Annotated in this window: 45 protein-coding genes, 4 tRNA genes and 1 pseudogene; 18 read left to right on the top strand and 32 right to left on the bottom strand. The window is 67.7% G+C overall.

The annotated features are described in order from the left end of the window. Positions 1-273: 273 nt before the first annotated feature. The 5 genes and pseudogenes from HUV06_RS01185 to HUV06_RS01165 form a co-directional block, all read right to left on the bottom strand. Positions 274-1,125 (bottom strand): annotated as a pseudogene (locus HUV06_RS01185) (amino acid permease); the annotation flags it as partial. A 247-nt stretch (positions 1,126-1,372) separates the two neighbouring features. Continuing rightward, positions 1,373-3,298 carry an autotransporter domain-containing protein gene (locus HUV06_RS01180; RefSeq protein ID WP_174299434.1) on the bottom strand — a complete coding sequence of 642 codons (1,926 nt, stop codon included), beginning with the start codon at positions 3,296-3,298 and terminating at the stop codon, positions 1,373-1,375. Positions 3,299-3,478: 180 nt separating this feature from the next. Beyond that, entirely contained in the window at positions 3,479-5,722 is a 2,244-nt protein-coding gene (locus tag HUV06_RS01175) for a glycosyltransferase (RefSeq protein ID WP_256429984.1), read from the bottom strand. A gap of 246 nt (positions 5,723-5,968) precedes the next feature. Then, a tRNA-Cys gene (locus tag HUV06_RS01170) sits at positions 5,969-6,042 on the bottom strand. 102 nt (positions 6,043-6,144) lie between these two features. After that, positions 6,145-6,221: transfer RNA gene (locus HUV06_RS01165), tRNA-Val, on the bottom strand. Positions 6,222-6,486: 265 nt separating this feature from the next. Here HUV06_RS01165 and folD point away from each other — a divergent pair. Continuing rightward, positions 6,487-7,356 (top strand): bifunctional methylenetetrahydrofolate dehydrogenase/methenyltetrahydrofolate cyclohydrolase FolD, encoded by an 870-nt coding sequence (folD, locus tag HUV06_RS01160; protein ID WP_174299432.1) that lies wholly within the window; start codon positions 6,487-6,489, stop codon positions 7,354-7,356. 66 nt (positions 7,357-7,422) lie between these two features. Here folD and rpmE read toward each other — a convergent pair whose 3' ends face one another. Continuing rightward, positions 7,423-7,647 carry a 50S ribosomal protein L31 gene (gene rpmE / locus HUV06_RS01155; RefSeq protein WP_174299431.1) on the bottom strand — a complete coding sequence of 75 codons (225 nt, stop codon included), beginning with the start codon at positions 7,645-7,647 and terminating at the stop codon, positions 7,423-7,425. Between the two features lie 135 nt (positions 7,648-7,782). Between rpmE and HUV06_RS01150 the strand changes: the two genes are divergently transcribed. The 4 genes from HUV06_RS01150 (at position 7,783) to HUV06_RS01135 (ending at position 12,298) form a co-directional block, all read left to right on the top strand. Then, complete coding sequence (locus HUV06_RS01150; RefSeq protein WP_174299430.1) at positions 7,783-9,645, top strand: ABC transporter transmembrane domain-containing protein; 1,863 nt, start codon at positions 7,783-7,785, stop codon at positions 9,643-9,645. 147 nt (positions 9,646-9,792) lie between these two features. Then, positions 9,793-9,981, top strand: coding sequence for a hypothetical protein (locus HUV06_RS01145; protein ID WP_174299429.1), 189 nt, complete (start codon positions 9,793-9,795; stop codon positions 9,979-9,981). Positions 9,982-10,091: 110 nt separating this feature from the next. Next, positions 10,092-11,039, top strand: coding sequence for an alpha/beta fold hydrolase (locus HUV06_RS01140; protein WP_174299428.1), 948 nt, complete (start codon positions 10,092-10,094; stop codon positions 11,037-11,039). Beyond that, positions 11,039-12,298 (top strand): 3-phosphoshikimate 1-carboxyvinyltransferase, encoded by a 1,260-nt coding sequence (locus HUV06_RS01135; RefSeq protein ID WP_174299427.1) that lies wholly within the window; start codon positions 11,039-11,041, stop codon positions 12,296-12,298. Before HUV06_RS01140 ends, HUV06_RS01135 begins: the two co-directional genes overlap by 1 nt. 7 nt (positions 12,299-12,305) lie before the next feature. On the opposite strand, the gene HUV06_RS01130 is transcribed toward HUV06_RS01135, so the two are convergent. The 4 genes from HUV06_RS01130 to HUV06_RS01115 all read right to left on the bottom strand — a co-directional run bounded on the left by HUV06_RS01130 (position 12,306) and on the right by HUV06_RS01115 (position 14,204). Then, a complete protein-coding gene (locus HUV06_RS01130) occupies positions 12,306-12,689 on the bottom strand; it encodes a VOC family protein (RefSeq protein WP_174299426.1) in 384 nt (127 codons plus the stop codon). 48 nt (positions 12,690-12,737) lie between these two features. Then, the gene (locus HUV06_RS15930) at positions 12,738-13,358 is read right to left on the bottom strand and encodes a CocE/NonD family hydrolase (protein WP_254600810.1); all 621 of its coding nucleotides are present in this window, start codon (positions 13,356-13,358) and stop codon (positions 12,738-12,740) included. A 77-nt stretch (positions 13,359-13,435) separates the two neighbouring features. Then, positions 13,436-13,879 (bottom strand): DUF2076 domain-containing protein, encoded by a 444-nt coding sequence (locus tag HUV06_RS01120; RefSeq protein WP_174299425.1) that lies wholly within the window; start codon positions 13,877-13,879, stop codon positions 13,436-13,438. Positions 13,880-13,949: 70 nt separating this feature from the next. Then, positions 13,950-14,204, bottom strand: coding sequence for a RodZ family helix-turn-helix domain-containing protein (locus HUV06_RS01115; protein WP_174299424.1), 255 nt, complete (start codon positions 14,202-14,204; stop codon positions 13,950-13,952). Positions 14,205-14,334: 130 nt separating this feature from the next. Between HUV06_RS01115 and HUV06_RS01110 the strand changes: the two genes are divergently transcribed. Then, the gene (locus tag HUV06_RS01110; RefSeq protein WP_174299423.1) at positions 14,335-14,523 is read left to right on the top strand and encodes a hypothetical protein; all 189 of its coding nucleotides are present in this window, start codon (positions 14,335-14,337) and stop codon (positions 14,521-14,523) included. Between the two features lie 42 nt (positions 14,524-14,565). Continuing rightward, complete coding sequence (locus tag HUV06_RS01105; protein WP_174299422.1) at positions 14,566-15,030, top strand: DUF2721 domain-containing protein; 465 nt, start codon at positions 14,566-14,568, stop codon at positions 15,028-15,030. A gap of 26 nt (positions 15,031-15,056) precedes the next feature. Here the strand turns inward: HUV06_RS01105 and HUV06_RS01100 are convergent, their stop codons facing one another. After that, on the bottom strand, positions 15,057-18,605 hold the full coding sequence (locus HUV06_RS01100; protein ID WP_174299421.1) for an EAL domain-containing protein: 3,549 nt from the start codon (positions 18,603-18,605) through the stop codon (positions 15,057-15,059). A 108-nt stretch (positions 18,606-18,713) separates the two neighbouring features. Between HUV06_RS01100 and HUV06_RS01095 the strand changes: the two genes are divergently transcribed. From HUV06_RS01095 to HUV06_RS01075, 5 genes are all read left to right on the top strand, one after another. After that, the gene (locus tag HUV06_RS01095; protein WP_254600809.1) at positions 18,714-19,328 is read left to right on the top strand and encodes a PleD family two-component system response regulator; all 615 of its coding nucleotides are present in this window, start codon (positions 18,714-18,716) and stop codon (positions 19,326-19,328) included. Continuing rightward, positions 19,328-20,581 (top strand): TadE/TadG family type IV pilus assembly protein, encoded by a 1,254-nt coding sequence (locus HUV06_RS01090; protein WP_174299420.1) that lies wholly within the window; start codon positions 19,328-19,330, stop codon positions 20,579-20,581. The genes HUV06_RS01095 and HUV06_RS01090 overlap by 1 nt, the downstream gene beginning before the upstream one ends. A gap of 173 nt (positions 20,582-20,754) precedes the next feature. Beyond that, on the top strand, positions 20,755-21,315 hold the full coding sequence (locus HUV06_RS01085) for an HNH endonuclease (RefSeq protein WP_174299438.1): 561 nt from the start codon (positions 20,755-20,757) through the stop codon (positions 21,313-21,315). Between the two features lie 77 nt (positions 21,316-21,392). Next, a complete protein-coding gene (locus tag HUV06_RS01080) occupies positions 21,393-22,535 on the top strand; it encodes an AI-2E family transporter (RefSeq protein ID WP_174299419.1) in 1,143 nt (380 codons plus the stop codon). A 74-nt stretch (positions 22,536-22,609) separates the two neighbouring features. Continuing rightward, the gene (locus HUV06_RS01075; RefSeq protein WP_174299418.1) at positions 22,610-25,942 is read left to right on the top strand and encodes a TRCF domain-containing protein; all 3,333 of its coding nucleotides are present in this window, start codon (positions 22,610-22,612) and stop codon (positions 25,940-25,942) included. Positions 25,943-25,963: 21 nt separating this feature from the next. Here HUV06_RS01075 and HUV06_RS01070 read toward each other — a convergent pair whose 3' ends face one another. The 3 genes from HUV06_RS01070 to HUV06_RS01060 all read right to left on the bottom strand — a co-directional run bounded on the left by HUV06_RS01070 (position 25,964) and on the right by HUV06_RS01060 (position 27,084). Then, a complete protein-coding gene (locus HUV06_RS01070) occupies positions 25,964-26,599 on the bottom strand; it encodes a hypothetical protein (protein ID WP_174299417.1) in 636 nt (211 codons plus the stop codon). A 37-nt stretch (positions 26,600-26,636) separates the two neighbouring features. After that, positions 26,637-26,722: transfer RNA gene (locus tag HUV06_RS01065), tRNA-Leu, on the bottom strand. A 68-nt stretch (positions 26,723-26,790) separates the two neighbouring features. Then, positions 26,791-27,084, bottom strand: coding sequence for a FliM/FliN family flagellar motor switch protein (locus HUV06_RS01060; protein ID WP_174299416.1), 294 nt, complete (start codon positions 27,082-27,084; stop codon positions 26,791-26,793). A gap of 90 nt (positions 27,085-27,174) precedes the next feature. Here HUV06_RS01060 and lipB point away from each other — a divergent pair, with 90 nt between their 5' ends. Then, on the top strand, positions 27,175-27,864 hold the full coding sequence (gene lipB, locus HUV06_RS01055; protein ID WP_174299415.1) for a lipoyl(octanoyl) transferase LipB: 690 nt from the start codon (positions 27,175-27,177) through the stop codon (positions 27,862-27,864). 83 nt (positions 27,865-27,947) lie between these two features. Here the strand turns inward: lipB and rplA are convergent, their stop codons facing one another. From rplA to HUV06_RS01025, 6 genes are all read right to left on the bottom strand, one after another. After that, positions 27,948-28,655, bottom strand: a complete 708-nt coding sequence (gene rplA, locus HUV06_RS01050) for a 50S ribosomal protein L1 (protein WP_174299414.1) — start codon at positions 28,653-28,655, stop codon at positions 27,948-27,950. A gap of 1 nt (position 28,656) precedes the next feature. Further along, positions 28,657-29,085 (bottom strand): 50S ribosomal protein L11, encoded by a 429-nt coding sequence (gene rplK / locus HUV06_RS01045; protein WP_174299413.1) that lies wholly within the window; start codon positions 29,083-29,085, stop codon positions 28,657-28,659. A gap of 119 nt (positions 29,086-29,204) precedes the next feature. Further along, complete coding sequence (gene nusG, locus HUV06_RS01040; RefSeq protein WP_174299412.1) at positions 29,205-29,795, bottom strand: transcription termination/antitermination protein NusG; 591 nt, start codon at positions 29,793-29,795, stop codon at positions 29,205-29,207. Between the two features lie 13 nt (positions 29,796-29,808). Further along, positions 29,809-30,111 carry a preprotein translocase subunit SecE gene (gene secE / locus HUV06_RS01035; RefSeq protein ID WP_371810936.1) on the bottom strand — a complete coding sequence of 101 codons (303 nt, stop codon included), beginning with the start codon at positions 30,109-30,111 and terminating at the stop codon, positions 29,809-29,811. Between the two features lie 114 nt (positions 30,112-30,225). Further along, positions 30,226-30,301 (bottom strand) — tRNA-Trp (locus HUV06_RS01030). Between the two features lie 265 nt (positions 30,302-30,566). Then, positions 30,567-31,478 (bottom strand): Gfo/Idh/MocA family protein, encoded by a 912-nt coding sequence (locus HUV06_RS01025; RefSeq protein WP_174299410.1) that lies wholly within the window; start codon positions 31,476-31,478, stop codon positions 30,567-30,569. Between the two features lie 154 nt (positions 31,479-31,632). Here HUV06_RS01025 and HUV06_RS01020 point away from each other — a divergent pair, with 154 nt between their 5' ends. The 3 genes from HUV06_RS01020 (at position 31,633) to HUV06_RS16405 (ending at position 34,018) form a co-directional block, all read left to right on the top strand. Further along, positions 31,633-32,541, top strand: a complete 909-nt coding sequence (locus HUV06_RS01020) for a cobalamin biosynthesis protein CbiG (protein WP_174299409.1) — start codon at positions 31,633-31,635, stop codon at positions 32,539-32,541. A gap of 89 nt (positions 32,542-32,630) precedes the next feature. Next, positions 32,631-33,122 (top strand): pentapeptide repeat-containing protein, encoded by a 492-nt coding sequence (locus HUV06_RS01015; RefSeq protein WP_174299408.1) that lies wholly within the window; start codon positions 32,631-32,633, stop codon positions 33,120-33,122. Positions 33,123-33,223: 101 nt separating this feature from the next. Further along, on the top strand, positions 33,224-34,018 hold the full coding sequence (locus tag HUV06_RS16405) for a pentapeptide repeat-containing protein (RefSeq protein WP_174299407.1): 795 nt from the start codon (positions 33,224-33,226) through the stop codon (positions 34,016-34,018). Between the two features lie 5 nt (positions 34,019-34,023). Here HUV06_RS16405 and HUV06_RS01005 read toward each other — a convergent pair whose 3' ends face one another. The 3 genes from HUV06_RS01005 to HUV06_RS00995 form a co-directional block, all read right to left on the bottom strand. After that, the gene (locus HUV06_RS01005) at positions 34,024-35,517 is read right to left on the bottom strand and encodes a Ppx/GppA phosphatase family protein (protein ID WP_254600808.1); all 1,494 of its coding nucleotides are present in this window, start codon (positions 35,515-35,517) and stop codon (positions 34,024-34,026) included. A gap of 243 nt (positions 35,518-35,760) precedes the next feature. Then, positions 35,761-37,983 carry an RNA degradosome polyphosphate kinase gene (locus HUV06_RS01000; protein ID WP_174299406.1) on the bottom strand — a complete coding sequence of 741 codons (2,223 nt, stop codon included), beginning with the start codon at positions 37,981-37,983 and terminating at the stop codon, positions 35,761-35,763. Positions 37,984-38,035: 52 nt separating this feature from the next. After that, entirely contained in the window at positions 38,036-38,695 is a 660-nt protein-coding gene (locus HUV06_RS00995) for a chromosomal replication initiator DnaA (RefSeq protein WP_174299405.1), read from the bottom strand. Positions 38,696-38,864: 169 nt separating this feature from the next. Between HUV06_RS00995 and aspS the strand changes: the two genes are divergently transcribed. After that, complete coding sequence (aspS, locus tag HUV06_RS00990) at positions 38,865-40,646, top strand: aspartate--tRNA ligase (RefSeq protein ID WP_174299436.1); 1,782 nt, start codon at positions 38,865-38,867, stop codon at positions 40,644-40,646. A gap of 173 nt (positions 40,647-40,819) precedes the next feature. After that, entirely contained in the window at positions 40,820-41,953 is a 1,134-nt protein-coding gene (locus HUV06_RS00985) for a RelA/SpoT domain-containing protein (RefSeq protein WP_371810933.1), read from the top strand. Positions 41,954-42,020: 67 nt separating this feature from the next. Here the strand turns inward: HUV06_RS00985 and HUV06_RS00980 are convergent, their stop codons facing one another. The 9 genes from HUV06_RS00980 to HUV06_RS00940 all read right to left on the bottom strand — a co-directional run. Continuing rightward, on the bottom strand, positions 42,021-43,220 hold the full coding sequence (locus tag HUV06_RS00980) for a family 1 glycosylhydrolase (protein WP_174299403.1): 1,200 nt from the start codon (positions 43,218-43,220) through the stop codon (positions 42,021-42,023). Continuing rightward, entirely contained in the window at positions 43,217-43,915 is a 699-nt protein-coding gene (locus HUV06_RS00975) for an ABC transporter ATP-binding protein (protein WP_174299402.1), read from the bottom strand. Before HUV06_RS00975 ends, HUV06_RS00980 begins: the two co-directional genes overlap by 4 nt. Then, positions 43,908-45,179 carry a lipoprotein-releasing ABC transporter permease subunit gene (locus HUV06_RS00970; protein WP_174299401.1) on the bottom strand — a complete coding sequence of 424 codons (1,272 nt, stop codon included), beginning with the start codon at positions 45,177-45,179 and terminating at the stop codon, positions 43,908-43,910. Before HUV06_RS00970 ends, HUV06_RS00975 begins: the two co-directional genes overlap by 8 nt. 154 nt (positions 45,180-45,333) lie before the next feature. Then, a complete protein-coding gene (proS, locus tag HUV06_RS00965; RefSeq protein ID WP_174299400.1) occupies positions 45,334-46,653 on the bottom strand; it encodes a proline--tRNA ligase in 1,320 nt (439 codons plus the stop codon). 274 nt (positions 46,654-46,927) lie between these two features. Beyond that, positions 46,928-47,182, bottom strand: coding sequence for a DUF1467 family protein (locus HUV06_RS00960; protein WP_174299399.1), 255 nt, complete (start codon positions 47,180-47,182; stop codon positions 46,928-46,930). 57 nt (positions 47,183-47,239) lie between these two features. Continuing rightward, positions 47,240-47,662, bottom strand: a complete 423-nt coding sequence (gene mce, locus HUV06_RS00955; RefSeq protein ID WP_174299398.1) for a methylmalonyl-CoA epimerase — start codon at positions 47,660-47,662, stop codon at positions 47,240-47,242. 458 nt (positions 47,663-48,120) lie between these two features. Then, on the bottom strand, positions 48,121-49,800 hold the full coding sequence (locus tag HUV06_RS00950) for a ribonuclease J (RefSeq protein ID WP_174299397.1): 1,680 nt from the start codon (positions 49,798-49,800) through the stop codon (positions 48,121-48,123). Beyond that, on the bottom strand, positions 49,797-50,576 hold the full coding sequence (locus HUV06_RS00945; protein WP_174299396.1) for a type III pantothenate kinase: 780 nt from the start codon (positions 50,574-50,576) through the stop codon (positions 49,797-49,799). The genes HUV06_RS00950 and HUV06_RS00945 overlap by 4 nt, the downstream gene beginning before the upstream one ends. Before the next feature lie 25 nt (positions 50,577-50,601). After that, on the bottom strand, positions 50,602-51,204 hold a 603-nt coding region (locus HUV06_RS00940), incomplete at its 5' end, for a biotin--[acetyl-CoA-carboxylase] ligase (protein ID WP_174299395.1).

Genomic DNA, 51,204 nt, shown 5'->3' with positions numbered 1-51,204 from the left:
TCACTTCAGCCCCCAGGAGTGCGCCAACTACCTCGTCAACTCAGGATACGCTCCAAACTGATCCGGTCACGCTCTAGTCCCTCATCAAACGCCAGAAGCCGATAGCCGAACTTACACTTACACTTACTTCAAGCGTGGCTACGGGTGAAGTGTTCCACTTGTAGTCTGTCATTTCAAAAGCAATACATGTTATCATTTAATGGATCGCCTTCGTAGGTCGTCGAGGGTTATGTTGTTCTCAGGGCTGACGAGCGGCCGCCAGCTTGTCATGCAGCGACCGCCGTATGCGCCGACGGCGCCTCCCGCCACAAGCAGGTAGAAGATGGTGCAGATGACCAGCGAGCCGATCAGCCCGATGGGAACGTTGCGCTGCGGGTTCCGTGTCTCCTCCGCGGCGGTGGAGACGGCGTCGAAACCGACGTAGGCGAAGAAGATCGACGCTGCGGCCCCGAGCACGCCGGCGCCGCCTGATCCCAGAGGATTGCCCCATCCCTTCGGTGTGAACGGCGTGAAGTTGTGCAGGTGCATGGCCGGGAGTGTCAGAGCGACGAAGGCCGCCAGGGCGATGATCTTCACCGTCACCAGGACGGCGTTGACCGTCGCGCTCTCCTTGGTGCCGATCACCAGCAGGCCCGTCGCCGCGGCCGTGATCACGACCGCGGGAAGGTTGATCACCCCGCCCCCATCAGGCCCCGCAGCCAGGGCGGCGGGTATGGTCAGGCCGGCGAAGTTGTGGAGCAGCCCCGTTGTGTAGCCAGACCAGCCGACGGCGACCGCGCTCGCCCCCAGAGCATACTCCATGATCAGCGCCCAGCCGACGAGCCAGGCCACGAACTCGCCCAGCACGGCGTACGAGTAGGTGTAGGCGGAGCCGGCGACCGGCACCATGGCGGCCAGCTCGGAGTAGCAGAGCGCGGCGACGGCGCACACCGCGCCCGCGATGGCGAAGGAGACCATCATTCCCGGCCCAGCCTTCTGGGCGGCCGCGGCCGTGAGAACGAAGATGCCCGTGCCTATCACCGCCCCGATGCCCAGCAGGGTGAGCTGGATGGCGCCCAGCGAACGACTGAGCGATCTCTTCTCGGCGGTGGCCAGGATTTGATCGAGCGACTTAACGCGCCACATGGCGTCTCCAAAGACCGCCGGCCGGCTCACGCGTGAGCAGACCCTGCGCCGAAGCACCGGTCAACGGTGAGGCCTTGCACTCCGTGTTCTTGAGGCCGCCTTAGCCCATCTCGGCCATTCTCGGCTGATGTTCCACTCGGGTTGGCGGGCGATAATCTCCGGCGCCCGTTGACCGCACTCCAGACAAACCGATCCAGATGGCGATAACGCGCGTTTCAACGCCCGGTCCGATCTCGTGAATGGCTCCCTAAAAGGCGTATCGCACGCCGATGCGACCCCCATCGTAGCTCGAAGAGGCCCCGGCGAACCGGCCTTCGTAGGAGACGTAGGCGCTCCAGCCGCCGTTCAGCTCCGTCTCCAGGCCGGCCTGGGCTTCGCCCCACTGGCGATCTCCCGCAAAGCCGGGAATGGCGAACACCCCGTTCATGGTGTTGAGCCCCGCGAGCACATCGCGGGTGCGGGCCATGCTATCGTAGGCGTAGGCGAGTTCCGCGAACGGCCGAAGTCTAAAGCCGTCTAGAACGACGGCGCCCTGTATCCGTGCGCCTGCCTCGCTGATCAGCGACTCGCGGTCCTGTTCGCCGAACATCATGGCGGTGCTGTCAGAACCGTCCTCTCCATAGTGGTCGACGTGGACGTGCTCGTAAGCGAGACCGACAAAGGGGCCGGCGCGCAGCGTCGGCTGGCCCAACCAATAGCCGGCCGAGCCGCTGACGGAGTAGGTCTCGCCATCCACCGAGCCGTTCTCCACCCGGGTCGCCGGGCCGATGGCGAACATGCGCTGGATGTCGTCGAACTTCACCACGCCGAGGCCACCCTGCCCCGTGACATAGGCGGGACCACGCACGTACTGGCCAAAGACGGAACCCATGATGCTGTCGGTGTGGAAGCGGCGCAGCTCGCCGTCGAGCGCCTCGCTGGCCGCTCCCCCACTCAGCTCGCCGCCGATGCTGACCTGTGGAGTGATCCTGTAGTCGACGCCTGCGGTGATCAGGCCGTCATCGTCGTGGGCTGAGGGCGTGGCCGACTGGCTGGAGAAATGCTGGCGCACATAGCCGCCAGTGGCGAACAGCCGAACTCCCGTCGAGTCGTCGCGCTGGTCTGAGAGCAGCTGGCCGCCCACCGCGTCGCGCTCCGCTTCCAGCGTCGCCAGGGGCTCCTCGGCCAGCAGGGACATCTGCTGCGGCGCGGCGATCTCGCTCTCCACCACCTGAGCGAACAGGGCGTGGGTGGTGGTGGTGGGGTGCACTCCGTCGGCGAAGACGTAGTTGGTGTAAGCCGTCGGCGTCACCAATGTGGCGCGGGTGCAGTTCAACGAGCTTGAGGTGGTGCAGGCCGGCGTGGTGCTGTTCACGAAGCCGTATTCAGCGGGGTCAGCCAGCACCTCATTGAGGAGCGCGAAGGTGTTGACGGGGATGATTCCGACCTTTGTAGACGCCAAGCCGGCGTTCAGCACCGCGTTGAAGCTGTTCGAGAAGCCGGTCAGCGCGGCCTTGGATCCAGGAACGAGCGTCTCGTCGGCGGCGGCTTCAGGTGTGCGTCCGATGTCGGGCAGGTTGAACACCACGATGTAGTGCGCACCCGCCTTCTGCAGGGCGCCGATCAGGCTGAGCTCCTGCGCGGCGGCCGCCTGGATCGCAGAGGTGGCGGAGGTGGCGCTCTCGACGGACGACACCCCCTCGAACGCCTCTAGCGCGGCGGTGGCTGGGGACTTTCCCCCTGCCGTCACCTGGTAGAGCGCCGCCTCCGTCGCATGGTAGAAGATGTCGTTTGCGCCGCCGAAGACGGTGTAGAGTTCGCTTCCGCTGAGCTTTGGACCGGCCGCAAGGTAGGTCTCTACCTGCTGGGTTATTGTAGGTACGCCGACGGGAGTGCCGGGCGCGTTGGTGTTCACGCCGGAGCCGCCGTATGCGAAATTGGTCCCCCCTTGCAGCGAGGGCGTAAGCGGCAGACCGTAGGCGCTCGCAACGTCCTCGACCGTGGTCAGGCCCGGGTTGGTGGTGAAGCGCATGAGGGTGGGCAGCCCGGCGTAGATCGACAAGTTGCCGCCGTCGCTCAGGCTGTCGCCGAACACCGTCTCGCCTGAGAACGGGCTGGGCGCGGCCGCCTGAACCTTACCGGCGAAGGCCAGCGTCCCGACCAGCGTGCTCGCCGCCAGCAGTAAACGGATCACGTATCATCCCCCCTTTTTTTATTGGCCGTACTGTCGCCTGCGAAGCTGCGGGTCAAGCGGCGCCCGTGCCTGCGACGCCGCGTCACGAGGCTTAGGCGAGCGTTGGGCCACTTAGCCGGAAAATGGGTGCTCGGAAGCGCGCGGACGCCGTGCGACGGCAATCGTGGTCGTTCGACAAAGTCAGGGCTTACGGATAAAGCTCCTGACACGTCGTCCTGTCCGCGCCATGCTTCGCAGGACCGGGAAGACGCCTGGCAGCGTCAGCATCCGGGTCATGATGTATTCCGTCCGCGCGCCTATCTTTTGGGCGACGAAGGCTTCCGGAGTCGTCGGCGCGATGGCGGGCGGTTCGGCGGGAGGCGGCGCAAGCTGGCGCGACAGGCTGGCGAGCCTGCGAACGATGCGTCCGTAATCAACGCCTGCGATCATCTCATCTACCGCGCGGCCGATATCAGCCGCCGCCCGGGCAGCGTCGCCTGGACGCCCGGTGGAGGCGCCCGCGTCGCTCCAGGCGGGTGGCCTCGCGAGATCACGGTTCAGGTCGGCGGTGGTCAGGAAGAAGTGGACGTTGTCGTCACCTCCGAGTTCGCTCCAGAGTTCCGCCGTCGCTGGCAAGGGACGAACAAACACCGGCCGACGCGCCGCCAACGCATCCAGCACCGCCATGCCGAAGCCCTCGTAATGGCTCGGCGATACGACGGCGGCGGCGCCTAGATAAAGAGCGCTCAGCTGTCTGGGCGTGAGCTGCCCCGCGTTGAGCTGGAGCACGTTGGCCCGTGGCTCGATCGGGCGGGGGGCGTACGCGCCCTTATCGGCCGGCGCGGCTGCTCGCCACTCACCCGCGAGGGCGACGATGGTCCGCTTAGGGTCGGCCTCCGCCAGTGCGTTGACCGTGAGCGCCACATCCTTGTGCTCGTAGTGATTGCCGACCACGAAGATGTAGCCCGGGGGGATCAGCACGTCCTCCGCCTCAGGACGGGGATGAGTGTAGTCGTTCAGATCGAGCGAGTGCAGGCTCCGCACGCGGCGCACGCCCGGGCCGAACGCGAAGCGTCGGGAGAGCTGGCCCTCGGTCAGTGCGCTTGTGGCGGCCACAAGGTCGAAGTGCTCCAGCGTCCACGACCAGAGCCTGCCTACTTCTGGATCATAGAGCTGGGCGCAGTCCTGCGAGATCGTGTCGAGCATGAACACGCCTACGCTCGCCGCTTTCAGCGACATGCGCTCGACCGCACTCCAGTCGTACGGCTGCCCGACGCGGAAGATGGCCGAATACAGCTCGGGGCCGTGCGGGTCGCGTCGCTCAGTGCCGAAGCGGGCCATCCCGTGAAAGGCGTAGGTCTCAGGAGCGCAGAGCACCACGAGGTTGTATCGATCCGACCAGACCTCGGCGGCTTTGGCGAGCAGTTGCAAGCCGGCGACGAAGGTGCCGTTGTGAGCAGCTACGAAGCTCGAAAAATCCAGCGCGACGTTGAGGCGGCCCGTCCCGTCAGGGATCAGCGTACCGAGCAACAGCTCGGCCCTCTGCTCCGCCGACGAGAAATATGCGGCTGTAAGGCGAGGATATTCGGGGTAGCGCCTGACGAGGATCTCGCGGTTGCGGCGCTCCAGAGTGTCTTCTTCTCGTCCAAGGCTGAAGGAAGCGGAGCCTTGGTGCCAGACGAACGCATGGTTGGCGAGCACCGCCCGGTAGCCTCGCCGGCTAGCGCGCATGACGAGGTCGTTTTCCTCATTGTAGCCTCGGCCGTAGATCTCGTCGAAGCCGCCCAGCTGAGCGAGAACGACCCAGCGGATCAGCATGCAGAAGCCGTTGGCGGTCGGCACATAGCTGAACTGCGGCAGCCGGGGCGCGAGCGCTGCCCAAGCGGACCACGCCGCATCGGGCGGCGACCTCCGAAACCGCGCCTGGTAGGGCAGAGACGCGAGAGTGGCGTTGTTCGATCTTGGATTGACGAAGCCGATCATGGGATCAGCCAGAGCGACCCGGGCCATCTCGGTCAGCGCGCCGGGCGTGAGGACCGTGTCAGAATTCAGCAGCACCAGGTCGCGCTTCAGACGGGTGGCGTCCGCTATGGCGCGATTGGCCGTACGGACGAACCCGACGTTTTCTGGATTGCACTCCACCCGGATAGCAAGGTTGGGGTGCGGCTTTGACGTTACATCCGCCAAAGCCTTGTCGAGCGCCGCATCGCCAGGCGAGTCGTTGTAGAGGATCACCTCACCATCGAGCTTCGAGATTTCCTCCGCGCAGTCGGCGATCGATTGGATCACCTGACGTGCAAGATCAGCACGGCGATACAACGGTACGGCGATCAGAAGCGGTCGAGCTCGCAGCCTTTCCTCAACCAGAGGCGGATAAGGGGGTGGCTCCTGGTCCGCTCGGGGGCGTGACTTGCGAAGCCGGCCGTCCGGTAGAGTGATGCTCATCGATCAGGGGGCGCGAGTTGCAAGGTGCGGGAATAGGCCAGCCTGGTGCATACGGTGAACTTCCGCTCGGCTTGTCAATCCAACGGATCGCCCAGCGAGTGGCCGGTCAGCCACTCCGATGTCCTAGACGCGTCATCTGGCCCGGCGGAGGCGCCAGCGGTCGGATCCAAGCTTCACGCTCCGCAGGACACGACTGGGGCCGGTCTTCGGTAGCTAAATTCACCGGCAAGCCAGCGCCCCGGCTGCTGGAGGCCTGGTCGGGATTCGAACCCGAGTACACGGATTTGCAGTCCGCTGCGTAGCCTCTCCGCCACCAGGCCCTCGCCAGGGTGGTAGCCGATGGCCTCCGCTGGGGCAAGCCGCTCGCAATTGGCACATCTTCGCGTTGCAGTGGAAACGGCTCGACGCTCCCGCACAAGCACTGGTGGGCGGCGAGGGGTTCGAACCCGCGACCTTCTGGGTGTAAACCAGACGCTCTGACCAGCTGAGCTAGCCGCCCGTCGGCGGGACCAGTGACTGACGGCAATCCGCTCAGGCGTCAAGACGCAGCCTCCACGCCTCCCGACCAACGCCTCCACGCTTTTCGGCGGAGCCCCTGGCCCCTCATCGTATGCGGCCACACCAGCTCGGGGGCGACCGGGCAATGATACCGCCTTGACCGCTGAACACGACGGCGACACACAAACCTCGTTAGAGGCGGCCCGGCCACCGGTATGATTTGCAGGCTTTCCGCACTGGCGATCCCTTGAGGTTGGAGGCCCTACATGACCGCCCGCATCCTCGATGGTTCGTCCGTCGCCGCTCGCCTGCGCGCCGAGATCGCCGAGCAGGTGGCGGCCCTGACCACCCTGCAGCGCCGCGCTCCAGGGCTTGCCGTGGTTCTGGTGGGCGACAATCCGGCCAGCCAGGTCTATGTCCGCAACAAGGGCGTCGCCACGCGCAAAGCCGGCATGGTGTCCGTAGAGCACCGCCTGCCCGATGACGTGCAAGAAACAGAGCTGCTCGCCCTCATCGCCCGGCTGAACGCCGACGACGCCGTGGATGGCGTCCTCGTCCAGCTACCCCTTCCTCCTCAAGTCCGTTCCGAGAAGGTCCTCGCGGCCATCGATCCGGACAAGGACGTGGACGGCTTCCACGCCCTGAATGTCGGCCGGCTCTGGGGCGGCGAGGCGGGGCTGGTCCCCTGCACGCCACGAGGCTGCATGAAGCTTATCGTGGAGGCCGGGCGCGACATCGGCGGAATGGACGCGGTGGTGATCGGCCGATCGGGCATCGTCGGCAAGCCCATGACCCAGTTGCTGCTGGCCGCCAACTGCACCGTCACCATCGCTCATTCACGCACCCGCGACCTGCCGGAGGTCTGCCGACGGGCGGACATCCTGGTGGCCGCGGTGGGCGTGCCGAACCTGGTGACGGCGGGGTTCATCAGGCCCGGCGCAACGGTGATCGACGTGGGCATCAACCGCGTCGCCAAGGCGGACGGCGGCTCACGCCTGGTGGGCGATGTGGCGTTCGAGGAGGCGGTGGAGGTGGCCGGTGCGATCACGCCGGTGCCCGGCGGCGTTGGCCCCATGACCATCGCATGCCTGCTGGAGAACACGCTGACGGCCTATCGACGTCGCGTGGAAAGCTGAGTCACCGACCTTCGCCAACCTCCGAACGAGGCCTACCTGGATAGCGGGCTCTGAGCCGCCCGCAGACTACTTCTTCAGGAAGCCGCCGAACTTGGCGGAAAAGCGCGAGACGCGGCCGGCGCGATCAAGCAGGGTGGAGGAGCCGCCGGTCCAGGCCGGGTGGGTGCGCGGGTCAATGTCCAGCGCCAGGTTCGCGCCTTCCTTGCCGAAGGTGGAACGCGTGCGATAGGTGGACCCATCGGTCATCGTCACGTTGATGAAGTGATAGTCGGGGTGAATGTCTTGTTTCATGGAGGTGGACACCGACGTGAGGCGTGGAAAATGGCGAAGCCCGCCGGGATGGGCGGGCTACGCAGCCGCCGTCCATACATCAACTGTCCCGCTTTCCACAAGGCCCGGCCCTCCCCGTACGGTTAAGGACCTATGATGACTGAAAAGGCGCTTTCCGCCCCGGCCGAGTCTATCGACGCCCCTGGCCGTCCAAGCCGTGGAGCTGCGCTGGCGGGTGATATGCTCAAGGCGGAGAACCGCCGAGGCAGGTCGCGCGACCTGCGCCCCTTGCGGACGCTCGGACCTTACATCGCCGCGCACAAGGGTCTGGCCGCTGCCGCGCTCGTCTTCCTGCTGCTCTCCACCGGGGCCACGCTAAGCCTCAGCGTCGCTGCGCGGCTGGTGATCGACCACGGCTTCACCAGCGAGACGGGGTCGACCCTGAACCTCTATTTCCTAGGCGGCCTCGGCGTGGCGGCGCTGCTGGCGGTGGCCAGCGGGACACGCTTCTACCTTGTCAACCGGCTGGGCGAGCGAGTGGTGGCGGACCTGCGTCAGCGCATCTACGCCCACGTGCTGGGCCTGGACCAAGCCTACTTCCTGTACATGCGCACCGGCGAGGTGTTGTCGCGCCTGACCACCGACACCGCTATCGTGGAGACCATGGTGGGGATTAACAGCTCCATCGCGCTGCGAAACAGCCTGACCATGCTGGGCGCCCTGGTGCTGATGGCCTTCGTCAGCGTCAAGCTGACCCTCGCCGTGCTGCTGGTCGTGCCCGTGGTGCTGGTCCCTCTCATCCTGTTCGGTCGTCGGGTTCGAACACTCTCGACCGCCGCCCAGGACCGCTTCGCCGAGGCGGTGGGTTATGCCGGCGAGACGCTCGACCAGCTGGACACCGTGCAGGCCTTCGGCCGCGAACGGCGCGCCGGCGTGCAGTTCGGCGAGGCGGTGGAGACGGCCTTCGCCACCTCGCTGAAGCGGCTGCAGGCGCGGGGCTTCCTCACCGTGGCTGTCATGATCTTCGTGTTCGGCAGCGTGGTGGGCGTGCTGTGGCTCGGCGCCCAGGCTGTGCGGGCGCACCAGCTCACCGGCGGCGCGCTGCTGCAGTTCATCATCCTGGCCATCCTGGCGGCCAGCGCGGTCAACGCGCTCGGCGAGGTCTGGGGCGAGGTGCAGAAGACCGCTGGCGCCATGCACCGCATCGGCGAGCTCCTGGCCGCGCGGCCAGGGATCGCCCCGCCCGCCCATCCGCGTCCCCTGCCCTCGCCGGCCCGCGGCGAGATCGCCTTCGAAGGCGTCGTGTTCCATTACCCCGGCCGCCCTGAAATGGCGGCCCTGAACGGCTTCAGCCTGAAGGTGGCGCCCGGAGAGACCGTGGCCCTGGTCGGACCTTCAGGAGCGGGCAAGAGCACGGTGCTGCGCCTGCTGCTGCGCTTCTACGACCCACAAGGTGGTTTGGTGCGCCTGGACGGCGTGGACGTACGTGAGGCGGACCCGACGGAGGTGCGCGCCAGGCTGGCGCTGGTCGCCCAGGACGCGGCCATGTTCTCCGGCTCCGCCTTAGACAACATCCGCTTCGGCCGCTTCGACTCGGACGAGGCCGCCGTTCGAGCCGCCGCCGGCGCCGCCCAGGCGGAGGGTTTTCTGGACGCCTTGCCGGAAGGCTTCGCCACCCGGCTCGGCGAGCGCGGCAAGACCCTCTCCGGCGGCCAGCGCCAGCGGCTGGCGATCGCCCGCGCCCTTGTCCGAGACGCGCCCGTCCTACTGCTGGACGAGGCCACCAGCGCGCTCGACGCGGAGAACGAACGGCTGGTGCAGCGGGCGCTCGAGCAGGCCATGAGCGGCCGCACCACCCTGGTCATCGCCCACCGCCTTTCCACCGTGCTCCGCGCCGACCGTATCGTGGTCATGGACGAAGGCCGGGTGGTGGAGGAAGGCCGCCACGCCGAGCTGCTTGCCCGAGGCGGCCTCTATGCGCGCCTGGCCCGACTGCAGTTCGAGGTGGAGCCGGCGTGATGACCCTTGCGGACTAGACGCCGATCCTGTGAGCGCCGCCTTCACCACCGACGCCGTCGACGGCCGCGTCGCTAGCGTGAAGCTGAACCGGCCGCAGACCCGCAACGCCATCACCGAGCGCGCTTATGCGAGGACCTCGCCGCTGCCTTGCGGCGGAACCCGCCCCGGGCGGTGCGGCTGAGCGAGCTGCTGCTGCGCAAGGCACAGCCCGCCACCTTGGCCGAGACGCTGAAGCTGTTGGCCGCCTTCCAGGCCATGGCGCACGAGACAGCCGATCATTGCGAAGGCGTCGACGCCTTCGTGGAGAAGCGCCGTCCGAGCTTCACCGGGCGCTGATCCATCTCGGATGGCGCGATTTGCGACCCGGACCGTTGCTGCAGCGCGGCTCGGGCGCTAGCCCGTAGCCGGGCGAGGCCAGCGCTCGCATCGCTAGAGAGCCGCCGTCCATGTCCGATCCCGTGCTAGACCTCGATCGGCGCCTGCGCACGCCACTGGCCGCCTTCCAGGGGGATCGGCCGCCCGCACCGGAATGGTTTGACGCCGCCATCGCCCACCAGCCCGAGCGCAGCGTCACATCCGTCGAGGGCGCCGAAATCGAGATCCTCACCTGGGGCGAGCGCGGTCAACCGGGTTTGCTCTTCCTGCATGGCGGCATGGCGAGCGCCGACTGGTTCGACCATATCGCCCCCTTTTTCGCCGAGACCCACCGGGTAGCCGCCCTGTCCATGTCCGGGGCTGGCCGGTCCAGCTGGCGTGAACATTATGATGTGGCGCAGTTCGCCCGCGAGATGGCGGCTGTGGCCATGGCCGCGGGCCTGCATGAGGCGGGGCCGCCGGTCTTTGTAGCCCACTCCTTCGGCAGCCGCCCGTTGCTGAACGCCGCCGCCAACCCGGAGCTGAAACTTCGGGCGGCTGTGGTGCTGGACGCCGCCATATCGCTCCCCAAGGCTCAGTCGACGTCCACGCTGGACACCCGTCCGCACCGCACCTACGCCACTTTCGATGAGGCTCTGTCCCGCTTTCGGCTGATGCCCTATCAGACCTGCGACAACCTCTATGTGGTGGACCACATCGGCCGCCAGTCCCTGAAGCGGATCAAGACGGCAGACAGTCCGGAACGCTGGACCTGGCGATCGGACCCTTACGTCTTCCAGAAGCTCTCAGGCTCCGCGCAGGAGGACGCGGAAACGGCCGCGCGTAGCGCCCGCTGTCGCCTGGCCTTCCTGTATGGTGACCGCTCCGCCATCGTGCGACCGGACAACCTGGCTCACACACGCGAGGTCGCGCCGGACAGCTCCCTGTTCGCCTCGATCCCAGATGCGGCCCACCACGTCTTCCTAGACCAGCCGCTCGCCACTGTGGCGGCGCTCCGCGTCCTGCTGGCGATGCTCTGATGAGCCAGGTGCTGGGGGTCCGCCCCCCTGGCCGCGCGCTGATTGGGCAGGTGAAACTGCCGGGCTCCAAGTCGATCACCAACCGCGCCCTGCTGCTGGCTGGCTTAGCGCGGGGAAGCAGCCGGCTCACCGGCGCGCTGAAGAGCGACGACACCCGCTACATGGCCCAGGCCCTTCGGGCGATGGGCGTGACGGTGGACGAGCCGGACGCCACCACCTTCGAGGTGACCGGCCGGGGTGGTCTGCTTGCGCCCACCGGGCCGCTCTTCCTCGGCAACGCCGGCACGGCCACGCGCTTCCTGACCGCAGCCGCCGCCCTCACAGAGGGTGAAGTGGTGATCGACGGCGACTCCCACATGCGCCGCCGCCCGATCGGCCCCTTGCTGCAGGCGCTGGACGCGCTGGGGGTGAAGGCCGAGGCTCCCACCGGCTGTCCGCCCGTGCGCATCCTGGGTCGAGGCGGTCTGGAGGGCGGCCGGGTCGAGGTGGATGCGGGCCTGTCCAGCCAGTACGTCTCCGCCCTGCTGATGCTCGCCGCCTGCGCCCGCGAACCGGTGGAGGTGGCGCTGACGGGCGCCGACATCGGCGCCCGGGGCTATGTAGAACTGACGCTAGCCGCCATGGAGCGCTTCGGCGCGACGGCGGAGGCGACCGGCCCCGGCGCCTGGCGGGTTCAGCCCACCGGCTACCGCCCCTGCGACCTCGCAATCGAACCCGACGCCTCCGCCGCCACCTACATGTGGGCCGCCGAACGGCTTACCGGTGGACGCATCGACGTCGGCCTGCCGTCACAAGATTTCACCCAGCCCGACGCATCGGCCTACGCCCTCATCGCCGCCTTCCCGCACATGCCTGCGATGATCGACGGATCGCAGATGCAGGACGCCGTGCCGACGCTCGTGGTCCTGGCGGCCTTCAACGCCACGCCTGTGCGGTTCACAGGCCTGGCAAACCTTCGGGTGAAGGAATGCGACCGGCTCAGCGCGCTGTCGATTGAGCTGCAAAGCCTGCGTGCCGGGCTGGCGCGCGAGGAGGGTGACGCATTGGTCGTGCTGGGGGCCCCGGACCTTCCACCGCCCACCGGGCTCATCCGGCTACGGACCTATAAGGACCATCGCATGGCCATGAGCCTGGCGTTGTTCGGCCTGCGCCTGGAGAACGTCGCCATCGAGGACCCCGGCTGCGTGGCCAAGACCTTCCCCGGCTATTGGGACACACTGGCGAGCCTGGGCGTGGAGCTCGACATCCTCCAGGCCTAGCGGGCGGTCAGGCCGCCATGCGATGCAAGGCGCACAGCTTGTTGCCGTCCGGATCGCGCAGATAGGCGAGATACAACGGGCCGGCGGGACCCTGGCGCTCGCCGGGCGCGTCTTCGACGGACTCGCCGCCATTCTCGACCCCGGCCCTGTGCCAGGCGTCGGCCTGCTCAGGGCTGGCCATTGCGAACCCGATGGTGGCGCCGTTGGCGCAGGTCGCAGACCCGCCGTCGATGGGCTTGGTCACCATCAGCCGGCCGCCGTCCTTGGCGTAGACCAGCCTGCCCTTCGGGTCGATCTTGCCGGGCTTGCCCCCGGTGGCCGCAAACAGCGCGTCATAGAACTGCTTCGAGCGCGCGATATCGTTACTACCGATCATGATGTGACTGAACACCTGCCCTCCTCCTTGTTTGTCGAATTCGAGTCGAAGACATTAAGCGACTCAGGGCGTGACCGGCAGCCATACCGCGCTAGCCTGCGCCCAGGCGTGGAACACCTTCTGGGTAGACGCCACGTAGTCCTGCGGCTTGGCGAAGAAGATGTTGTCCACATAGGTCTGGGGGTTGCGGTCGTGCGGCCCCCGCGGCGGCCGGGTCATGACGTAGGCGCCTTCGGAGCCGTACTTGCCGCGGATGTCCTGGAAGACGCGGATGTAGCCGGCGCGCACGAACACCTCGTCGCCCTGGGAAAGGCTGGCCAGCAGCGACGGGCTGTCGGTGCGCTGCACCCGCTTGGCGGCGTTGTAGGGGGTGCGGGTCAGGATCATGGGCGCATCGTGCGCGCCCTTTGGGACCATGATGACGGTGTAGAGCTTCACCCCGTCGCGCATGGGGATCATCACCACGCGCTTCTCGTACTCGGCGGCGGGATTGGGCGAGGCGGCGGCGGCCGGCACATCGTCCAGGTCGGGGCTGGTGATGGGCGCAGCGGTGAACGCCGGCGATGCGGGCGCGGCAGGGGCGGACAGGCTCGCATCCTTGGCCGGCGCTTGGGCCTGCGCGCCGCTCGACATCAGGAGCAGGGTCAGGACCGTCGCTCCGAACGGCAGACTTGGACCGCTCATGTCACTTCCCCTGGAGGCGCCGTTCCGGGTTAAGCGTGTTGAGGCGGCTCGTCCAGGCGCCGGTCTTTCATGCTCCGCTACCAGTCGCGCGGCGAGAACAGGTTCGACAGGCCCTGGGCCAGGAACTCGCCTCCGGCCATGCCGGCCGCGAGCGTCCCCGCGCTGCGCAGGAACCCGCCCAGGCCGCTTCCCGGCGACAGCGGGCTCTGCGGCTGGGGCGGCGGCTGGTTCCAGTACCCGCTCTGCGGCTGGGGCTGGACCGGCTGGCCGCCGCCGCCGAGAAAAGAGACCGGCGCCCTGGCAGGCGCCTGCTGCTGTTCAAGCGCCTCGATCCGCTGCTGGGCAACCTGCAAAGCCTGGTCGGCCAAGATGGCGTGCTGGACCAGCAGGTAGGGGGCGTCGGGGTTCGATCGCAGGGCGACGTTGATCAGGCCATCGGCGTCCGGGTCCTTGGACGCGCCGCGGGTGGCTTCAAGATCCGAGAGGAATCGCTGCAGCAGGTTGCGTTCGTCAGGCGTCATGGCGCACCTTCGCTGGAGATGGAGGCTTCAACGTCCTGGCGCCGGCTTCGTTCGAGCCGTTTGGACGGGCTCAGGTCACGGAGGAAGGCGGGCTGCGCGCCTTGAACAGCAGGTCCATTGGCAGATGCAGCTCAAGGATGGCTCCGTAGAGCTCGGAGCCGCTCAGACGCTCGCGGCCCGCTTCCGCCCGGCGGAGCTTGTCAGGGCTGATCCGCATCGCCGCCGACAGCCTCTCCAGGCTCGCGCCCCGCGCCTCCCGCGCGCCGCGCAGCCGTTCGCCCAGCGCCTGTCCCTGGGGGTCGCGCGATGGAAATTCGAGGATCATGGCCCTAATCTCCCTATTCGTTATCTTTGTTGACGTGAGGCTTGCAGGTTTTGATGCGGGTGTCATCCGATCTCCCGGCCTTGTCATGAGAGACGGCGCCGCCATGTGCAGACCTTGAGGAGCCGACAGCATGACCAAGGACGAGGTGCACCTGGAGCACGTGAACGCCCTGGCCCGGATGGACGAGGACCAGGTCCGCGCCATCAAGCGGATCAACCGGGCTTTCCGCGAAGCCCGGTTCACCAACACGTCGGTCAAGGAGGTGATGGAAATCGTGTTCGAGGAGGAGGCGCAGGAGCGCTCGGATGCGAAGGCCTGAGGAGGCTGCCCGTCGCTCACCGAAGCTTCTAGAGCCCGCACGATGCAGAGCCTGACCGCACAGACCAGCTCGCTGGAGACCGTGGCCCACATCATCCAGCTGGCGCTGACGCCGGTCTTCCTGCTCTCCGGCATCGCGGCGCTGCTGAACGTCTTCTCGACGCGGCTGGGGCGGGTGGCGGATCAGGTGGATGCGGTCAGCGCCCGCCTCGACGCCGAGATGAACCCGGGGGAGTCGGCCTACCGCCACCAGCTCGCCTATCTGCGGCACCGCTCGCGGGTGCTGGATGCGGCTGTGATCCTGGGGGCGGTTGGCGGCACCGCCACCTCAGGCGCGACGCTGACACTGTTCCTGGGAGCGATCAGAAACAGCGGCGCGGGTCTGCTGCTGTTCTGCCTGTTCGGAGCGGCGATCCTGTGCACTATCGGGGCGCTGGGCTGCTTCTGCTATGAGATGCTGCTGGCCAGCCGCGGCCTGCGCGCCCGGGCGCAACGGCACGGGGGGTAGCCCCCTCTCCTTCACGGATGAAGGAGCTAAGCGCTCGCCCTCTGCATCGGGCGCGCCAGCATGCGGGTCAGCTCGTCTATGCCCACCGCCTTGCCGAACAGGAAGCCCTGCATGGCGTGGACGCCGGCGACCTTCAGGAACTTGCGCTGGGTCTCGGTCTCCACCCCCTCGGCGATGACCTTCATGCCCAGCGCCCGGCCGATGGAGACCACCGCGTGCACGATGGTGGCCGCCTGCATGTCGCGCGAGCAGTCGGTGATGAACTCCCGGTCGATCTTAAGCTTGTCGAACGGATAGCGCCGTAGGTGTCCGAGGCTGGAATAGCCCGCGCCGAAGTCGTCCAGCGCCACCTTCATGCCGAGCGCGCGCAGCTTGTCTATGTTCCTTCGGACGTGCTCCTCGTTCTGCAGGATGGCGGTCTCGGTGATCTCCACCTCCAGGCGGCGGGGGTCATAGCCGTGGTGCTGGATCAGGCCGTAGAGCCGGTCCACGAAGCCCGGGTCGGCGAACTCGATGGCCGAGGCGTTGAACGCCACCTGCAGGCCGTTCAGATAGCGCGTCTCGGCCAGCAACCGGTCCGCCACCCAGGTGGTGATGCGCCCGATCAGCCCGGCCTGCTCGGCCAGGGGGATGAAGAGGGCGGGGCTGATCGGGCCGCGTATGGGGTGAGTCCAGCGGAGCAGCGCCTCGACGCCGACAATCGTCTCTCCCTCGCGATCCACCTGGGGCTGGTAGGCCAGGGTGAGATGATCAAGCGCCAGCGCTTCCTTCAGGTCGCGCAGCAGCTCGGCGTCCTTCGGCGACAAGGTCTCGTCGAACTCGGCGTCGGCGACTTCGCTACCGCCCCGTTCGGTGATGGCCGAAAGGGTGCGCCCGAGCACCCGGTTCAGCTCCTCCACCGCCTGGAGCGCGGGCGGGCGGCCGTCCCGTGCGGAGGCTTCCATGTCGCCCGCCATGCGCGCCACGATGCGTGCGCCCACGTTGTAGCTCATGGACTTCAGGGCATGGGCGGCCTTGGCGGCGGCGGCGGCGTCGCGGGCGCTCACCGCCTCGGCGAGCCTGGCGACGCTCTCCGGCGCATTGTCGCGATACAGGCCATGCACGCGGTCGACGAACTCAGTGCGCCCAGCGGCCGCCATGGCGAGAAGCTGGGCGGCGATCTCCTCGTCGATGAGCGGCTCGCCACCGTAGAGCGCAGGTCCTGTCTTGGGCGGCGGCGGAAGGATGGGTTCCGGCACAGCTTGAGGTGCGGCGGTGACGACCTGCATGGGTGCGCTGGCATTCAGGAATTGGCCGAGCATCTTGGCCAGGGAGGCGAGGGTGAAAGGCTTGTGCAGCACCGCGTCCATGCCGGCGCCTCGCCAGGCGTCCGCCGCGGAGCCCACCACATGGGCCGTCAGCGCGACGACGGGCACGCGCGGACGCACGATCTCGCTTTCCCGTGCGCGAATCTCGCGGGTGGCGTCGTAGCCGTCCAGCTCGGGCATGGAGCCGTCCATCAGCACCAAGTCGAACGACTCGGCGAAGACCGCGTCCACCGCCTCGCGACCGTCGTTGACAAGCTTGACCTCCACGCCAAGCCGGCTCAGCGCCTCCTGGGCGACCTCGCGGTTCACCGCGCTGTCGTCGGCGACCAGCACGCGGGCGCCGACGAAGCTAGGCAAGGTCTCGGCCTGCGGGGTGGACCCGGCGTCCGCCTGCGGGTCGTTCAGCATCTCGCCCGCCTGCAGCTGACGGAGCACCGCCTCGATGTCGCGGCGGCGGAAAGGCTGGATCAGGACGGCGTGGGCGAGGCCCGCCCGCTGCAACTCATGGGGAGCGGAGTCGCCATAAGCCGCCAGGCAGACCCTCGGCGCATCACCGTCGATCGGCTCGCGCAGGGCCGCCGGATCGCCCACCACCAGGACGGGCTCGTCTCCCTGCCTGGCCAGGCTGTAGCCGGCCCGGGACAGATACCGCGCCATGGCCCGGCGGCTTGAGAGGCCGGCGGACGCAAGCAGCACCTTCTCGCCGAAACGCCGGGGCTTGGGCCAGGGGGCGGCGGCCTCCAGCGCCTGCACCGGCAGGCGGAAGGCGAAGGTGGAGCCGCGGCCCACGTCGCTGGTGACGTGGAAGCGGCCGCCCATGGCGTCCACCAGCCGCTTGCAGATGGCCAGGCCCAGCCCCGTGCCGCCGAACTTGCGGGTGGTGGACTGGTCGGCCTGGCTGAAGGCGCCGAAGACGCTGCCGATCTTGTCCTTGGGGATGCCGACGCCGGTGTCGTGGATGCTGATGCGCACGGAGTTCGGCGTGTCGGGCTCCACCTCGATCAAGACGCCGCCGGCCTCGGTGAACTTGATGGCGTTGTTGGTCAGGTTGCCGATCACCTGGCGAAGGCGCACCGGGTCGCCGGCGACGAGCCGAGGCGTCGCTGGATCGACGTAGGACGCCAGGTCCAGCCCGCGGGAGGCAGCGCGTTCCCAGAACAGCGAGCAGACGTCCTCGACCACGTCCGCCAGGTCCACCGGCACGGACTCCAGGTCCATCTTGCCGGCCTCGATCTTGGAGAAGTCCAGGATGTCGTTGATTATGGCCAGCAGGCTTGAGCCGGACTTGGCGATCACCTCGGCGAAACGGCGCTGGCGGGGCGGCATCTCGCCCGCGGCCAACATCTCGGCCATCACCATGATGCCGTTCATAGGCGTCCTGATCTCATGGCTCATGGTGGCCAGGAAGTCGGACTTGGCGCTGTTGGCCTGCTCGGCCACGTTCCTGGCGACGCGCAGGTCGGCGGTACGGGCGGCGACCTCCCCTTCCAGGCCGGCCATGTGAGAGGCGATGGAGGCGTCGCGGGTCTGGATCTCCCCCAGCATGCGGTTGAAGCCGGCGACCAGCTCGCCGATCTCGTCGTCGGCCTGGACCTGCACGCTGCCGCTGAAGTCGTGGTCCTTTTGCACCTGGTCCATGGAACGGGTGAGCGCCAGCACGGGGGTGGTGATCCCGCGCTGCATCCGCCAGGCCACCATCAGCCCCATCAGGAGGGCCGCGGCGGCGGCGAACAGACTGACCTGCAGGCTGGAGGTGAGCCGTCCGAGAACGCCCTCGGTGCGGCTGACCAGGACCAGCCGGCCGACGACATGGACGCCGGAGCGGATCGGGGCGGAGACCTCCACCGTGCGGCTCTGCAGCTGGGAGGCCAGGCTCGGCCGCTCATGGCCCTCGGCGTTCAGGGAGACATCGCTGGTGAGCCGCGCGCCCGAGCCGGTCTGCACCAGCACGCGTCCGTCCGACTGCTCGATGCTGGCGTAGAAGATACCCGGCATGCGGGAGATGGAGCGGATGACCTCGAAGCCCCGGGTCCGGTCGCCGGCGGCGGTGGCCTCGGCGGACAGGGAGCTCATCACGGTGGCTGTGGCGCGCAGGCGGTCGACCTGCATGGCCGCATCGCGCTGACCGTCCCGCCAGGCCGAAACGCCGGCCACCAGGGCCACCGCCACTCCGACCGAAGAAACCACCAGGAAGCTCAGCTTGCCCCGCAGGGTGCGTCGCCTGCGGACGGGAATGCGCTTCAGCTTCGCGTCCGTAGAGCCGCCCATGTCCACTCCACGGCCCGCGGACTCTGCGGACGTGGTTACCGGGTTACCCGTGATTAATGACTGCGGGCTTAAGGCGGGAGAGTGTCGGATCAGAGGGGTGGTGAAGACGTGGAGGATCGCGCGGACAGCAGCTCGTTCTTCTACGTCCTGCAAGACGCCGTCCACATCCTGTTCGTCGACGACGACCCGATCATGCGCGAGTTCGCGATGGTCCACCTGTCCACCGACAAGGCGCAGGTGACCCTCGCCTGCGATGGCGTGGAAGCCCTGGAGGGAGTCGCGGCGCTCCACCCCGACATCGTCCTGCTTGACCTGGAGATGCCGCGGCTTGACGGGTTCGAGGTGCTCGCCAAACTTCGGGCCGGGCCGGAAACGCGAGAGCTGCCGGTGATCGTCGTCACCGGTCGTGAGGACGTGGGCGCCATCGACCGGGCGTTCGAGGCCGGTGCGACCTCCTTCCTCGTCAAGCCGATCAACTGGCGCCTGCTGAGCTACCAGATCCGCTATGTGATGAGGGCGGGCCGGGGCGACAGCGGCTCCAACGCTCCATCGCCGAAGGCGACGGCGCTCCAGGCGGGCCTGCGGAAGTTGGCGCACGAGGGTGCGGAACTGGTCCGCCAGGCGGTTGGAGGCTCGCCGGAACTCCGCCAGGCCGCCTTGCGATACGCCATGCTGCTGGCGGAGACAGTCGATCCTCCTCCATCTTCGAGACACCCCGCGTGATGGCTCTCCGGCGCCTGACCCGCGCCGGGAACGGGGTGCGGGAACTCAAGCTCAGCGGCATCAGCGCCCAAGGCGGCAACGTAGCCATGATCTTCGCCCTCACCTTGCCAGTCCTGCTGGTGACGGGCCTGGGCGCAGTCCAGCTGAACCAGGTCTTGGCGGACAGGAAGCGGACCCAGGACGTGGCCGATTCCGCCGCCCTGATGGGCGCTTCGCAACTTGGCGTCACTCCCGTCGGCGCCGACCAGCGGACACAGAACTACGCCCAGGCCCAGCTGGCGGACATCGCCGCCAATGCGACGGTCACGGTCGCAGCCACCGTCGGCCAGAACAACACCATGACGGTGGCCATAGACACCCAGCGCGTCTCCTTCTTCGGCAACCTGCTACCGCTCGGTGGCTTCCACACCCACTCGACCTCGACCGCCAGGGGCGTGAACACGGTCCCGCTCTGCGTACTGGGGATCGCCCCCGCCCTGTCCGACACCGTCCACGTCACCGGGACGAGCCAGCTCCAGGCCGGCCAATGCCTGGTGCATTCCAACCAGTCGCTAGTCGCCGATCCGGCCGCCTCCATCCTCACCTCGGCCAGCGAGGCGGGCACGGTCGCCACCGGGCCGATCACGCCGGCGGCCAACCTGCTCGCACCGGTCATCGCGGACCCCTTCGCCGGGCTGAACGTCAATCCGAGTTCATGCTCAGGAACGGCGACGCCCACCAACATCAGAGGGGGAGCCGCCCAGACCTTGGCCGCCGGCATCCACACCGGACCCGTTTCTGTAACGGGAGGCAGCAAGCTGACACTTGGCGCCGGCGACCATTACTTCTGCCAGACGCTGACGGTCAGCGGCGGGTCGACAGTGACGGGAACGGACGTGGATGTGATATTCGATTCAGCCGCAGGAATGAGCCTGTCGGGAAGCGGCACGGCGGTGAACCTGAGTGGTCGCCAGAGCGGACCACTTGCTGGATTCGTCATCATCGCTGACCGCAATTACACTACCCCCACCTTCTCCCTCCAGAGCGACTTCATCACAGGCCTGACCGGCACCGTCTACGTGCCGACGGCCACTCTAGCCGTGCAGGGCACCGCCAAATCCGGTGCTACATCGCCCTGGACGGTGATCGCCGCAAAGGGCTTCACGGTGAACGGCGGAGCGCAGCTTGTGATTAACGCCAACTACTCCATCTCGCCTGTCCCAGTGCCGACCGGTGTCGGGAATCAGCGCCAGAACGTCCAGCTGATGCAGTGAGGGCGGCGCCCGCGAGCGTCACTAGGCTGTCGCGGAGAATCGCTTAAGCCTTGACGTGGGCCGGCGAGTGGCGACACACCGTCCTTGATCAAAGGAGGTCGGTCTTCAGTCAAGCTGTAAGCTCCAGCCGCATCGAAGCCTCGAACATGCGGGCCGCGGCGCGCCAGGCGTCCATGCAGGTGCTCAAGCGACCGCCCTCGGGCTGGCCGGCCCTGGTGCTGAACGCCGACTTCCGGCCTTTGTCCTACTATCCGCTGTCGCTGTGGTCGTGGCAGGAGGTGATCAAGGCGGTGTTCCTGGAGCGGGTCGAGGTCGTGTCCTCCTACGACGTCAAGGTCCATTCCCCGTCGTTCGAGATGCGGCTGCCGAGCGTGGTGGCGCTGAAGAGCTACATAGCCCAGGACCGGCCCCCGGCCTTCACCCGCTTCAACCTGTTCCTGCGCGACGCCTTCACCTGCCAGTATTGCGGCTCACAGGCGGACCTGACCTTCGACCACATCCTGCCACGTTCCAGAGGCGGCCGGACCAGTTGGGATAACATCGTCACGGCCTGCGCGCCCTGCAACCTGCGCAAGGGCGGCCGCACGCCCAAGGAGGCCGGCATGCATCCCGGCCGTCACGTCCGCCGCCCCACGATGTACGAGCTGCAGGACCTCGGCCGACGCTTCCCACCCAACTTCCTGCATGAGAGCTGGGTGGACTACCTCTACTGGGACATCGAGCTGGAGGCCTGAGTTTTCCCGGCCGATCCCTGGCCTATGCAACCGACCTTGGCAGTGGGCCTTAGATAATCCTTTAAGGGGCAGAGATCATGGCCGAGGACGAGGCGAAGCCCGGGACATGGGTCAGGGATGCGCCCACGGCCATGTCAAGGGGCCAGCTCACCGCCGGCCTGATCGCCGCAGGGCTGCTGCTGCTGGCGGGCCTGCACACGCTCGGCGGTTTCCTGCCCGCCCTGGTCTGGGCGGTGGTGATCGCCATCGCAGTCTGGCCGCTTTTCCACCGCCTCGCCCGGCGCTGGCCGAACCACAGGCGCGAGCTTCTGCCAGGTCTGGTGATCCTGGCCATCCTGCTGATCTTCGTCATCCCGCTGACACTGGTGGCGGTGCCCGCGGCCACGGACGCCCACTCCATGGCCCAATGGATGCAGCAGGTGCGCACCAACGGGCTTCCGCCTCCTCCCTTCCTGCAGAACCTACCCGAGGGGCAGAAGCTGACCGACCTTTGGCGGAGCCGGATCGGCGAGCCGGGCGCCATCTCCGACCTGACCACCCATGCCATGCAGGGTGGGCTGCTGCAGTTCGGGCGCCGCTTCGGAGCGGAGGCGCTGCACCGGGTGGTCTTGCTGGGCTTCATGCTGCTTGCCCTGTTCTTCCTGCTGCGCGACGTGGACGGGGTCGTCGATCAGCTCCGTGTGGCCAGCCGACGCACCTTCGGACCGGCCGGGGAGGACGTGGCGCGGCAGATGATCCTGTCCATCCACGGCACGGTGAACGGGCTGGTGCTTGTAGGACTGGGCGAGGGCGTGATCATCGGCATCGCCTACATGATCGCGGGCGTTCCGCACGCCACGCTGTTTGCGCTGTTCACCGCCTTCCTCGCCATGATCCCCTTCGGAGCGGCCATCGCCATCGCAGTGGCGGCGGTGGCGCTGCTGGCGGTCAATAAGGTCATTGCGGCGGTGGTGGTGGTGGTGTTCGGCCTGATGGTGACCTTCGTCGCCGACCATTTCATCCGTCCGGTCCTGATCGGAGGCGCGACCAAGCTGCCGTTCGTCTGGGTGCTGTTCGGCATCCTGGGCGGGGTGGAGGGATGGGGGCTGGTGGGCCTGTTCATCGGGCCTGCGGTGCTGGCGGCCCTGATCCTGCTCTGGCGCGAATGGGTGGGCAGCATGCGCGGCCCGATCAACCCAACCTCGGAAGAGGCGCAGCCCGTCCGGGACGCCCCGACCTAGCGATCCAAGGCCGCGGCGAAGGCGGAACACCGACGCTCCCCTGCGGTTGACCGGGTCCATTTCAGGGATCTTCGATGGACAAGCCGCCGCCGCAGCCGCCCGGGAGCGCAGAGGGCGCGCTCACGACGCAGGAGCCGCAAGACGCGGAAGCGTTCGGATCGCCGCCCATCGGCGCCATGGCGGCGGCGCTGGCGGAAACGATGGACGACGCTCGAAGCGATCTGATCCACGTCGCGACGGACGAACGCGAAGCCGACGAGCTGGCGCCGTTGGTGCAGGCCTTCGCCCCCGATGCCGAGGTGCTGATCTTCCCGCCCTGGGACTGCCTGCCCTACGACCGCGCTTCGCCCTCCGCCGCCAGCATGGGCGCGCGCATGGGCGTCCTGCTCGCTCTACATCGTCAGCGACAGTCGCCCTGCCTGGTGTTGACCTCGCCGGAGGCGCTGATCCAGCTGACCCTGGCGCCCGACGCGCTCGCCTCGGTCGAGCACGAGGTGGCCGTCGACCGCGATGACGAGGTGGCGGAGATCACGGCCTTCGCCTACCGGACGGGTTATCGCGTGCAGGAGGAAGTGGCCGAGCCCGGCGATGTCTGCCTGCGGGGCGAGGTGCTCGACATCTTCCCGCCGTCCCTGCCCCAGCCATGCCGACTTCTGATCGAGGGCGGCCGGGTGACGGGGCTCCAGACGTTTGATCCCCTGACCCAGCTTTCCACGGGGAGCCTGGAGCGCCTGACCTTGGGGCCTGCATCCGAACTGATCGCGCCGCAGGAAGGCGCCGATCCAGATGTGTTTCCCCCCGAGGCGCCCAGGCCCCCTGGCGTTGAACACGACCTGTCCCGGCTCAGCGGACCGCTCGTCTCCCTGCTCGATCACGCCGCTGGGGCCGCGTTGAGCTTCGGGACAGGCGCCCGTCAGCGGCTGAAGGGGCTGTCGGACCAGATTATCCTCGCCTTTGAGACGGCTCAGGCGGCGGCGGTGGACCGGACACGACCAGCCCCTGCTCGACCCGAGTCGCTCTACGCTGGCGCGCTCGATGCGGAAATGGACAGGCGCGACCAGCTGGACCTGACGCCGGAGGCTCTTCAGACCCCGCTGTTCGCCCTGGCCGCACGGCCGCTGCAGGAGGCGGTGGACCGCATCGCGTCGGTCCTCGGTGACAAGGGCGTCGCGGTGCTGGCGGGCGTCAAGCCCGACCTTGATCGGCTGACCCGCGAAGTGGAGCGGCGCAGCGGCCGAAGCTGCGTGACGGCGACAGACTGGCGTTCGGTACGAAAGGCGCAGGGCGGCGCCCTACTCGGCCTCTCCGTCGATCTGGGGCGCGGGTTCGAGCTAAAGCGCCCGCGCATCTGCGTGATCACCGCGCACGACGTGCTGGGCGCGAGAGCGCACCATTCCGGCCGCCAGACGCAAGCCAGCGGGCTGCAGGTTGAACCGGACCTCCGCTTCGGCGACTTGGTCATCCACGAGGATCACGGCGTTGGCGTGCTGCGGGCTCTGGAGACCGTGACGGCGGACGACAAGCCGCGGCTCACCGCCCGCCTCGAATATCACGACGGTGCAGCCCTGCTCGTGCCTGCAGACGAGCTGCGAAAGGTCTGGCGATACGGCGCCCAGGCCGATGTCGTTCCGCTGGACAGGTTGAACACGAGGGGCTGGGCCAAGCGCCGCGCCGAGGTTGAGGCCGCCATTGCCGACACGGCCCGTGAACTGGTCTCGCTAGCCAAGGTGCGTGATGAGACCCGCGCCCCCGAAATCTCCGCGCCTCGCCAGGGCTACGAACGCTTCCTCAGCCGTTTCCCCTATCCGCTCACCCGCGACCAGGGCGCCGCCATCGACGCGGTCATGAAAGACCTCCGCGCCGGCCGTCCCATGAACCGGCTGGTGTGCGGCGACGTGGGCTTCGGCAAGACCGAGGTCGCCCTGCGCGCGGCGGCGGCCGTGGCGCTGACGGGACGCCAGGTGGTCGTGGCCGCGCCGACCACGGTGCTGGCCCGACAGCACCTGCTGACCTTCCAACGACGCTTCGCCGGAACGGGCGTGCAGATCGGCCATCTCTCACGTCTCGCCATGCCCGCCGAGGCGAAGGCGACCCGGGAGGGGCTCGCAAGCGGCGAGATCGGGCTAGTGGTCGGCACCCATGCAGTCGCCGCCAAGGACCTGGCGTTCAAGGACCTGGGCCTGCTGATCGTCGACGAGGAGCAGCGTTTCGGAGCCAAGCTGAAAGCCGACCTGCACGCATTGGCGCCGGACGCCCATGTCCTGACCCTCACCGCCACGCCCATTCCACGCACGCTCCAGGCAGCGCTGGTGGGATTGCAGGACATCAGCGTCATCGCCACGCCGCCCGCGAGGCGACGCCCGGTCCGCACCCTTCTGTCTCCCTTCGACCCGGCCACCATCCGCACCGCCTTGCAACGCGAGCAGGCGCGCGGCGGCCAGAGCTTCGTGGTCACGCCACGTATCGAAGACATCGAGGACCTGCGCGCTCAGCTGGCCGATCTCGTGCCCGAGCTCAGTCTGCTCGTCGCGCACGGCGAACTCCCGGCGCAGGAGGTGGACGAGGTCATGGTCCGCTTCGCCGATGGAGACGGCGACGTACTCCTGGCGACCAACATCATCGAGAGTGGTCTGGATGTCCCGCGCGCCAACACCATGCTGGTGCATCATCCCGACCAGTTCGGCCTGGCCCAGCTGCATCAGCTGCGCGGCAGGGTGGGGCGCGGGCGCGTACAGGCCAGCGCCTACCTGCTCTACGACCCCGCCCATCCCATGAGCGACGCTGCGCGGAGCCGACTGGAGACCCTGGTCGCCTATGACCGCCTGGGCGCGGGGCTGGCCATCAGCGCCCGCGACCTGGACATCCGCGGCGCGGGCGACCTGGTGGGCGAGGATCAGGCGGGTCACCTGAAGCTGATCGGGGTCGGCCTTTACCAGTGGCTGCTCGAACGTTCGGTGCGCCAGGCCCGGCGTGAGGCGGTGGACGACAGGCCCGACCCGGACCTCGCCCTGGACGAGGTAGGCGCCCTGCCGGAAAGCTACATCCCCGACGCGGAGGTGCGGCTCAACCTGTACGCCAAGCTCAGCCGGCTGCACACGCCCAAGGCCGTGCACGCTTTCGCCCACGAGTTGGAGGACCGCTTCGGACCGCCGCCGGAGGAGGCTCAAACCCTGCTCGCCCTGGCGGCGCTGGGCAGGCGGGCGCGAGAGCTCGGTCTGACCCGGCTGTCCGTCGGGCCGAAGGGCGTGGCGCTGGACTTCGTTGACGCCCACGACGCCGGCAGAGCGGCGGAGGGCCGTCCTGACCTGACCTTGCGCGACGCGCGGCTGGTCTGGAAGCTCAACACCCCGCTCGGCCCGGATCGGCTCGATGCCCTGATGACGCTGCTGGAAGAGCTGGGGGACTGACGGCCAGGGCGTTGGCCCTGGCTAGTGGGCCGGCGGGATCAGCATCGTACGCTGGCAATCCCGCCGCCCGGCGGGGCTGGGTCTGTTCCCGCAGATGACATACGCAGATACACCACGCTCACCGGGCGCGCCGGGATCAAGGCTGACGGCCTGCTCGGGCGAAGTGACCGACGGCCCTGAGGATGTGCTGAAGCTGAGGTCGAAGGGCTCCGCGGGCCGGCCGGACAGGCCGACAAAACCCTGGCCTTCGGCTCGCCTGAACCGCATCCGATAGTCGGTGGACGGCTCCAGCCGACACTGCATGACGAAGCTGCGGCGTCCCGGAAGCTCCCATGTACCATCGGGTTGGCAAGGGTCGCTCTCGCCGCCGTCCGACGTCACCTCCGAAAAGCAGCTCATGGGAGCGTCGAAGCTCACCCGGACACGCACGAAGCCAGGGGCGGTCACGCCACCTTGGGCAGGATGGCTATCCAGGACCCGCGGTGACTGCTCGGCCCGATACCGGACCGGATCTGGGGCTGGGCAGACGTTGGCGACGACCACGACAGTCTTGCGGGCCTTGACCACGACCTCGTCGGCGCGGCTCGCCGGTGCGGTATCCGGCTGGACGCCGGACAGGGCGAGGAGGGCTGCTGCGAAGGCGACAAACGGGCTCATCACGACGATGTAGGCAGGGCCGACGACCCCTTCAGCTTGGTGCGGTCGAGAAGACTCGAACTTCCACGGGTGTTACCCCACAAGCACCTCAAGCTTGCGCGTCTACCATTCCGCCACGACCGCTCGCTTTGGAGGCGCGGACCTAGCAAACGCCGGCCGCCCTGTGAAGGGGGCGCGCCGATGCGGAGGACTCAGCCCCCGGCCATGAAGTCGTAGACGTTGGCGGCGCGGGTCACACTGATGGCGATCTTGTCCTCGTTGATGTGGATTTCGCCGCGGGCCACAGGATGGTTGTTGGCCAGGATCCAGACCTCGTCGTTTTCCCGGGCGTCCAGCGCGATCACTGCACCGCGGCCCATGCGCAGCAACTGCTGCATGGGCAAGGTGCTGCGACCGAGCAGCACCGAGATTTCGACCTGTACCGACTCGATCTGGCTCAAACGCGCGACATCCCCGTGCAGCCCTTGCACAGGCGAGCCGCACATCCAAAGTGCCCGATCATGATGACTTCGGCGTTAAGTCGCCCGCTGCCGCAGGCGCCTTCGGAGGCCGGAGGGGTTCCCGATCGCTTCGGCATGCGGCGCACGGACGGAGCAAAAACCGAGTGGGCGGTCTCGACGGAGCAGGTCCCCTACCCCGCCGCCGTCGCCGTCATGGAGGCCCGGGCGCTGGCCATAGCGGAAGGCCGTGCGGGCGAGATGGTCTGGCTGCTGGAACACCCGCCGCTCTACACCGCCGGCGTCTCGGCCAAGGCCGCTGATCTACTGGCGCCAGGCGCGCTACCGGTGTTCGAGAGTCGGCGCGGAGGCCAGTACACCTACCACGGGCCTGGCCAGCGCGTAGGCTATGTCATGCTGGACCTGACGGCGCGCAGACGCGACGTGAGCGCCTTCGTCCGCGCGCTGGAGGCCTGGATCATCGACGCGCTCGCCGCCTTCAACGTCAAGGGCGAGCTGCGGCCCGGCCGCGTGGGGGTGTGGGTGGATCGCACGGCCGCGGGCGGCCCACCGCGGGAGGACAAGATCGCCGCCATCGGCGTGCGCCTGCGCCGCTGGGTCTCTTTCCACGGGATCAGCCTGAACGTGGCGCCGGACCTCGCCCACTTCGACGGCATCGTGCCCTGCGGCCTGCGCGAGCACGGCGTCACCAGCCTGGTGGACCTCGGCTTTCCGGTCACCCTGTACGAGGCGGACGCAGCGCTGAAGGCGGGCTTCGAGCGGGTGTTTGGGGCCGTCACCGAAGCGGGCACGCCAGACCTCGATTAACGCGAAAAGGGCGGGACCTTACGGACCCGCCCCTCGTATCTCTAAGACGCCTCACCTCCGAAAGGCGAGGCGAGCGAAGATAATCAGGCCTGAGCCACCGTCGACGGCTCGACCTTCACGCCCGGCCCCATGGTGGAGCTGAGCGCGATCTTCTTGATGTACTGGCCCTTGGCGCCCGAGGGCTTGGCCTTGGACAGGGCGTCGACCATGGCCCGCACGTTGGCCAGCAGGGCGTCGTCGGTGAAGCTGACCTTGCCGATGCCGGCGTGCACGATGCCCGCCTTCTCGACCCGGAACTCCACCGCACCGCCCTTGGCGTCCTTGACGGCCTGGGCGACGTTGGGGGTGACGGTGCCGACCTTGGGGTTGGGCATAAGCCCCCGCGGACCCAGCACCTTACCCAGACGGCCGACCAGGGCCATCATGTCCGGGGTGGCGATCACCCGGTCGAACTCCAGGAAACCGCCCTGGATGCGCTCGACCAGGTCCTCAGCGCCAACCACGTCGGCGCCCGCCGCGGTGGCCTCGGACGCCTTGTTGGCGCGGGCGAAGACGGCGACGCGGACGTCACGGCCGGTGCCCGAGGGCAGGTTGACGACGCCGCGGACCTGCTGGTCCGCATGGCGGGGATCGACGCCGAGGTTGACGCTGATCTCCACCGACTCGTCGAACTTGGCCCGGGCGTTGGCCTTCACTGCGGTGATGGCCTCCTCCACGCCATGGAGCTTGTCGCGCTCCACGGTCCAGCCCTGTTCGCGCTTGGTCAGCTTGGCTTGAACTTGCTTGGCCATGTCAGTCCACCACTTCCAGGCCCATGGACCGCGCCGAGCCCTCGATGATCTTGGAGGCGGCGTCCATGTCGGCGGCGTTGAGGTCCTTCATCTTCTTCTCGGCGATGTCGCGGCACTGGGCGCGGGTGACCTTGCCGACCACTTCCTTGCCGGTGTTCTTGGCGCCGGACTTCAGCCCCGTGACCTGCTTCAGAAAGAAGGTCGCCGGCGGCGTCTTGGTGACGAAGGTGAACGACTTGTCCTGGTAGACGGTGATGACGGTGGGAAGGGGCGTGCCCTTCTCCATCTCGGCCGTGCGCGCGTTGAACTCCTTGCAGAAGCCCATGATGTTCACGCCGCGCTGGCCGAGCGCCGGCCCGATCGGCGGCGAGGGCGTGGCGGAGCCGGCCTTCACCTGCAGTTTGACGTAGCCCAGTATCTTCTTAGCCATGATCTCCTCCTGGCTTGCGCGGGATTAGCCCCGCCAGTGAGCCGTGGTGCGGGGTGACGCCCCTCCCACGGGTTTGCGGCGGATGATTCCGTCGCTCCGGTCAGATGGTGGAGCGGGGCTCAGCCCGCGCCCTTCTCCACCTGGCCGTATTCGAGTTCGACCGGCGTGGCGCGGCCGAAGATGGAGACGGTGACGCGCAACCGCGCACGGTCCTCGTCCACCTGCTCCACCGAGCCGACGAAGCTCTGGAACGGGCCGTCGGTGACACGGACCTGCTCGCCGATGTCGAAGCGGATGGTGGGCTTCGGCCGCTCCACCCCCTCCTCCACCGCGCCCAGGATGCGCTGCACCTCCTTCTCGGAGACCGGCGCGGGCTTGGACTGGGAGCCCAGGAAGCCGGTCACCTTGGGGGTGTTCTTAACCAGCACATAGGCTTCGTCCGACAGCTCCATGCGCACCAGCACGTAGCCGGGGAAGAACTTGCGCTCGGAGTTGAACTTCCGGCCCCGCCGGATCTCCACCACGTCCTCGGTGGGGACCACGATCTCGGAAAAATGATCCCCGATCCCCTGCTGCTTGGCCTGGTCCCGGATCGCCTCGGCCACCTTCTTCTCGAAGTTGGAGTAGGCGTGGACGATGTACCACTTGTGGTGCGGGTTGGTCGGAGGACCCGGAGGCAGGTGCGGGGCGGCGGTCGTTGTGCTGGTCATGTTTCTTAAGTCCTCAGCTCGCGAGCCGGAGGAACTGCTGCATCAGGAAGTTGAGCGATCCGTCCACGACGGAGAAGAAGATCGCGGTGATCACCACCATGATGGCCACCATCACCGAGGTGATCCAGGTCTCCTTCCAAGGCGTCCAGGTGACCTTGCGGCCCTCCACCTGCACCTCCCGCCAGAACTGCTGAGGGCTGGTGCGCGTCTTGGGGGCGGCGGGCACGACCTTGGCCGCCGCAGGCGCAGGGACGGCCGGCTTGGCGACGGCGGTCGCCCGAGCTTTGGGGGCCGGCGTCTTGGCCGGCGTCTTCACGCCTTGATCCTTAGCCATCGGACGGCTCGCAAATCCTACGCTCGAGAGGGGATCGAGACCCCCATATGGGCCCGCGTCGCAGAAACGTCAGCGCCGCAGGTGGGATGGACAAGATGGCAGGAGTGGGGGGACTCGAACCCACGACCCTCGGTTTTGGAGACCGATGCTCTACCAGCTGAGCTACACTCCTAAGCCGGCCGAAGCCCGGTGGGAGCGCCGACCTCCGCCAATGCCGAGGACGCCGGAGACGACAAGCCGCCGGCGCACTCGGTTATGGCCGAGGGCGGGGATGTACCAGCGGCCGGGCCATGGCGCAACGGGTCAGCGGTGGAGCTGGATCGCGCACGTTCCATCCGGCCTCCTCCTGAGCCTGCCGAAGGACGGCGCCGCTCCGCCGCAGTCAGCCGCCTCGGCCTTCGACAGGCCCTGGACGAGGCGACGGCTGGCGTCTGCGTTCAGACCAAGCCGGCCTGAAGACCGGCGGCTCGCTCAACGCTAAGGGCCAGGGCCAGGGCGGCCAACCCCTCCTCCCCGGTGACGACCGGTCGCCGTGTCCTGCCCTGCACCGCCGACAGAAAGCCGCCGACGCTCGCGCCTAGCGGATCGCGGCCTTCCGGCGAGACGGCGAACAGCGGGTCGAGGGCGAAGGGAGCGGAGTTGGCGAAGGACGGGGTGAGGAAGTCCACGGCCACCGCGCCGGACGAGTATTGCAGGTGCATGGTGCGCTCGCGGGCGCTGGCGATGCGCGACGCCTGCAGGACTGCACGCAGGCCGCCGCGAAAGACGATTTCGGCGCGCACCTCGTCGAACTCGCCAGACGCTGTAACCGACAGGATGTCGTCGCCGGCGAGCTGGAGGGCCAGATCCAGGTCGTGGATCATCAGGTCCAGGACGCAGGAGACATCGCGCGAGCGGGGACCTGGAAGGCCACGGCGCACCGACTCCAGCCGGCGCGGCGGCTCGGGCGTGTCGAGCAGGCCCATGGCGGCGAACGCCACCCGCTCCTGGTGGCCGCAGGCGAGCACCAGGCGGCGCAGGGCGGCGTGCTCCACCAGCGCTGCGCCAGCTTCGAGCGTGCGGGCGAGCGGCTTCTCCACATAGACATGGCGGCCGGCGGCGACGGCCTGCTCCGCCACCTCGGCGTGGGTCGAGGCGGGGCTGGCGACCGTCACCATTTGGCAGGCGTCCAGCAGGTCCTGCAGGGTGTCGAACGCGCGTACGCCGAGGTCGGCGGCGAGCGCCCGCGCCCGCGCGGTGTCGGGGTCATAGACGCCGGCCAGCGTCACCTCGCGCAGGCTGACGTACTTGCGGGCATGAAAGCCGGCGAAGACGCCGGCGCCGACGACGCCGGCCTTTAGATCGGTCATTGAACTCAGCCCTGGCGGCTCCATCCGGAGCGCCGCCTTCTAGCGTCGGTCAGGGGCTTTGTCCCCCAACTCGCCGCGCCGGCCTTCATCCCGTCGCCTGATGCAGCTAGAAGCCGGGCGCGCCGAGTTCGCGCCGACCACGAGGACTACTCCAGTGACCCGCCTGTTCAACGCCTATGTCATGGTGGACTGGAGCGCCGCGGGCTCGCCCAAGACCGGCAAGGATTCGATCTGGATCGGGGTGCTGAAGCGCGACATCCGCTTCCGCCCCACCTTCGAGGCCTTCAACCCGCCCACCCGAGCCGCGGCGGAGAAGCAGCTGCTGGAAGTCATGGCCGACCTGCGGCGGCGCAACGACAAGTCGCTGATCGGCTTCGACTTCTCCCTCGGCTACCCGGCGGGGACCGCCGAAATGCTGAAGCTGAAGGCGCCCACCTGGGAGGCTATGTGGGCCTTCCTGGCCACAAACGTGGTGGACAAGGCGGACAACACCAACAACCGCTTCGCCGTGGCCGCCAAGATCAACCGGCTGATGACCGACCAGCCCTGGCCGTTCTGGGGCGCGCCGCCCAAGGACACCCAGCGCTGGCTCACCTCCACCAAGCCGACCATACCGGCCGACTTCCCCCTGGCCAACCTGCGCCAGGCGGAGATCGCCACCCAGGGCGTCGGCAAGGCGGCGGCCAAGAGCGTGTGGCAGCTGTTCGGCAACGGTACGGTGGGCAGCCAGACCCTGGTGGGCGTTCCGGCCGTGCGCCGCTACCTTGGGGCGATGAGCGACAAGGCGCAGGTCTGGCCGTTCCAGATCGGCTGGCGCGAGCTGACCCCTCTGGACGTGCATCCGCTGGAGGCTGTCGTGGCCGAGGTCTATCCCGCCCTGGTTCCCGCCAAGCCAGAACCCGGCGAGATCGCCGACCGCGCCCAGGTGCGCACCCTTTGCGAACACTTCGCCAAGATGGACGAGCAAGGCCGGCTGGGCGCGGCGTTCGCCGCCCCGCGCGACGCCGACGAGGCGCTCCGCGAGCAGGTGGAGCGGGAAGAAGGCTGGATCCTGGGGGCGTGATCTCCTTCCTTGCGAGAAGACGGAGACACGCGGTCTTAAGCTTGCACGCTTAGAGGTCGGATCGCCGCAATGCGTGGACCTGCGCCAAGATGAGACATTCCGCCTTCGCCCTCGCCGCGGTGCTGGTCTTCGCCGCCGTCCCGGCCTTCGCCCAGAGTCCGGTGCAGATCGAGCATGCCAAGGCCGGCGCGAGCTGCCCGCGCTGCAACCTGTTCCAGGCCGACTTCTCCAACGTGCAGATGAAGGGCCGCGACTTCGCCGGGGCGCGCCTGCGCCAAGCCGACATGTCCACCGCCGAGATCACCCACACAGATTTCGCCGGCTCCGACCTTCGCGACCTGAACGCCTACGGCGCGGTGCTGGGCGGTTCGAACTTCGCCGGGGCCAACCTTGTCAACGCCAGCCTGGTCGGGACCTACCTGCAGGGCGCCAATTTCCGCGGCGCGCACCTGGCGGGGGCTAACTTCTCCGGCGCGGAGATGGACCGGGCGGTGGGCTTGACCCAGAGCCAGCTGGCCCTGGCCTGCGGCGATGCCGCGACCACCGCACCGCCCGGCCTTCACCTGCCGCTCTGCCGTTGAGGCGGCAGGCTTGATTACCACGAATTAAGTGGCGGCCGGGGTCCCCTCGCCCCACATCTGCTCCAACCGGCCGGGTGTGCTGGGCCCGGAGTATCAGGTCAATGCGGCAGAGTACCCTAGTCTTACTATCTGCTTTGGCGCTGCTGGGGGCTGGCAGCGGCGTTCATGCCGCCGACAAGGACGTGGCGCGCCGGGTGGCGCTCGGCGGCTCCTGCCAGCGCTGCCAGTTCTCAGGCCGCCAGCTTGTCGGCGCGACCTTCGCCGGCGCCGACTTCGACCATTCGGCCCTGGTCGGCGCGGACCTGCGCGGCGCCTCGGTGGTCGGTTCCGACTTCTCCTGGTCGGACTTCAGCCGGGCCAACCTCCAGGGGGGCAGGGTGCTGGGATCGGACTTTGAGGGGTCGGCCTTCAACAACGCCCTTATGAGCGGGCTTGAGGGGCAAGGCGCCAACTTCAGCCGGGCGAATCTGACAGGCGCCCAGCTGAAGGGCGCGGAACTCCAGGGCGCCAACCTGTCAGGCGTAAGTGCGCAGGGCGCCGACTTCACCGCGGCTGAGATGCAGGGCGCGGTGCTGAAGGGCGGCCGCTTCGCGCACGCCAGCTTCCGCAACGCGGAGCTGCAGGGCGTCGGCTTCGGCGGGACGGACCTGACCGGGGCGGACTTCCACAACGCCGAACTGACCGGCGCCGACATGCGCGGCACGGACTGGTCGCAGGTGCGGGGCCTGAGCCAGGACCAGCTCGACGACGCCTGCACCGACCCGCACGTGCGTCTGCCGGCCGGCCTGCATGGCGGCGGATGCCGTCCGGGCCACATGCACCTCGTGGTGAGCCGGCCGCCGGCGCCGCCCAGCCCGCCTGCGCCGCCCGCGCCTCCGTCGCCCCGGGGCTTCTGACCGGCTCAGACCACCTCAATGCGGGGCTCGACCTGGAGCACGCCGGCTACGCTGGCCAGGCGCTTGCGGGTCTGTTCGCCCAGCGTCAGGTCCTGCGCGCCCTTCTCAACGCTGAGCAGCAGGCCGAGGCCATCCAGCGCCAAGCGGGACTGGGACAGCAGGCCCGCGCTGCGGCCCGACAGGTCGCAGCCGAGCCGGATGGCGGCGCCAAGCACGCGGGCCCGCCGAACCCGCTCAGGCGACAGCAACCGCTCCAGCCAGGGATGCGATGGCTGGGCCGCCGTGAAGCGCGAGAAGACGGCGGCGGCCAGATAGGCGCGCTCCGCATGGGTCTGGCCCGGCGTGGGCGCGCGCAGCACCTGGTCGAGGGCCAAATCGGCACGATGATCGGGGTGCAGGCGCGCCCCCATGTCGGCCAGCCGGCAGGCCGCCGCCAGCAGCACCGCGTCGCGTCCGGCCTCGAACAGCGGCGGCAAGCTCGCCCACATGGGCTCAAGCCAGGCGTGCAGCACCGGCCCCAGGTGCTCGGCCGCCCCCTGGCGCACGCCGATGGCGGCGCAACCCTCCACCAAGGGGTCGCGCCCGCGGATGTCGGCCGGAATGGCGTCCAGCAGCAGGCCCTCACGCAAGCCGAAGGCTGAAAAGGAGATGCGCGCAAAGCCCAGCGTGTCCACCATGGCCTCAAGGACGAGCGCGGCGTAGGGCAGCGTCTCCGCCCGCTTCCTGGTGACGCCCGGCATTCGCTCCAGCGAGGCGCGCGACTGCTGGGCCACGAAGCGGGCCGCCTCCAGCGCCTCGCGCCCGGTCATCTCGTACTGATGCACGATGCGCAGGGGATAGCGGGTGGCGTCCATGTGGATCAGCGCGATGTTGCGCCAGGCGCCGCCCACCGCATGCAGGCAGGCGGCGGAGTAGGCGGGAGCCGCTCCCGCCAAGCGCGTGCGGATGGTGCGGCTGAGCGCCGGTGCGTCGATCGGGCCGGGCGCTCCGAGCGCGAAAGGACCGAGCGGCAGGGTGGTCCCCGAGCCCGGTCGCCCATCGGTGATACGCACCAGCTCCAGGCTCGAGCCGCCGAGATCGCCCACCACGCCCTCCGCGGTCGGCTGGCCTGCGATGACGCCGAGCGCAGAACAGTGCGCCTCCTCCTCGCCGGAAAGCACGCGGATGACCAAGCCGGTCTCGGCGCGCACGCGATCCACGAAGACCCGGCCATCGCGCGCCTCACGCACCGCGGCGGTGGCGGCGCAGAACACCTGGGCCAGGCCTGCGCCATCCAGCACGGCGCGAAATCGTCGGAGCGCCGCCATGGCGGCGACCACGCCCTCTGGCGCTAGCCGCCCGGTCTCGGCGAGATCGCGGCCAAGGCCCGCCAGCACCTTCTCGTTATAGACCTGCCAGATCGCCCGGCCCTCCAGCCGGTAGAGCACCAGACGCACGGAGTTGGAGCCGACGTCGATCACGGCGACGTCGCGTGTGGCGCGCTCGTCGGACGAGATCACGCGCGGCGTCTCGCCTGCAGGGCCGTTTGTCTCCTCCCCTGCAGAGCGGGGGGAGCGGCGCGCGAAGCACCGTGACGGCGGGGGCGTTGCAGCTGCTGCACTCGCCAGCTTGTCGAGGCAGCGGCAGCGGCGGCGACGCCTTCCTCACCAGGCTGCGCGCGGCTCCCTACCCACGCTGCGCAGGTGGAGATGAGGACGTCTTCGCCGCTCGATCCAAAGCGGACATCCCAGCGGCGAAGCATCCTATCGCCGTGGTCCTACGTGGTCGAACGCCCGCGGCAGGATTTTTCCGTTCTTCCCGCGACCCGAGAGACTGGGGTTGGTCATGAAGTAGTCGTGGGCGGAAAAGGGCTTGCGCACGCCCGCGGTGTCGTAGCGCTTGTAGGCGCCATCGGAGCCCAGAAGCCAAGTCTGGGCCTCGTCGTTCAGGTTGGCGACCATGATCTGGTTCAGCACCTGCTGGTGGACGGTCGGGTTCTCCACGGGCACGAGCGTCTCGATCCGACGGTCCAGGTTCCTCGGCATCCAGTCCGCCGAGGAGATGAAGACCCGCGCCTCTGGGCTAGGCATGGGCCGGCCATTCGCGAAGCAGACGACGCGGCCGTGCTCCAGGAAGCGGCCGACTATGCTCTTGACGTGGATGTTCTCCGACAAGCCCGGCACACCGGGGCGCAGGCAGCAGATGCCGCGCACCACCAGGTCGATCCGCACCCCTTCCTGACTGGCGACGTAAAGCGCATCGATAATCTCGCGATCCACCAGCGAGTTCAGCTTGGCCCAGATCACCGCGGGCTTGCCGCACCTGGCGTTCTCGGCCTCGGCCGCGATCTGGGCCAACAGGGAGGCCTTCAGGCTGATGGGCGAGATGGCGAGCTTCTCCAGCCCCTCGGGGCGCGCATAGCCGGTAATGAAGTTGAAGATCTTGCTGGCGTCTCGCGCCATGGCGGGGTCACAGGTGAACAGCGACAGGTCGGTGTAAACACGCGCGGTGATCGGGTGGTAGTTGCCGGTGCCGAAGTGACAGTAGGTCTGCAGGGCCTCGCCTTCGCGCCGCACCACGATGCTGATCTTGGCGTGGGTCTTGTACTCGATGAAGCCGAAGACGACGTGGACGCCTGCGCGCTCCAGGTCGCGCGCCCACTTCAGGTTGTTGGCCTCGTCGAAGCGGGCCTTGATCTCCACCAGCGCGGTCACGTTCTTTCCGCGGTCGGCGGCGTCGATCAGGGCGGCGACGATGGGGCTGTCAGACGAGGTCCGGTAGAGCGTCTGCTTAATGGCCAGCACGTTGGGGTCGGCCGCGGCCTGGCGCAGGAACTGCACCACGGCATCGAAGCTCTCGTAGGGGTGGTGGACCAGGATGTCCTTTTCGGTGATGGCCGCAAAGCAGTCGCCGCCGTGCTCCAGGACGCGTTCGGGGAAGCGGGGCTCGTAGGGCGTGAACTTCAGGTCGGCGCGCCCGGCGGGGATGAGCTCGGACAGCTGGGAGAGGCCAAGCAGGCCCTCGGTCACCACCACCTCCTCCGGATGGCACTGGAGGTTGCGCAGGATCAGGTCCTGCAGCTCCTGCGGCATGGATGCCTCCAGCGCGATCCGCACCACCGAGCCCCGGCGGCGCTGGCGCAGCAGGGCCTCGAACTCGCGCACCAGGTCCTCGGCCTCCTCCTCCAACTCCACGTCGCTATCGCGGATGATCTGGAAGACGCCTTGGGCCTGGACCTCGCATTCCGGGAACAGGCGATCCAGGAACAGGGCCACCAGGGTCTCCAGCGGCACGAAACGGCGCTCCGCACGTGGGGACTTGCGCGCCTCGCCGTGCTTCAGCTGCCAGAAGCGGCGCACCTGGTTCGGCATGGGCACGAGCGCGAAAAAGGTCTTGCCGTCGCTGGCCCGCTTCAGCTTCAAGGCGAGGGCGAAGGCAAGGTTCGGCAGGAAGGGGAAGGGGTGCGCCGGATCGATGGCCAGCGGCGTGAGCACAGGGAAGAGCTGGGTGGAAAAGACCGGCTCCAGCCCCTCCCGGTCAGCCGGCGTAATCCCGCCCAGCTCCACCACGTGCAGCCGCTCGCGGGCGAGTTCGCCCCGGAGCGTGCGCCAGATGCGGCTCTGGGCGCTCATCAGCTCGGTGGCGGCGGCGCTGACGCGGGTGAGCTGTTCGGAGGGGGTCAGCCCATCCTGGCTCACCACCCGCACGCCCTCGCGCACCTGACCCTTAAGGCCCGCGATGCGCACCATGTAGAACTCGTCCAGGTTGCTGGCCGAGATGGAGAGGAACCGCAGTCGCTCCAACAGCGGATGGCGCTTGGTCTCGCTCTCCTCCAGCACCCGCTCGTTGAAGCGCAGCCAAGAGAGTTCGCGGTTGAAGAAGCGCTCTGTAGAATTCAGCAGGGCGACGTCGAGCCGCGGCTCAGCCGACTTCGGCGCCGGCGGCGCAGGCGCCGCCTCGGGCTCCAGGTGGACGATCTCGCTCATATCCAAAGCATTTATGCCGCTTGACGCGACCCTTTCATGAACTGAAGCCGCCTCATGGGACGGCCTCGACCTGTTCCTCGCCGAGCATCAGGCGCGCCAGGCTGCGGGAGACCCGGCGGCCGGTGGCGTCGGCCGCCTCGTCCAGGCGCGCGACAACCGACTGGGCGCTCTGGGCCGAGCGCTCGATGCGCCGGACGAGGTAGGCGAGAAGCTCCGCGCTCGGGCGGATGTTCCGCTCGAAGAAGAACTTGTCGAGCATGGCGCCCAACACCGTGTCGTCCGGCTCCTCGATCCGTGCGGTCGGCAGGGCGTTCAGGCGCGAGCGGAGGTCGGGCAGGCGCACGGGCCAAAGGCTCGGAGCGACGCGGGAGGTGAGCAGCAGGCCGCCGCCCGGGCGCGCCGAGACGTTCAGGAGGTGGAACAGGGTCTCGTCGGGCAGGCGGCCCTCGGCGTCCTCGACCAGAACCGGGCCCTCGCCCACCATGTCCACGCCGTCCACCGGAAAGGCCGCCGCGCCTACGCGCTCAGCCCAGATCGCTGCGAGGTGGGTCTTGCCCGAGCCAAGAGGTCCGACCAGTGTCAAAGCTCCACCTCGCCAGTCCGGCCAGCTGTCCAGCGTCTGCACGGCCAAAGCGTTGGAGTCGGAAACGACGAAGGCGGCCCGCGCATGGTCGGGCGCGCGCTCCAAGCTCAGGCGCAGCTGAGCCGACACGCAGGGGCTCCGGTTTCGCACATGCAGCGAGCCTAGCAGAGGGCCGCGGAGGCGTCACCCGCGATGGGGGCAAGCTTGACATGGTGGAGGCCCCATGGCCCTTCCCCGCCTTCGTATCCTGATCCGCCCTCGGTCGCGCCATAGCCCCGGGGCCGCCGAAAGCCCCGCCATGCACGCCTATCGTACCGACACCTGCGGTGCGCTCCGCGCCTCCGACGTGGGGCGCGCCGTGCGCCTGTCCGGCTGGGTGCACAGGAAGCGCGACCACGGCGGGCTGATGTTCATCGACCTGCGCGACCATTACGGTGTCACCCAGCTGGTGCTGTCGCCCACGACGCCCGGTTTTGCCGCCGCCGAACGCACGCGGGCGGAGAGTGTGATCCGGGTCGACGGCGAGGTGGTGGCGCGCACGCCCGAGACGGTGAACCCCAGCTTGCCGACCGGCGAGATCGAGATTCGCGTCACCGCCTTGGAGGTGCTCTCCGAGGCCGCCGAGCTGCCGGTGCCGGTGTTCGGCGAGCCGGACTACCCCGAGGAGCTGCGGCTGAAGTACCGCTACCTCGACCTGCGCCGCGAAACGCTACATCGAAGCATCGTGCTGCGCTCCCAGGTGATCGCGAGCCTGCGCCGCCGCATGATCGAGCAGGGCTTCACCGAGTTCCAGACGCCCATCCTCACCGCCTCCTCGCCCGAAGGCGCGCGCGACTACCTGGTGCCGTCACGGCTCTATCCGGGCCAGTTCTACGCCCTGCCCCAGGCGCCCCAGCAGTTCAAGCAGCTGCTGATGGTCTCGGGCTTCGACCGCTACTTCCAGATCGCACCCTGCTTCCGGGACGAGGCGGCCCGGGCCGACCGTTCGCCCGGCGAGTTCTACCAGCTCGACATGGAGATGAGCTTCGTCACCCAGCAGGACGTGTTCGACGTGATCGAGCCGGTGATGCGCGGCGTGTTCGAGGAATTCGGCCAAGGCAAGCGCGCCACCGTCGGCCCCTTCCCGCACATCCCCTTCCGCGAGGCGGTGCGCAAGTACGGCTCCGACAAGCCGGACCTGCGCAACCCCATCGAGATGGCCGAGGTGTCGGAGCATTTTCGCGGCGGCGGCTTCGGCGTCTTCGCCCGCATCCTGGAGAACGCGAAGGCGGAGATCTGGGCCATCCCGGCCCCCGGCGGCGGATCGCGCGCCTTCTGCGACCGCATGAACGACTGGGCCAAGGGCGAGGACCAGCCGGGCCTGGCCTACATCTTCTGGCGTGAAGGCGAGGACGCCGGCGCAGGGCCCGTGGCCAAGAACCTCGGCCCCGAGCGCACCGAGGCGCTGCGCGCCCAGCTGGACCTCAGAGCCGGCGACGCGGTGTTCTTCGCCGCGGGCGAGCCGGACGCCTTCTACCGGTTCGCAGGCCTGGCGCGCACCAAGGTCGGCACCGATCTCGGTCTTGTGGACGAGGACCAGTTCAAGTTCTGCTGGATCGTCGACTTCCCCATGTACGAGTGGAACGAAGACGACAAGAAAATCGACTTCTCCCACAACCCCTTCTCCATGCCGCAGGGCGAGATGTCGGCGCTGGATTCCCAGGACCCGCTCGACATCCTGGCCTATCAGTACGACATCGTCTGCAACGGGGTGGAGCTGTCTTCCGGTGCGATCCGGAACCACAAGCCCGAGATCATGCTCAAGGCCTTCGAGGTCGCCGGCTATCCTGCGAGCGAAGTCGAGGCTCGCTTCGGCGGCATGCTGAACGCCTTCCGCTACGGCGCGCCCCCCCACGGCGGCATCGCGCCGGGCGTGGACCGCATCGTCATGCTGCTGGCCGGAGCCGCCAGCATCCGCGAAGTCATCGCCTTCCCCCTGAACCAGCAGGCCCAGGACCTGATGATGCAAGCCCCCGCCCCCGTCAGCGACGCCCAGCTGAAGGAACTGCACATCCATGTCGCCGCGCCGATCAAGGGCTGAGCGGCGGCGAGCGGCCTTTTTGTTCTAGCAATCCGTAAGCCAGGATGGCGCTAACTTGACAAAGTTAAGGATCGCACGCCGACCTCCAATTTTGGCCGGTCCAGACCCAACTATCCACGCCACACCAGCTGGCAGCTGCCGCTATGGTCTGCCCCGGATTGGGCGACATCTAGATGGCATACCCAAGCGTTGACTGGAGTGATAACATCAGTTCCATTAGGCCGCGATTGGCTAGTGGCAATGACGTTATGGCGAACTGGACCACCCCTCCCACTGACATAAAAGCAGTTAATGTTGCTGCCCGCTCATTGCGGACGTCTCCATTGCCGCTTCCTGCCGGCCCAGACTACGACCTCGTTAACAGGTGGCGTTCAGCACACAGCTTTCCGCTGAACGCTATGCAGATCGACCTCAGACGGAAGGTTCGTCACGTAGAGGCTGAGGTGACAGTAGCTCAAAGGATCAAGAGAATTGAGTCTATACACCGCAAGCTGGTATACAAGGACACAATGCGACTTGTGCAGATGCAGGATATTGGAGGATGTAGAGCAGTTCTCTCCTCTATTAACTCTCTGCAAAATATGCGCGATCGATATGATAAAAGCATATTTGCGCACACGCTCCACAAAGTGAATGACTATATGAACGAACCTAAGCCGGATGGATATAGATCATTGCGCTTAGTTTATAGCTTTAAGGGTAAAGATAAAACTGCTTGCTACGATGGGCTTAGGATTGAGGTGCAGCTTCGAACGGAACTACAACACGCCTGGGCAACAGCGGTAGAGACCGTCGATCTTTTTACAAAACAAGCGATAAAGTCTAACCGTGGAGAAAGGGATTGGAGACGATTTTTTGCGCTGATGAGTGCAGCAATTGCGTCGATCGAAGGTTGTGTCACAGTCGAAGGTACACCGCAAAATAGAGATGAACCGGTGAGTGAAATACGAGAGCTATCAGACCTCTTAAGGGTAAAGAATACTCTGGGTGCGTATAAAGCTACTCTAGAGGGCGTTCGTGACATGCGCGAGTACAAGTTTTTTGTGCTTAGACTCGACATTAAAAATCAAAACGTCAGATTGCAATCATTCGGACCTAAGCAGTCTAGAACTGCTAATCTGTGGCGTGACCGGATCGAGTCAGAATTAGTAGAAGAAGACGATGTTCAAGTCGTTCTGCTCTCAGTTGACTCTCTTTCTGCCCTGTACCGTGCCTATCCAAATTATTTTGCAGACACCTCAAGGTTTGTCTCCTTGCTGGACCAGGCAGTCAAGGGCGACTTTCCTCGTCCGATCTGCCCGGCTTAGAAAGCTCAAAAAACCGCCCCCATCCTGGGTTGGAGCTGGCAGTCACCACATCCTGCAGGGCGCGCGGTCACCCCGTCGCCATCTTCAGCACGCCCGTCTGCACCGGCGTTAGCTCTCGCCACCCCGCCACCAGTTCCTTGTAGGCCTGCCCCGCCGGCCTGATCTTCCGGTTCAGGTCGAACAACCCCAGGGCGTTCACCACGCCCCTCGCCTCGCGCAGCATGATGCCCCAGTCCACCTGGTCGGTGATCGAGTACCAGGTGAAGCCCAGGATCGGCACGCCCGCCTCGCGCACGCGGAGCACGTTGGCGAATTCCTTGCGGAGCCAGCGGACCGCCGCGCCGTCGCCGGCCTCGGCGAAGTTGGTCTCGGTGTGCATGACCGGAAGCCGGTAGCGGTCGAAGTACTGGCGAGTGATCTCGCTGTAGCCCAGCACGTCCGGCGCACTCTCCAGGCTCCCGTCCGGCAGCACCCACTGCTCGGAGACGGGGTAGTAGTCGTTGCCGACGATGCAGCGGGACTTGGTCGTATTGTGTTGGAAGAAGTCGTACTCCTCCCACGTCATGCCGTTGTCGAGCAGGTACTGGTACATGCCCGCATCCACCTGGTGGCCATAGTTCAGGTCCAGCGACAGGAAGCGGTGGCGGTTGTGGAAGTCCTGGCGCTCGATCGCCGACGGCAGCACCGCGTGGTAGTGCTCCGAGGACTCGCTCTGCACGAAGATGGCGTCGGGGCGCGCCTCCAGGATCGCGCGCATGGCCAAGACGTTGGCGCGCACCATGTGCTTCAGCGCGGTGACGAAGCTGCGGTCGCCGGTCAGTTGCTCGTTCCACCAGCCGGTGAGGGCCGAGAACTTGGCGCAGATGTACATCTCGTTCACCGGCGTGAAGAGCTGCACCCAGGGGTAGCGCTGCGCGAACGCCCGCGCATAGCCCTCGAACAGACGCGGGAAGTCCGGGTTCTGGAAGTCGCCGATCCAGTCCGGCACGCCGAAGTGGCACAGATCGGCGATGGGGGTGATCCCGCGCCGCCTCAGCTCGCCGAAGGTCTCGTCGGCGAAGCTCCAGTCGTAGCGGCCCTCGCCCTGGAAGGTGGAGAACAGCTGCGGGCCGTAGCGGAGGTACTGCAGGCCGAGCTCCTGCACGCAGTCGAAGTCCTCGCGCCAGCGGGCGTAGTGACCGCAGGCCTCAAGCTCATCCAGCCGCTTGCCGCTGGCGACCACCGGCGCGCTGTTCTCCACGCCCGTGGCGAACATGAAGCCGGTCATGCGCGGCGCTGCTCCACCAGCCGTCCGTCCTCCAGCGCGAACACCCGGTCCATGAAGTCGGCCAGATGCAGGTTGTGGGTGGCGATCAGACACGCCACGCCGCGCAGCCGCGCCAGGTCGAACAGGCTCTGGAACACCGCGCCCGAGGTGGTCGGGTCCAGGTTCCCGGTGGGCTCATCGGCCAGGAGCAGGCGCGGCTGGTTGGCGAGCGCGCGGGCGATGGCCACCCGCTGCTGCTCGCCGCCGGAGAGCTGGGCCGGCTGGTGGTCCAGCCGGTCGCCGAGGCCTAGCTGGGTCAGGAGCTCCCGCGCCCGCTCCCGGGCGGCGGGGCGGCGCGCGCCGTTGATCATCTGAGGGAGCGCGATGTTGTCGAGCGCGGTGAACTCCGCCAGCAGGTGGTGGAACTGGTAGACGAAGCCGATCGCGCCCAGCCGCAGGCGCGAGCGCGCCCGGTCGTTCAAATGAGTGCAGTCCACACCGGTGACGGCGACCTGGCCGGCGGTGGGGTGCTCCAGCAGGCCCGCGGCGTGCAGCAGGCTCGACTTGCCCGAGCCGGACGGCCCGATCAGGCCGACGATCTCACCGGCGTGCACATCGATGTCCACGCCCTTCAGCACCGTCAGGTCGCGCCCGGCGCCGGTGGTGTAGGTGCGGGTGACGCCGCGAAGCGAGAGGACCGGCGGCGTCTCACTCATACCGCAGCGCCTCCACCGGATCGAGGCGCGAGGCGCGCCAGGCCGGCGGCAGGGTGGCGATGAAGCTCATCAGCAGCGACCAGAAGATCACCAGCGCCACCTCGCTCCAGTCGATCCGGGCAGGTATGCGGGAGAGGAAATAAGTGTCGGCGCTGAACAGCGAACGGTGGGTGATCGCCTCCACCAGCGACTGGATCGGGTCGATGAAGATGCAGAACAGCGAGCCCAGCACCAGGCCCACCACCGTGGCCGAGGTGCCGATCAGCACCCCGCACAGGAAGAAGACCCGCAGGATCGAGCCCTGGCTGGCGCCCATGGTGCGAAGGATGGCGATGTCGCGCCCCTTGTTCTTCACCAGCATGACCAGGCCTGAGATGATGTTCATCACCGCGATCGCCACGATCAGCATCAGGATCAGCCGCATCACCGCGCGCTCGACCTCAAGCGCGTTGAAGTAGCTCTTGTTGCGGTCTCGCCAGTCGGTGACGATGGCCGCAGGGCCGGCGGCCTGCTCGATCTGGGGCCGGATGCGCTCGATATGGTCGGGGTTGTCGATGTTCACCTCGATGGTGTCCACCGTATCGCCGCGCCCGAAGAACAGCTGGGCCTGAGGCAGCGGCATGTAGATGAAGCTCTGGTCGTACTCGCTCATGCCTACGGTGAAGAGGCCATCGACGGTGTAGACCTTGCGGTTGGGGGCGGAGCCGAAGGCGGTGTCGGCGCCGTTCGGCGAGATCAGCGTCAGGCTGTCGCCCGGCTTGACCCCTATCTGCTCCCCGAGGCGCGAGCCGGCCAGAATCAGGTCGCCGCCGTAGTCACCGTCGCCGAAGCCGTTGAGCGAGCCGGTCTTCACATTGCCCGACACGATGGTGGTGGCCTTCAGGTCCGGCGCGGTGATGCCCCGCACGATGGCGCCGGAGACCTGGTCGGGCCCCTGCACCAGAGCCTGGGCCTCCACCACCGGCAGCACCTGGGTGACGCCGGGGATGGCGCGCAGGCGTTGCAGCAGAGCCGGCCGGCCGGGGCCGTTGATGGCCGGGCCCGTGACAAAGGCGTCGCCGTTGAAGCCCAGCATCCGGCCGACCAGCTCGGTGCGGAAGCCGTTCATCACGCTCATGACGATGATGAGCGTGGCCACCGCCAGCAATATTCCGACGAAGGAGATGATGGAGACCAGCGCCACCCCGCCCTCCTTGCGCTTGGCCCGGAGGTATCGGTAGGCGAGCGTGCGTTCCCACAGGCCGAAGGGCGGGGCGTCGGTCATGAGGGTGGGCGTCCTGCGTCAGCCTCGTCCTTCGACGGGCTCAGGATGAGGCTGATGGCGGGCGTGTCCGCGAAGCCGCCATTCGAGTATCCCGCGTCACCAGCCTTTCGCCTCATCCTGAGCTTGTCGAAGGACGAGGCGAACGCACCCCGCCTCACGCCCCCAACGCCTTCAGCGCCTCCGCCAACGGCAGGCTCTGCTTCTCGCCCGTCGCCCGGCGCTTCAGCTCCACCACCCCGTCCTTCAGCCCCTTGGGACCAATGACCAGCTGCCAGGGCAGGCCGATCAGGTCCATGGTGGCGAACTTGGCGCCGGGACGCTCGTCGCTGTCGTCCAGCAGAGGCTCCTTGCCGGCGGCGGAGAGGGCGGCGTAGGCCTGCTCGCAGGCGGCGTTCACCTCCGGATCAGACGCGCGCAGGTTGACGACCGCGACGCCGAAGGGCGCCACCGCATCGGGCCAGATGATCCCGGCCTCGTCATGGCTGGCCTCTATGATGGCGCCGAGCAGCCGCGAGACGCCCACGCCGTAGGAGCCCATCTGCACCGGCGTCTCGCCACCGTCCGGTGTCGCCACCACCGCCCGCATGGGCTTGGAATACTTGTCGCCGAAGAAGAAGACTTGGCCGACTTCGATGCCCCGGGTGGCGATGCGGCGGTCCTGCGGCGTCTCGGCCTCGAAGCGGGCGGCGTCATGGACGTCCTCGGTGGCGGCGTAGGGGGCGGTCCACTGGTCCAGGATCGGCGTCAGGTCGCCGGCATAGTCCACGTCCGCCGGCGGGATCGGCAGGTCGAGCACCGCCTGGTCGCAATAGACCGCGCTCTCGCCGGTCTCGGCCAGGACGATGAACTCGTGGCTGAGGTCGCCGCCGATCGGCCCCGTCTCCGCCCGCATGGGGATGGCCTTCAGCCCCATGCGGCCGAAGGTGCGCAGATAGGCCACGAACATGCGGTTGTAGCTGCGCCGGCCCGCCTCTTCGTCCACGTCGAAGGAATAGGCGTCCTTCATTAGGAACTCGCGCCCGCGCATCACGCCGAAGCGGGGCCGCTGCTCGTCGCGGAACTTCCACTGCACGTGGTAGAGGTTCTTCGGCAGGTCCTTGTAGGACTTTACCGAGGCGCGGAAGATCTCGGTGATCATCTCCTCGTTGGTTGGGCCGTAGAGCAGTTCCCGCTCGTGCCGATCGGTGATGCGCAGCATCTCCTGGCCGTAGTCGTCATAGCGCCCGCTTTCCCGCCACAGGTCGGCGAGCTGCAGCGTCGGCATGAGCAGCTCGATGGCGCCGGCCCGGTCCATCTCCTCGCGCACGATCTGCTCGATCTTGCGCAGCACCCGCAGGCCCAGCGGCAGCCAGGCGTAGATGCCCGCGGCCTCCTGGCGGATCATGCCGGCGCGCAGCATCAGGCGGTGGGAGACGATCTGGGCTTCGGAGGGTGTCTCCCTCAGCACGGGCAGGAAGTAGCGCGACAGGCGCATGGGTGACCTTGGGAGGCTCTGAGTCGAGGAGCCGACTTCTAGCCGCCATGCCTTGCGCATCAAAGGGAAAGCTGGTGGCGAAAAAAGAGCCGCGCGGATGATCGCGCGGCTCTGAAGTCGATCGGGCCACTCGAACGACAACCATCACAGCTGTCGAGAGGATGATCACTCCGCCAGGGTCGATTGTCGCGAGTAGCATGTACGCCGCCAACGGAAATCGTCCGGGCGCCTCGTTTTGAGGCTCGAGTAGGCGAGGCGCCGCCCAGGGCGGCGCCTACTGCGGCAGTTGCGGGATCGGGATCAGGCCGTACTGCATCACCACCCAGATCAGGGCGGTGATGATGGCGGCGACCCAGGTGGTGGTGAACGCCTTCTTCTTCAGGTTGGGGTTGACCGGCGCGCCGGGATCGCCGCCGTCGGAGACGTGAGTGCCGGCTTCCGAATGGCTGCGCGAGCCGAGCGGCAGGATGGCGAACAGCGCCGTCCACCACACCACGAAGTACACCGAGATCGTCCAGATCGGTCCCATGGCGTTCTTACGCGCTCTCCAGCGCCGAGGATCAAGCCGTGATGACGCCCGGGGGACTCAATGGCCGGCGGCGGGTTCCTGCATCAGTTCCACCAGCACGCCGCCCGTGTCCTTGGGATGCAGGAAGATCACCGGCACGCCATGGGCTCCCGTTCGGGGCCCTCCGGTCCCAAGCACTGCTGCACCCTTGGCCCGCATCTCGTCGCGGGCGGCCAGGATGTCGGGCACCTCGAAGCAGACGTGGTGCTGACCGCCCTTGGGGTTCTTGGAGAGGAACGCGTGGATGGGGGAGGCCTCGCCGTAGGGCTCGATCAGCTCGATCTGGGCGTTGGGCAGGTTGACGAAGCTGACCCACACGCCTTGCTCCGGGAGGGCGGTGCGCGGTGTGATGTCGGCGGCGCCGAACAGGTCGCGGTAGAGGGCCTGGGACTCCGCGATGGAGGGCGTGGCGACGCCCACGTGGTTCAGCTTGCCAACCATAGATATACTCCTATCTCCACTTCAGCCATCGACCTTAAATTGGTGTAGCTCGGCGGGTGACCCAAGCCTTTCGGGCCGCAGCACGCCGTTTCCGTGTAGCCGCCGCCTTCGGCCCAGCATCCTTCATCCTAGGAGCATGGTCAGGAAGTCCCTTGGTAACTTGCCAATGCGCTATCATGAGTTTGATTGCTTCTATGGGGTATAGGCCGGAGTCGAACATCACGTGATGGGTATGACAGAGATAGGCCAAATTGTCTGGATCATTGTTCCCCGCAGCATGATCGAGGTGAGCGACAGCAAGGGCAATCTGCAATCCACACACTACACAGCACTTGTAGGGGTAAGCTACTTCTGCCTGTCGATAAGCTAAATTAGAGTTTCGCTTAAAGGAGCTTCCTGGCTCTACCTCGGTCATCCGACACCTCAAAGTGCGGCAGAGAGTTTCGTCTTACTGCAGCCTACAGCCGCGTGACCAGCGTCTCCACCACCGGCCGCCGCGACCAAATCCGCTGCGACGCCCGCTTCAGCGCCCGGCCCACGGCCTTCCGCACCGCCACATCGTCACCGCGGTCATCGACGCTCAGGTCCTCCACCGCGTCCTCCGCATCTTCGGCCAAGTCGTCCAGCAGGTCGGCCATCGAGTCGCCGATGTCGGCTGGCAGGCCGATGGCGCGGACCTCCGCGTCGGCGGCGAGCTTGTTCTTCTTGTCGAGCGTCACCGCAACCATCAGCACGCCGTTGGCGGCGGCGTGGCGACGCTCGCGCAAGGGCTCGCTGTTCTCCGGCGTCAGCACGTTGCCGTCCAGGAACAGACGCCCCGACGGCACCTCCTCGATGATCATGGGCCGCCCGGGCGCCAGCCGGATCACCTCGCCGTTGCGGGGCGCGATGGCGTCGGGCACGCCGTGCTCGCGGGCGAAGGCCAGGTGCTCGATCAGGTGGCGGCGCTCGCCGTGGGTCGGCACCGCAATCTGGGGCCGCGCCCAACGGTACATCTGGGAGAGCTCGTCGCGGCAGGGGTGGCCGGAGACGTGGATGCCCGGGTGGTCGCGGTCGGTGTAGATGCGCACGCCCCGGTCCGACAGGCCGTTCTGCAGGTTGCGGATCGGGATGTCGTTGCCCGGGATCACGCGGGAGGAGAAGACCACGCTGTCGCCGGCGCCGAGCTTCAGGTGCGGATGGGTGCCGCTGGCGATACGCGACAGGGCCGCGCGCTCCTCCCCCTGGCTACCGGTGCACAGGAACAGGATGTGGTCGTTGGGGAAATGCTTGGCCTCGGTGTCGGGCACGAAGGGCTGGACATTCTCCAGCATGCCCACCGAGTGGGCCGCCGCGGTCATGCGGTGCATGGAGCGGCCGAGCAGGCAGACGCGCCGCCCGCTCGCCTCCGCCGCCCGGATCACACTGTCCATCCGCGCCACGTTGGAGGCGAAGCAACCCACCGCCACCTTGCCCTTGAGCGAACGGATCAGGGCTGTGAGCGCGACCCGCACGTCCGCTTCGGAGCCGGCCACGCCCTCCTGGAACACGTTGGTGCTGTCGCAGACCATGGCCAGCACGCCCGCGTCGCCGATGCGCTGCAGCTTGGCGATGTCGGTAGGGGCGCCCAGGACCGGGTCGGCGTCGAGCTTCCAGTCGCCGGTATGCAGGATGGTGCCCAACGGCGTGGTGATCGCCATGCCGTTCGGCTCGGGGATCGAGTGGGTCAGGCTGATGAAGTCGATGCCGAAGGGGCCGATCTGCACCTTGCCCGACAGCGGAACTTCGGTGATCGAGACCTTGTCCAGCAGGCCCTTCTCACGCAGCTTCTCGCGCACCAGGAAGGCGGTGAACGGCGTGGCGTAGACCGGCGCCTTGATGCGCGGCCACAGCCAGCCGAGGCCGCCGATGTGGTCCTCGTGCGCGTGGGTCAGCACGATGGCCAGGATGTCCTTGCGGATCGTCTCCAGATAGGCCGGGTCGGGGGTGATGATCTCCACTCCCGGCGTGGTCTGGTCGCCGAAGGTGATGCCGAGGTCGACGATGATCCACTTGCGAGCCCTGGGCGGTCCGAACCCGTAGAGGTTCAGGTTCATCCCGATTTCGTTGGAGCCGCCGAGCGGCAGGAAGACGAGGTCTTCGTTGGTCGAGGTGTTCATCTAGTCCTTAATTTGCCATTGCGGCGTACGATTTCCAGCAGGCCCTTGAGGGTCAATTCGGGATCGAAGGCGTCGATCCTGGTCGTTGCGCCTTCGAAGAGGGAGGCTACGCCGCCGGTGGCGATCGCTTGCATCGGTGCGCCGTATTCGGCGCGGATGCGGTCGATCAGGCCCTCGATGAGGGCGACGTAGCCCCAGAATACACCGGACTGCATCGCTTCGACAGTCCCCCGGCCGATCACGTGTGCGGGGCGGGCGATGGCGATGCGCGGCAGACGCGCGGCGGCGCTGTGCAGGGCCTGCATGGAGAGGTTGATGCCCGGCGCGATCAGGCCGCCTTCGAAGCCGCCGTCGGCGCCCACCACGTCGAAGGTGGTGGCCGTGCCGCTGTCGATCAGGATCAGCGGGCCGCCGTACTTCAGGAAACCGCCGATGGCGTTGACCAGCCGGTCGGCGCCGGCCTCGGACGGCTTGTCGATGCGGATGTCGATGCCGAGCTCGACGTTCTCCCCCACCACCATCGGCTCCACCTTGAGGTAGCGGCGGGCGAGGTTGCGGAGATTGAACACCGATTGGGGTACGACGCTGGAGATGATGCAGTCGTCGATGGCCCCCAGGGTCATCTGCTGCATGGAAAGCAGCTGGTGCAGCCACACGGCGTACTCGTCGGCGGTGCGGGCGGGGTCGGTGGCGGTGCGCCACTGGGCGATCCACCGCGCCCCGTCGTGGAGCGCAAAGGTGGTGTTGGTGTTGCCCTGCTCGACGGCTAGCAGCATGGGCGGCCTTCGGGGTGGAAGGCCGTCATCTCGCCTCGCCATGGAAGAAGACATCACCGGCGGTAATGCGGCGCACACCGCCATCGACCAGTCTCAGCCTCAGCGCGCCATCCGCCTCCAACGCCTCCGTGACGCCCTCCAACGTCTCGTGGTCCAGCCGTACCTGGCAGGCCCGCCCGACATCGACGCGGGCGGTCCAGGCGGTGCGGATTGGCTCGAAGCCGTAGGTCTCCCAGGTGGCGAGCCTGATGTCGAAAGCGTGGGCCAGCGCCTCCAGCGCAGCGGCGGGCGACAACGGCGCGGCCACGTCGGCGCGCAGGTGGTCGGCCAGGGTGGTGGCGGCCCGGTCGGCTGCCACCGGCGCGCTCTGCAGGTTCACACCGACGCCGACCGCCAGCCACAAGCGGCCGTCAGACCTCATGCCGGATTCGATCAGCACCCCGGAGACCTTGCGCCCGGCCACCAGCACGTCGTTCGGCCACTTCAGCCGCACCAGGGCGTCTGGGACTTGGGTTAAGGCCAAGTCCGCCACCGCGAGCGCCGCCACGAAGGCGATCTCGGCGGCCTCGGCGGGGGGCTTGATGGTCGTGATGAGCAGGGTGGCGGCGAGGTTGCCGGCGCCGGTCTC

Source organism: Caulobacter sp. S45 (genome assembly GCF_903642205.1).
Classification (GTDB): domain Bacteria; phylum Pseudomonadota; class Alphaproteobacteria; order Caulobacterales; family Caulobacteraceae; genus CAHJWH01.
This window is presented reverse-complemented; position numbering and strand designations above follow the sequence as displayed.

Coding starts and splice junctions, on each gene's coding strand:
- HUV06_RS01140 (WP_174299428.1), top strand. CDS start 10,092: ATGTCCGATCCCGTGCTAGACCTCGATCGGCGCCTGCGCACGCCACTG.
- proS (WP_174299400.1), bottom strand. CDS start 46,653: ATGCGCCTGTCGCGCTACTTCCTGCCCGTGCTGAGGGAGACACCCTCC.
- HUV06_RS01120 (WP_174299425.1), bottom strand. CDS start 13,879: ATGACGCCTGACGAACGCAACCTGCTGCAGCGATTCCTCTCGGATCTT.
- HUV06_RS01100 (WP_174299421.1), bottom strand. CDS start 18,605: ATGGGCGGCTCTACGGACGCGAAGCTGAAGCGCATTCCCGTCCGCAGG.
- HUV06_RS01090 (WP_174299420.1), top strand. CDS start 19,328: ATGGCTCTCCGGCGCCTGACCCGCGCCGGGAACGGGGTGCGGGAACTC.
- HUV06_RS01075 (WP_174299418.1), top strand. CDS start 22,610: ATGGACAAGCCGCCGCCGCAGCCGCCCGGGAGCGCAGAGGGCGCGCTC.
- rplA (WP_174299414.1), bottom strand. CDS start 28,655: ATGGCCAAGCAAGTTCAAGCCAAGCTGACCAAGCGCGAACAGGGCTGG.
- HUV06_RS01115 (WP_174299424.1), bottom strand. CDS start 14,204: ATGATCCTCGAATTTCCATCGCGCGACCCCCAGGGACAGGCGCTGGGC.
- rpmE (WP_174299431.1), bottom strand. CDS start 7,647: ATGAAACAAGACATTCACCCCGACTATCACTTCATCAACGTGACGATG.
- HUV06_RS01060 (WP_174299416.1), bottom strand. CDS start 27,084: ATGTGCGGCTCGCCTGTGCAAGGGCTGCACGGGGATGTCGCGCGTTTG.
- HUV06_RS16405 (WP_174299407.1), top strand. CDS start 33,224: ATGCGGCAGAGTACCCTAGTCTTACTATCTGCTTTGGCGCTGCTGGGG.
- HUV06_RS00950 (WP_174299397.1), bottom strand. CDS start 49,800: ATGAACACCTCGACCAACGAAGACCTCGTCTTCCTGCCGCTCGGCGGC.
- HUV06_RS01070 (WP_174299417.1), bottom strand. CDS start 26,599: ATGAGCCCGTTTGTCGCCTTCGCAGCAGCCCTCCTCGCCCTGTCCGGC.
- HUV06_RS00975 (WP_174299402.1), bottom strand. CDS start 43,915: ATGAGTGAGACGCCGCCGGTCCTCTCGCTTCGCGGCGTCACCCGCACC.
- HUV06_RS01105 (WP_174299422.1), top strand. CDS start 14,566: ATGCAGAGCCTGACCGCACAGACCAGCTCGCTGGAGACCGTGGCCCAC.
- rplK (WP_174299413.1), bottom strand. CDS start 29,085: ATGGCTAAGAAGATACTGGGCTACGTCAAACTGCAGGTGAAGGCCGGC.
- mce (WP_174299398.1), bottom strand. CDS start 47,662: ATGGTTGGCAAGCTGAACCACGTGGGCGTCGCCACGCCCTCCATCGCG.
- HUV06_RS00970 (WP_174299401.1), bottom strand. CDS start 45,179: ATGACCGACGCCCCGCCCTTCGGCCTGTGGGAACGCACGCTCGCCTAC.
- HUV06_RS01085 (WP_174299438.1), top strand. CDS start 20,755: ATGCAGGTGCTCAAGCGACCGCCCTCGGGCTGGCCGGCCCTGGTGCTG.
- aspS (WP_174299436.1), top strand. CDS start 38,865: ATGCACGCCTATCGTACCGACACCTGCGGTGCGCTCCGCGCCTCCGAC.
- folD (WP_174299432.1), top strand. CDS start 6,487: ATGACCGCCCGCATCCTCGATGGTTCGTCCGTCGCCGCTCGCCTGCGC.
- nusG (WP_174299412.1), bottom strand. CDS start 29,795: ATGACCAGCACAACGACCGCCGCCCCGCACCTGCCTCCGGGTCCTCCG.
- HUV06_RS00985 (WP_371810933.1), top strand. CDS start 40,820: ATGGCATACCCAAGCGTTGACTGGAGTGATAACATCAGTTCCATTAGG.
- HUV06_RS01025 (WP_174299410.1), bottom strand. CDS start 31,478: ATGACCGATCTAAAGGCCGGCGTCGTCGGCGCCGGCGTCTTCGCCGGC.
- HUV06_RS00960 (WP_174299399.1), bottom strand. CDS start 47,182: ATGGGACCGATCTGGACGATCTCGGTGTACTTCGTGGTGTGGTGGACG.
- HUV06_RS01110 (WP_174299423.1), top strand. CDS start 14,335: ATGACCAAGGACGAGGTGCACCTGGAGCACGTGAACGCCCTGGCCCGG.
- HUV06_RS15930 (WP_254600810.1), bottom strand. CDS start 13,358: ATGAGCGGTCCAAGTCTGCCGTTCGGAGCGACGGTCCTGACCCTGCTC.
- lipB (WP_174299415.1), top strand. CDS start 27,175: ATGCGGCGCACGGACGGAGCAAAAACCGAGTGGGCGGTCTCGACGGAG.
- HUV06_RS00945 (WP_174299396.1), bottom strand. CDS start 50,576: ATGCTGCTAGCCGTCGAGCAGGGCAACACCAACACCACCTTTGCGCTC.
- HUV06_RS01015 (WP_174299408.1), top strand. CDS start 32,631: ATGAGACATTCCGCCTTCGCCCTCGCCGCGGTGCTGGTCTTCGCCGCC.
- HUV06_RS01150 (WP_174299430.1), top strand. CDS start 7,783: ATGACTGAAAAGGCGCTTTCCGCCCCGGCCGAGTCTATCGACGCCCCT.
- HUV06_RS00980 (WP_174299403.1), bottom strand. CDS start 43,220: ATGACCGGCTTCATGTTCGCCACGGGCGTGGAGAACAGCGCGCCGGTG.
- HUV06_RS01000 (WP_174299406.1), bottom strand. CDS start 37,983: ATGAGCGAGATCGTCCACCTGGAGCCCGAGGCGGCGCCTGCGCCGCCG.
- HUV06_RS01080 (WP_174299419.1), top strand. CDS start 21,393: ATGGCCGAGGACGAGGCGAAGCCCGGGACATGGGTCAGGGATGCGCCC.
- HUV06_RS01135 (WP_174299427.1), top strand. CDS start 11,039: ATGAGCCAGGTGCTGGGGGTCCGCCCCCCTGGCCGCGCGCTGATTGGG.
- HUV06_RS01175 (WP_256429984.1), bottom strand. CDS start 5,722: ATGAGCATCACTCTACCGGACGGCCGGCTTCGCAAGTCACGCCCCCGA.